Origin of the sequence: Archangium violaceum Cb vi76 (assembly GCF_000733295.1) — a bacterium.
Lineage (GTDB): Bacteria > Myxococcota > Myxococcia > Myxococcales > Myxococcaceae > Archangium > Archangium violaceum.
Genome location: NZ_JPMI01000005.1, coordinates 1 through 57,039, shown reverse-complemented (window position 1 = coordinate 57,039; position 57,039 = coordinate 1). Strand labels below are relative to the sequence as shown.

Below are 57,039 nucleotides of genomic sequence, written 5' to 3'. Positions count from 1 at the left end.
GCCCCATCCAGGATGTCCTCCTCGGCGAAGACGGGGACGATCTCCTCCTCGAAGTCGTCGCAGTCCATGCCGAGCCCCAGCGCGCACAGGGCCGCGCTCTCCACCAGCCCCACGTGCCCCATCTGCTCCTTGTCCACCAGGGCGAAGAACTCGTCCTCGGACAGGCCGGCGCCCACCTTGCGCTGCAGCGCTTCCCGGCGGGTGCGCGCATCCACCACGCGCGTCACCGTGGCATGGCGCACCGGGCCGCACGCCTGGCCCGCCACCGCCACCAGCCGATCCATCACGAAGCCCGGATTGACGCCGGTGCCGAGCACCGCCACCCCGGCGGCTTGCGCCGCGCGGTCCAGCTTCTCGGCCAGCTCGGGATACTTGAGGAAGGGGAAGGCCAGCTCTTCACAGGTGGAGACGATGGGCAGCCCGAGCTTGAGGGCCTCGAGCAGCTGATCCATCACCTGCTCCAGGCGCGAGCCGGTGGCATGCAGCAGCACGGCGCCCTTGCGCCGTCCCACGGCCGCCTCCAGCGAGCCAGCCACCTTCACCTTCAGCGCGGGACCCCCGAGCACATCCGACAGGGGACGCCCCACCAACTGTGGGTTGGCGTCCACGGCACCGATCAGCTCCACCTCGGCTGAGAGCTGGGCCGCCCTGGCGATCTCCTGCCCGATGAATCCCAACCCCATGACCACCACCGGGACCGGCCCTGCGGAGGCTCTAGGCATCGGAGAACTCTCCAAAAATCAAGGAGTTACACCACAATGCAGCAATGTGGCGCACCATAGACCACCCCCAGCCGGACAGGCAAGCGGCTCGTGAACCAGGTAGAGCGTCCCCTGCCAGAAAGAAGAGAGGTTACGAGGGGTTGTAAAGCGAGCAAGAGTGCGAGCCCACCCCCAAGCGGGTGTGACCTTCGGGCGCAAAGCCGTGTATAACGGCCCGGTTTCTTCGATGTCCGTCCCCATTTCGATCGAAGGGTTGGGAGGCTGTATTCATGGACCGCATCCTGGTGGTGGATGACGATCCCCTCATTCTGGCCGCGCTGTCGCGGATTCTGCAGTCGGAGGGCTACGAGGTCGTCACCCACACGGATCCTGCCCAGGCCGCCAAGGAAGAAGGATTCCAGGTGGTGCTGACGGACTTCATGATGCCGTTGCTCAACGGCGTGGAGCTCCTGAGGACCCTGCGTGAGAAGAACCCGCGTGCCGTGCGCCTGATGCTGACGGCGGCGGCGGACTTCCGTACGGCCTCCGAGGCGGTCAACCGGGGAGAGGTGTTCCGTCTATTGGGCAAGCCGTGGTCGCTCAGCGAGCTGACCAGCGCGGTGCGTCAGGCCTTCGAGCACTTCAAGCTGGTGGAGTCCAACGAGCGGCTCACGCGCGAGGTGGCGGAGAAGAACGCGGAGCTGACGCTCATCAACCGCGACCTCGAGCGCATGGTGGTGGAGCGCACCAACGGCCTGCTGGATGGGCTCATCAGCGCGCTCGACTACCGCGATACCGAGACGCAGTGGCACTCGCGCCGGGTGTCGCTCTACTCGCGGCGGATTGGCGAGGAGATTGGACTGACGCCCACGCAGCTCGAGGTGGTGGAGCAGGGAGCCCTGCTGCACGACATCGGGAAGATTGGCGTGAGCGACACCATCCTGCTCAAGCCCGGCCCGCTCTCCCCCGAGGAATGGGTGGAGATGCGCAAGCATCCCGAGTACGGGTACAAGATCCTCGCGAAGATGCCCTACCTGCACGACGCCTCGCTGATCGTGCTGCACCACCAGGAGCGGTGGGACGGCAAGGGCTATCCGCAGGGGCTCAAGGGCAAGGACATCGTGATCGGGGCGCGCATCTTCGCCATCGCGGACACGGTGGACGCCATCACCTCGGATCGTCCGTACCGCAAGGGCCGGCCGATGTCCGTGGCGCGCGATGAAATCAAGCGCTGCTCGGGCACGCAGTTCGACCCGGAGCTATCCGAGGCCTTCCTGCGCATTCCGGACGCGGAGTGGCAGCGCATCCGCAAGAAGGTCGAGGACATGGAGAACGCGGAGAACGCGCTCTGGGCCGGCTTCACGCCGGGCAAGGTGCCCAACCGCGTCGCGAGCTGAGCGCGTCTCTCACGGGAGCGCGCCCTTGCCCACGAAGGCGCGCAGCCAGGCCACCTCGCTGCGCGCCCGTGATTCCAGCAGTTGCTCCGAGAGCGAGCGCAACGGCCATCGGTCGAGCGCGGCCCGGAGCGAAGTCATGACAGCCGCGTGCACTTCGTCCTCTCGCGCGAAGGCCTCCCGCTGATCGCGGCCGTGCCGCAGGTTGGAGGCTCCGGACGCCATGAGCGAGGTTCCCACCGAGTGCTCCAGGAGCGAGGACTGCTCGGTCAGACGGCTTCCGATGAGCCAGAGCATGCGCCCCATCCTGCGGTGCTCGTCCTCGGAGAGCCGATCCCGGGTGGCGGCGGCACGCCAGAGCAGCAGGAGCGCACCGCGATGGCCCAGCGTCCGCTCCGCCACCGCGAAGGCAGCCCCCGTGGAGCCGGGCACCTTCAGGTCCTCCAGGCATCGCCGCGCCTCATGGAAAGGCCGTGTGAAGGAGTCTTCCTTCCAGGAGGGAAGCACCGAGATGGCCTCGAGTGCTTCCAGTTCCTGGGGGCTGAACGGCTCATCCCGCTCCGTTCCAACCAGCAGGTGCAACAGGCGAAGCCGCATGGCCGAAGGTGAAGTCGCGGAGAGCTGAGCGAAGCGCTGGCGCAACACGGGCGCGGCCTCTTGCTGGACGGACGCCGAGAGCCTCTTGTCGCGCAGCAGATCGAATGCCGCGATGAGCAGCGCGGAATCATCGAGTTCCGGCACCCGATCGAGGACCCAACGGGCACGCGCCTCGGAAGGATTCGGGGAGAGCAGGGCCAGGGTGAGACGTGCTCGTGAGGAGGAAGCACGGCTCCAGGCGCTCTCGAGCCCCGGTTCATCGAGGCTGGCGAGCATGGGCTCCGGCAACAAGGCACTCTGCTGCAAGTCGGGGCGTCCCAGTTCCGTCCAGGCCTCGAGAAAGACCTGCCTCCAGCCCACCGGGGCATCACGCCGCTGATTCGCCAGGAGCGTCTCCAGAATCCGCAACTCCGGTTGCCCGGGAGCCAGGGAGCCCAGTCGGAGCAGAACCCCCTGTGCCGCGCGGAGGTCACCCGTCTCCAGTGCGACGCACGCGAGAACGACAAGCGCTGGAGCATGGCCGGGTGCTTCAGCCAGGGCCGCGGTGGCTTCCTCTCGCGCGCGCTCCAGTTCTCCCGCGACGGCGGCCCGATGGGCGAGCCGGGTATGCGGCAATGCGCTGGAGAGGGCCTGCCCGGAATCGGGTGCCCTCTGTGCCGCTCGGGATTTCCAGAGCGCGAAGCCTCCCGTGAAGGCGAGCAGCGGTGTCGCGAGGCCCAGGGACCAGAGGAGCTTCCTCCGTGTCATGCCTGTGCCGCTGCGTCCAGGGGTCAGGCTGGGAGGAACCGGGTTGACGTTCATCATCAGGACACAGCCCCGTGGTTGTTGGCCACCGTACGCAGGATAACCAGCAGGCGTTTCCGCTCATTGAGGTGGCTATCCGGTCTGTTCGAGACTCATCGCAATGGGTTCTTCCACTGCACCAAGACAGGAGGTGTCTGATGCACACCAGCAGGTCTGTGCAGTTCCGCTCGATCTTGATGGCCGCTGCAGCCCTGACACTGACGACACGGTGCACAGAGGAAGACCGGCTCGCGGGGCAGAATCAACCCATCGAGTGTCTGCCGTACCAAGAAGTCCGAAAACGATGCACACAGGCATTCAATGACTGCTTGGACTCCCGCATTCAAAGCATTCGGAGCGAAACCAGTGGACATAGCCTGTGCCATGTCTGCCAGGATGTCTGCATGCAGAGCAATGGTGTCTGGCCAGACGTACTCTGGGATGGGAGGCCGTGCCGTTGACGCTGTCCAAAAGCTCCGAGCACCGCTTCATGGAAGTGGCACGAGCGGTGGACCAACTGCTCGTGAAGACCTTTGACGATTCCTTCGAGGAGTTGGAGCCCAAGCTCAAGGCACTGGAGCGCAGGCTTCTGCATTCCGTGGTGAGGACGAAATTCGAGCGTCAGGAGTTACAGCGGCGGATTGCCGAGACGATTTTTACCGAAGCATACGGACGCAATTGTCCATGGCATGTATTCGGCCCCACGTTGCGACGTATCCGGAGGCTGGGCTACTCGAACGTCGAACGCCGCTACCACGTCGCCTGTCTGTACGCACGATGGTGCCAACGGCACCCGCAGCACGACAATCGCGAGGCCCGGCGCTTGCTGGATGAGACCGACCGGAGCATTCGCCGTCTTCCTCACAGCAACAACCTTCGCAAGTGGCTGCTGAGTGCACTGTCAGAGCTACGAGTCCAGACAGGGTTCCAGTCTGGAGCAACGCCCATCCGGTAGCCGTCTTTGCTTCAGGGCGACACCTCCACCTCCTGGATGGTGTCGCCCTCCAGCAGGCGATCCACCACCTCCATGCCGCGCGTCACCTCGCCAAAGGCCGTGTAGCGGCCATCCAGGTGCGGCTGCGGAGAGTGGGTGAAGAAGAACTGGCTGCCTCCCGTGTCCTTGCCCGACAGCGCCATGCCCAGCACGGCGCGGCGATAGGGCCGCCGGGTGATCTCACAGCGGATGGAGTAGCCCGGACCCCCCTCCCCGTCTCCGCGCGGGTCTCCTCCCTGCGCGACGAAGTCCGGCACCACGCGGTGGAAGGTGGTGCCCCGGAAGTAGCCCCCGCGCGCGAGCGCCACGAGGTTGCCCGACGTCAGCGGCGCCTCCGCGTCCAGCACCACCGTGAAGTCCCCCTTGTTCGTACGGAACGTGAGCGTGCTCCCCACCGGAGCGGGCTCGGGACGGCGCGCGTTGTCCGGCGACTCCACGTGCGCGGCCCGCACGGGCTGCCCGGTGAGGCCCGAGAGCGACTCGACCGCCACGCGGCGCACGTTGGCGTGCGGGTGCTCCAGCCACTTGCGCAGCACCGGCTCCGCGTCCTTCCCCGCCAACGCCACCAGCCCCTCCGCCACCGGCCCGGCCATGTCCGGCTCCCGAGGCACACGCTCCGCGAGCGCTCGCACTCGGGGCAGGGCCTCCGCGTCCTTCAGCTTCCCGGCCGTGCTCGCCGCCGCCGCGGCCTCCACCAGGTCCTCTCCTTCGAGAAGCGCCCGCACGGGCCCGGCGGCCTCGGGCACCGGACGGGACGCCACCGCGTCGAGCGCGGCCAGCCTCACCCGCGTGTCCGGATACGACAGGTACTGCACCGCATCGCTCGCGCCTGCCCTGCCCTTCGACTGCGCCACCTCCCGCAGGCCAAGTGACAGCCGCCGCACCGCCCGAACCCAGCCGCCTCCACAGCGCAGCGCCTCATCGAGTGCTCCCGTCTGCCGGTCGAGCGCCGCCGCCAGACGGCAATCGAGGTTCATCAAATCTCCCGAGGCCACTTCCGAGGCCGCGCCCGGTGTCGCCTCCTGAAGCGCGCGCCGCAATGCCATCAGCACCGGACGTCCCGCCTCGGGCAGGCCCTGCTGTGCCAGCGCGAGCAGTGCGTGGCCCGCCGCCGGGTCCCCTCGCGCCACGCGTCCGACCTGGGACGCCAGGGCCCGGAGCTCGTCCAACGGGGTGCAATCCCCGCTGCACCGCGAGGCCAGCTTCGCCAGCGCCCGCGAGGCCTCGGCCGCCACGCGGGGCACCTCGTCCCCCAGCAACCGGCCCACGACGGCCGCGTCCTCCGGGCCTCCCACGTCACCGAGCCCCTTCGCGCACAACGCCCGCACGTCCGGGGCCTCGTCTCCGAGGCACCGCCGCAACATGCCCAGCCCCTCGGAGCGTTTCGCGCTCGCCAGGAGATAGGCCCCGCCGAAACGGGAGGCCTCTGGCTGACCGGACTGGAGCAACACCGCCGCCCGCTCCAGCGGAACCTCCGCCAACGACGCGCCCCGGCGGGCCGCCACCCCGAGCGCCACCGCCGCCCGGCCCGCGACCTCCGGACTCCCCTCCGAGAGCCGCTCCGTGAAGCGCTTCACCGCCCCTGGCGTGGCCAGCTTTCCCAGCGACTCGAGCAACGTACGCCGCACGCCCTCGTCCTTCTCCGAGCCCTCGGCGGCGAGCAGTGCCTCCGTCATCCGCGCCTTCTCCGCGTCCGTGAGCGGCTCCCATGAGAGCGCCAGTACCCCGGCCGCGAAGGCCGCCTCGTCCCGCACGGGAACCTCGGCGGCCCCCAACCCGGCCAGCACGGCCTCCATCGTGGACGGCTCCTGGATGCGGGCGAGCGCACGCAGGGCCCGGACGCGCACCGGCACGGACCCCTTCGCCGCCAGCTCCACCAGCCGTCCCCCCGCCAGCGAGCGGCGATCCTCCCAGAGGGCGATCTCCTCCCCTCCTCCCGCCTCCGGCGCGGACGGCACGGAGCGGACACAACCCGACAGCACGAACCCCCACAGCAGGCAGACGGGCACAGCGGCGCGCAGAGCATCCATGCCGCCTCGCCTAGGCCAATTCCCCGCGAAAATCCAGGGGTTAGCCCGTAAGCCGTTTGACTTGGGCCATCGGGCACCGGAAGATGCTCGGCGCTTCCCAGACTCAAGGAGCGCCGGTCCTGAACTGCCCTGGCTGTGGCACCAAGGTCGCGGATGGCACCTCCATCTGCCCATCGTGCGACTACATCATCGACTCCTCGTTCATCTCGACCGATGCCCCCCCGGATGACGCGGAGGCCGCTCCGCCCCCGCCTCGCAGGCAGACCGCGTCCCGCCCCGCCTCGGGCGCTCGCGCCGCCACCGGTTCCCGTCCCGCGGCCCGCGCCAGCACCGGCTCGCGCCCCCGCGTCCCCACCTCCTCGGGCCGTCCCGCTGCTCCGGCTCCGGCCCCGGCGGTCGCCGACGAGGACGCCACCAACATCCGGCCCATGGAGGACATCGTCCGCAACGCGTCCCAGCGCTCGACGACGGGCGCTCGCGCCGCCACCGGACCTCGTCCCGCCGCGCGCACGGGCAGCGCTCCCGCCCGTCCGGCCCCGGCACCCGCTCCCGCGCCCAAGCGCCCCCAGCAGACCGAGCTCGACCCCGCCGACATCAACTACGTCCCCACCCGCGACCCCTACGGCACCAACACCGGCACCGGGCAGATCGTCGCCCCCGAGCAGGTCATCGAGGACTTCCGCGACTTCGTGGGCGTGCTCGGCCGCTCCGACAAGATCGCCTTCGCGGGCGGGGTCACCATCCTCGTCTCCTGCTTCCTCCCCTGGAAGGAGACGGCCGACGACGGAGAGATCCTCGGCCTGATGAGTCTCGGCCTCCTCGCCGTCCTGGCGGCCATCGGCATCATCGGCGCCATCACCGTGCGCGTGCGCCGGTTCATGCCCCACCTCAACGCGCTCGTCCCCTGGGTGGCACAGCTCGGCCTGTCCGTCTTCACCATCCTCTGGTGCATCGTCTTCATGAAGCTCTCGTACGACGCCACCGAGGTGCCCTCGCCCATGGGCAACGCCACCATCATGAACTCCACTCCCAGCTTCGGCGTGTTCCTCGGCCTGCTGGGCGCGCTGGTGAGCCTGGCGGGCTCGCTCATGGGACTGAAGGAGAAGCCCACGTGACGCCGGACCTGCGCCGCCTCCTCCAGGCCCTGGAGAGCACGGTGCTCGGCCAGCCGCAGGTGGTGGCGGACCTCGTCACCGCGTTCCTCGCGCGCGGGCACGTGCTGCTGGAGGGCGTCCCCGGCGTGGCCAAGACGCTCATCGCGCGCAGCATGGCCTCCGCGCTCGGGCTCGACTTCACCCGCGTCCAGTTCACCCCGGACCTGATGCCGAGCGACATCCTCGGCACCAACGTCTTCCGGCCCCAGGACAACGCCTTCCAGCTCGTGAAGGGCCCCGTCTTCACCGAGGTGCTCGTCGCCGACGAGATCAACCGCACCCCGCCCAAGACGCAGGCCGCGCTGCTGGAGGCCATGGAGGAGCGGCAGGTCACCATCGACGGCACCACGCACGTGCTGCCGCCCCACTTCTTCGTGGTGGCCACGCAGAACCCGCTGGAGCTGGAGGGCACCTACCCGCTGCCCGAGGCCCAGCTGGACCGTTTCCTCATGCGGGTGCGCGTGGGCTACCCGCCACCCGAGGCCGAGCTGGACATGGTGCGCGGCTTCCACCAGCGCGGAGGCAAGGCCGCCCAGATGGAGCGGGTGCTGGACGCCCCCACCCTCCTGGAGCTCCAGACGCGGGCCGCGAGCGTCGCCTGTGACGAGTCCGTGCTCGCCTACGCCGTGCGGCTCATCCGCGAGACGCGCGCCAACCCCCGCGTGCGGCTGGGTGCCTCCCCGCGCTCGGCCCAGGCGCTGCTGGCGGCGGCCAAGGCCCGGGCGGCCCTCAACGGCGGCGACTTCGTCACCCCGGACGACGTGAAGGCCGTCTGCCCCAGCGTCCTCAACCACCGCCTGCTCCTCAAGGCCGAGGCGGAGGTGGAGGGCCTCACCGCGGACGACGTGCTCCGCCAGACGTTGGAGCGCGTCCAGGTCCCCCGGTGAGCGCCGGCCGGCCCGTCCCCACGGGGCTCGCCGTGGCCCTCGTCGCGGTGGCCCTCGTGCCCGCCGCCCTCGCCGTGGCCGGCTCCGTCTTCCTGTGGCTCGCCGTTGCCCTGGACGCGGCGGTGCTGCTGCTGTGCGCCTTCGATTTCCTCTCCGCCCCTCGCGCCTCGGACGTGGAGGTGCGGCGCGCCGTGGAGCCCGTCCTCTCCTCGGGCACCGCCAACCCGGTGCGCCTGGAGCTGAGCCTGCGTGGCCCGAGGCCCGTGCGCGGGCAGGTGCGTGACGAAGTGCCTCCGGGCGTGGACGTACGCGGGCACCAGCAGCCCTTCGCCCTTTCGCCGGACGCTCCCCACGCCACCGTCTCCTACGCCCTCACGCCGCCCGCCCGCGGAGACCTGCGCCTCGGAGACGTGCATCTGCGCCTGCTCGGGCCCCTGGGCCTGTGCACACGCCAGGTGCGCGTCCCCGTCGCCCAGACCGTGAAGGTGTACCCGGACCTCACCGCTCTGACTCGCGAGGCGCTGGCGCTCGCCATGGCCTCGGACGCCCCCGCCGAGCGCACCCTGCGCCGCTCCGCCGAGGGCCGTGAGTTCGAGTCCCTCCGCGAGTACCGCACGGGCGACGACTACCGCACCGTGGACTGGAAGGCCTCGGCGCGCCGGGCCCGCACCATGGTGCGCGTGTACCAGCCCGAGCGGAACCAGCCGGTGCTGCTGCTGCTCGACTGCGGGCGCCACATGGCCGGCCGCGTGGACGGCCGCCGCAAGCTGGACCACGCCGTGGACGCGGCGCTGCGCCTGGCCAAGGTGAGCCTGGACGCGGGCGACATGGTGGGCGTGCTCGCCTTCGCCAGCGACGTGCGCGTCTACCTCCCGCCGCGCAAGGGCCACGAGCACCTGCGCCTGCTCACCGAGGCCCTCTACCGCGCCGAGGCCGCCCTCGAGGAGAGCGACTACGGCCGCGCCTACGACTTCGCCTTCGCCCGCTCCTCGCGCCGCTCGCTGGTGGTGCTCTTCACGGACCTGGTGGACCCGGACGCCTCGGGCACCCTGCTGGCCCGCACCCTCGCCCTGCGCCCCCGCCACCTGCCCGTGGTGGCCTCGCTCCTGGATCCCGATCTCCAGGCCGCCGCCACCGCCATCCCCGCCTCCGAGCAGGACGCCTACGCGCGCCAGGCCGCCGCACGCCTCGAGGAGGACTATCAACGCACGGCTCTCACCCTCCGAGATTCCGGTGCACTCGTGGTGCGAGCCCCCGCGAAGGGCTTCGGCGCCGCCGCCGTCAACACCTATCTGCACGTGAAGACGCGCGGCCTGCTGTAACTGCAATCCGCCTATACGAGGCTGCGCGGAGAAAGAGGACGAAATGAACGGACACGGCATGAGGCGGGTTCAACGCGGTACATCCGCCTTCCCGCTGAGTCTGCTCCAGTGGATGCCCCTCCTGCTGCTGGTTGCTGGGCTCTCGGCCATACCGTCCTTCGCGCAGCCAGCCATGGGAGATGGGGCAGGAGTGGCTCGAAACGCAGAAGCCACAGTACTTGAGCCTCTCGCACAAGAGATTCTGCCCGTTGACTCCGTCGCCATCGCGGCAGGAAAGAAAAGTGGAAAACCGCCTCAAAAAGGCACCGCGAATGGCGAGCGGGCCTACATGCGCTTCACGCCAAAGGGCAAGAAGGACGTCAAGGATGAGAACGCCCGGAAATACGATGGGGAGAAGCGCTGCGAGAACTGTGGTGTCACGACCGTCGATGCCCAGAAGAGCCAGAAGGGAGTCACGCCACCGGCCCATGAGGCCCAGGTGGATCATGTCATTCCGAAAGCGAAGGGCGGAGACGGAGCACCCTCGAATGGGCAGGTGCTATGCAGGGAGTGCAACAACGAGAAGAGCGACAAGCTCTGACCCTGGAGCACGGTCTCATGCCAGATGAGTACGTGAAGGTCCTGTTCAAGCTCGAAAGGGAGGACGAGGACTATCCCCCCGTCGACTATGAGCGGCTCTGGGCCAGACCCTTGGAGGATGGCTTGTTCGAGCTCGACAACATCCCCTTCTTCGTCCGAGGAATCAGTGTGGGCGATGTTGTCGCCGCGCGGCCTGGAGAGGGAGAAGTCGTGTTCTCCGAGTTGGTTCGTGAGTCGGGCAACAGCACGCTGCGTGTCATCGTCTTCGACGAAACCCACGTGGAGAAGGTGCGTCGCCAGTTCCAGGAACTCGGCTGCTCGACGGAGCTGAACGTCTCGAAGATGCTGGGCGTGGATGTGCCACCCCAGGTCGATCTCCAAGCCGTACGCACATGGCTCATGGAGATGCAGTCAGCAGGAGCCTTGGAGTTCGAGGACGCCTGCCTCCGTCACGAGGGGCTCGATTGACACGAGGGATTCCAAACCCCAGCACGCGGACTGGTGAAGCCCACTCACCGCCGTCAAGCCCTCTTTGCATCCCACCCCCGCCGCCACGCTCCTGAAGAAAAAGCGTGCCAATCGCTCCGAGGCCGATTTTTCGGCTCCGGACAAGACCCCCTTTACATGGCGATCTCACTTCCCAAAATGGCCCCTCTTTCGTGCTACACGCCTGTGGAAGCACGTTTCGTACGGTAGGGAGACGGGTCTTGCCGGAGGTCGCGAGGGAGTTCAGGGAGCTGCGGGTGGCGGTGGATGCGGCGGCGGTGTCGGGGACGGAGGTCCGCGCGAACGCTGAGCAGCAGTCACAGCCGTTGACGTCCTTCCACGAGCGGCTGCTCGCCGAGGAGCTCACCATCAAGAGCTCGGACTCGCGCGAGCGGCTCGCGGGAGCGCTCGCCGAGGCCAAGGTGGATCTCAACCCCCACCAGCTCGAGGCCGCGTGCTTCGCGATGGACTCGCTGTCGCGCGGCGGCTGCATGCTCGCGGACGAGGTGGGGCTCGGCAAAACCATCGAGGCGGGCATGGTCATCGCCCAGCTCATGGCCGAGGGGAAGACGCGCATCCTGATCCTCGCTCCCGCCGTGCTGCGGGCGCAGTGGAACAGCGAGCTGCGCGAGAAGTTCGACCTCGAGTCGGTGATGGTGGATGGCCGCACCGTGCGCGCCACGGGCAACTGCTTCGATCAGCCCTTCCCCGTCATCTGCTCGCACCCGTTCGCCGCCAACAAGGCGCAGCTGGTGGCGGAGATCCCCTGGGACGTCGTCATCATCGACGAGGCCCACCGCCTGCGGAACGCCTACCGCGCGGGCCACAAGACGGGCCAGGCGCTCCGCTCCGCCCTCAGCGGCCGCCCCAAGCTGCTGCTCACCGCCACGCCCCTTCAGAACGATCTGATGGAGCTGTTCGGGCTGGTGACGCTCCTGGACGAGCAGATCCTCGGCCCCGAGCACGCCTTCCGCAGCCGCTACCGGCTGGAGGCCGAGACGGGCGGGCTGCAGACGGACGCCGTCAACGAGCTCAAGGAGCGGCTGGCCCCGGTGGTCCAGCGCACGCTGCGCCGCCAGGTGCGCGAGTACGTGCGCTACACCAACCGCCGCTCCATCGTGGAGGACTTCGCGCCCTCGCCCGAGGAGCAGGACCTCTACGAGAAGGTGAGCGAGTACCTGCGGCGCTCCGAGGTCGCGGCCATCGAGCCGGGCAAGAAGACGCTGCTCACGCTCTGCTACCGCAAGCTGCTGGCCTCCTCCACGTACGCCATCGCCCCCACCCTGCGGCGGCTCGCGGACAACCTGGCCAAGCGCCTGGAGGCGGCCAGGCTGGGCCAGCAGGCCCTGGCGCTCTTCGAGCCGGAAGAGGCGAAGCAGTACGTCGAGGAGGGCGAGGAGTGGTCGGACGACCCCGCCAAGCCCGTGAGCATCCGCACGCTCGAGAACGAGCAGTGGGAACTCAAGCAGTACGCGGACCTGGCCGACTCCATCAAGGTGAACGCCAAGGGCGAGGCCCTCAATCGCGCCCTGGACCGCACCTTCAAGGTGATGAAGGGCCAGGGCTGGCCGGAGAAGGCACTCATCTTCACCGAGTCCAAGCGCACGCAGCAGTACCTCTTCAACCTGCTCTCCGCCAACGGTTACGCGGGGAAGATCTCCCTGCTCTCCGGCGACGCGGGCGGAGGCCCCGAGGAGCGCCGCGCGCTGGTGACGGAGTTCCGCGAGAAGACGCAGATCCTCATCTGTACCGAGGCGGGCGCCGAGGGACTCAACCTCCAGTTCTGCAACCTGGTGGTGAACTACGATCTGCCGTGGAACCCGCAGCGGGTGGAGCAGCGCATCGGCCGCTGCCACCGCTATGGCCAGCAGCGGGACGTGCTCGTCATCAACTTCCTCAACCGGCAGAACGCCGCGGACGCGCGGCTGTACGAGCTGCTGGAGAAGAAGCTGAACCTCTTCGACGGCGTGTTCGGCGCGTCGGACGAGATCCTCGGCGCGCTGGAGAGCGGCGTCGACTTCGAGCGGCGCATCCTGGACATCTACCAGTCCTGCCGCCACCCGGACGACATCAACAAGGCCTTCGACAAGCTGCGCTCGGACATGGAGGGGCGCATCAGCGCGCGGATGACGGAAGCGCGCTCGGTGCTGATGGAGCGCTTCGACGGCGACGTGCGGCGGCGGCTGCGCATGGCCGGAGCGGTGACGAAGGAGGCGCTGGAGAAGCGCCAGCAGGGCGCGAAGGCCCTGACGGGCTCGGTGCTGGGCAACAACAGCGCCTCGGGCCGGCTCCAGGTGGCCAAGGCGGCGTACGCGGTGCGAGACCGCACGCATGACGCCATCAACTACCTGCAGCTGAGCGCGGCGGAGCTGCCGGCGCGGCTGGCCCGGCTGGCGGGCAGCGAGGGCTGGTGGTTCGTCTACAAGTTCGAGACGACGGGCCTGAAGCCCGAGGAGAAGATGGTGCACCTGGTGCTGGTGCTGGACCGGGACGGCAAGGGCTTCCGGGTCCTGCCGCTCGCGGACGGCGAGCACTTCGTGAAGCTGGCGGCCAAGGAGGAGCGGCGCCGGCAACCGCCTCCGGTGTCGGTGTCGCTGATGCAGGAGCAGGCGCTGATGGCGGCCAAGGAGGAGATCCTCCGGGCGGCGGAGCGGCGCAACGCGCTGGAGATGGACCTGGCGCGGGAGCGGGCGGACCGGTACGCGGAGGACTGCCTGCTGGAGACGCGCGAGCAGGTGGAGAAGGCGCGCGAGGCCTGGCAGGAGGCGCGCAAGGTGGTGTGCGCGCAGGAAGACCCCGCCGAGCGGGTGAAGGCCCGTGGCCACGCGGAGCGGCTGGAGCGCGAGTACCGCAAGAAGCTGGCGTCGCTGCGCAACGAGGAGGAGAAGCGTTACGCGGCGAAGGACCGGCAGGTGGCGGACCTGGCCAACAAGTCGAAGGTGACGGAGAAGCGCTCGCTCATCGCCTCCGCCTACTTCTGGCTGTCGTAGCCATCCCCCAAGGTGCCCATTTCCCCTCTCCCCCCCGGGAGAGGAGCCCCCCGTCGTTCAAAGGGGGGGGCAAGCCCCCCGGGGTGAGGGAATCCGACCCCCGGGTTCCCCACGGGAAGCAGGCATCCGTCCAGGCACTCGCCGCATACATCCCGACGAAGCAGGCACCCCAGTCGCCGAGGAGACACGGGAGTCGTCCTCGCTGCCTGGCCGTGCCAGATTGAGCCCAGACGACGGAGGGCCAGGTCGATGAGCACCAGGGAGAAGGGCGAAACCGGGCGGCAGGAAGAGGTCTGGCGTTCGGCCCGGGCGGGGCGTCTGCGGGCACAACCGGGATCCCCGCGGACCGAGGGCCCGACAGGCCTGCATCCACTCGGCGAGAGCCTCGAGCACGATGGCATCCTCTACGTGCCCCCCGGCTACCGGCCGGACCAGCCCGCGCCGCTCGCGGTGATGCTCCACGGAGCGGGAGGCTCGGCCCGGCACGGATTGGAGCTGCTCCAGCCCCTGGCCGATGACGCGAACCTCCTCCTCCTGGCCCCGGGCTCACAAGGGCCCACGTGGGACGTCATCGTGGAGGACTTCGGGCCGGACGTGCACGCCATCGACGAGGCGCTCGCGCACACCTTCGAGCGCTACGCGGTGGACCCCGCGCGGGTGGCCATCGGCGGCTTCTCCGATGGGGCGTCGTACGCGCTCTCGCTGGGGCTCGGCAACGGAGACCTGTTCAAGCACATCATCGCCTTCTCACCGGGCTTCGCGGTGCCGCCGCGGCAGCTGGGCACCCCGCGCATCTTCATGAGCCACGGGACGCAGGACCGGGTGCTCCCCATCGACCGGTGCAGCCGCAGGCTGATGCGCGTGTTCGAGCGCGCCGGCTACGACGTGAATTACCACGAGTTCGAGGGACCCCACGTCGTGCCCGAGGAGATGATGCGCGAGGCGGTCCACTGGTGGTTGGAGGGGACGATCCACTGAGCAGGCCAACGGGCCCTCGCTACCCCGCCGTGTCTCCGGGAGCCAGGGGCTTCAACCGGACCCAGGTGGCGCCCCATCCCCCATCGCTCTCGGAGGCGGAACGGAACGACTCCACCTCGGGCAACCTGGGGAGCAGCGCCTGCACGGTGCGCCGCAGCGCGCCCGAGCCCTTGCCGTGGATGATGCGAACGTCGAGTACTCCCTTCTGACGGCAGGCCCAGAGGTACTCGGTGACGACGTCCTTGACGTCGCGGGGGTGGAACAGATGCAGGTCGAGGTTCCCATCCAGGGGGAGCTCGACGGGTGCTTCGGGGTCGAAATCGTCGTCCGGGTCCTGCTCAGAGGCCACGGCGCTCCCGCTCCAGCTCCTGCTTTCGACGCTCCGCGGCGAGCTTGTGACGCGCCTCGGCGTCTCTGAATTCGGACTCCAGCGTGGAAATCTCGTTACGCAGGGTGGAGAAGTGTTTACGCACGTCTTCCCAGGTGTTGCCGGCTTGCTGGCGTCGCGATTCTTCCTCGACACCAGCGCCCGCCCCTCCGGCCGCCGTCATGCGTGCCACGAGCGCTGCAACCAGGACCGATCTCATGACCGTCCCTCCAAGCAAGCTACGTGCTCAGCTCAACAGACGTTTTGGATCCCACATCCAGCACCATAGACGCACATGTGAAGGGATCAAGAGTCCACAGTCGCGGCCTTTCCTGTACGTGACATGACGCTTCGCGCCAGAAGCACGGCGGAAAGGGGTGCGCTTCCTTCGGCCTTGTTGTTGAGCGTGACGAAAACAGGCCTGCCGGAGCGCAGCGCGGCGGCACTGGCGCGGGCGATGGCCTCGCGGGTGCGCACGTCCTCGTCCACCAGCTTGTCGAAGGGGAAGTAGCGCTTGCGGGCCTCCTCGTAGTCGAGGTTCGGCGGCAGCATCCAGCGCACCACGAGCGCCGGGGCCTGCAGGGCCCGCAGACGCACGGCCTGACGCTCCACGGGGGGCATGTTCTTCCAGGCGGCGAGCACGGGGCAGACACCAACGTCCGCGAGCGCCTGGGCCAGGGCCTCGGTGAGCAGGGACTCGTTGCGCAGCTCGACGGCGTAGAGGGGGCCTCGGGGCAGCGCGGAGAGGAACGCGTACAGCCGCTCCACGAAGGGCCCGGCCCCACCGAGGTCCTGCGGATCCTGCGGCGGCAACTGGAAGACGAGCGGCCCGGCCTTCTCCCCCAATCCCTCGACGAAGGGGGCCACCACGAGATCGCGCGCGTAAGCGGCATCGAGAAAGCGCTCATTGGGCTGACCGCGCAGGTCGCCATAACGCACGTGCACGGGCCAGCGAGACAGGGTGCAGGCCTCGTGGGCCTTCACGAGGAAGCGGAAGCCGGGAGGCACCTGAGCGGCGTACTCGGCGAAGGCGGAGGCGGGGATGGGGGCGTAGAAGGTCCGGTCCACGCCCACGGTGCGCAGCACGGGGTGCTGGGCGTACGCGGCGAGCCCCTCGCGGGAGAGGCGCGCCGGGGTGGCCTCGCGGTCGTAGACGAGCCCTGGCCCCGTCCAGCCCGGGAACGTCCAGGACGAGGTGCCGAGGAACAAGCCCGGCGGCAGGTGCTCCCCGAGCGCCCTCACCTCCTCGGGTTGCTCGGCGGGGCCCACGGGCTCTCCCTGGCCCCGGCGGCGCCCCCGGGACGGCGTGGGGCTTGGGGCCCCGGTGAAGAGATCGAGCTGGGAGGGATCACGGTCTGGCATGCGCGCTCCGGCGTACTCTATTCCTAGAGTAAGTCGTAACGGCCGAACTTCCAAGGTCAAGTCGAACGCGAGCGCACGCCCGGCGCGCGAGGAGCCAGGCGCCCACCGGGATTGGAACTGGCTCCCGGGCGGGGACCTGGGACAGTGGCCCATGCAGCGGCCACCCGACGAAAGGGGTTCCCGAGGTGCGTGCTCGAATCGCGACGTGGAGCTCGATGTGTTTCCTGGCGCTCGTGACCGCCTGTGCACGCGGCCAGCTGAAACCGGAGGCGAACACGCCGGCCACCACCGGCTGCGCGGGCCCGGAGTCCTTGTGCTGGGACTTCGAGGACGGCACGGTCCCGGCCGGCTGGACGCCACATCGCGACGAGTTCAACGGGCAGTTGCTCGTGGACGACACGCGGGCCCACAGCGGCAGGTACGCGCTGCACGCCCGGCAACTGTCCGGCGGCAAGGAAGGGACGCAGGGAGGACCCAAGAAGACGCTCCGCTTCGACCTGCCCGCCCACTTCGGCCCCGTGCTGTGGGGCCGCGCCTACGTCTACACGACGCCCGAGCGGCCCGCCTCGCACGCGGGACTCTTCAGCGCGCGCTACCCGCGGCCCGGAAGCGCGGACCGCGCGTTCGACACGCTCGACTGGTACGAGGTGGCCACGTACCAACAAAAGTACATGGCCATCTGGCACCCGCCCGAGCCGCCCGGATTCCCGGAGTGGGTGCTCGTCTCCGGCACGCCCCTGGTGCTCGATGGCTGGGCGTGCCTCGAGTGGCTCTTCGACGGGGCCAACGGCTCGCACCCGGAGGCCGCGGAGCCGCGCATGTGGCTCGATGGCGTCGAGCTCGAATGGCCCGAGCGCTTCGTCTTCTCCGATCCGCCCACGACGGTGCCCCCGGTGCGGGAGAAGGCCACTGACTTCACGGTGCTCGAAACCGGGGTCGTGCTCTACCAGGGCCTCTCGGTCCCCACCGACTGGTGGATCGATGACCTGGCCGTCGGCCCGCGGCGGATCGGCTGCGGCCAGGGCCACCCACCCCGGTAGACAGCGGCCGTTCAGGTCCGGTTGCCCGGAAAAATCGCTCGCGGGTCCAAGGCTTCGTCAGCCCCACAGAGACGACACGCCCATGGGACCGCACGACATGACCCGATTCACCGGAGCCGCCACTCCCCTCACCGCCCAGGGCATCCAGGCCTGCGCCGACAAGCTCTCGGTACACCCGGCCGAAATCTGGGCCGTGCTCCAGATCGAGACCCGGGGCTGTGGGTACTTCGCGGACCGCCGGCCCGCCATCCTCTTCGAGCGCCACGTCTTCAGCCGCAGGACACACGGCCGCTTCGACGCACAGGCCGCCGACATCAGCAATCCCAGGGCCGGGGGCTATGCCAGCGGCCCGGCGGAGTACCCGAGGCTCGAGCGGGCCATGGCCCTCGACGAGCAGGCCGCGCTGGAGAGCGCCTCGTGGGGGCTCGGCCAGGTGATGGGCTACCATGCCGCGGAGCTGGGCTACGGCTCCGTGGAACAGTTCGTCAGCCGGATGATGGCCTCCGAGGACGAGCAGCTCGCGGCCATGGCGGCGTTCATCCAGCACCACGGTCTGGCCCAGGCCCTGCGAGACCACGACTGGGCCGCGTTCGCCCACGGCTACAACGGCGCGGGCTATGCGAAGAACGAGTACGACAAGAAGCTGGCCGCGGCCTGGCGGCGATTGTCCACCCACGCCCCGCCGGACCTGGGCGTGCGCGAGGGCCAGCTCCTGCTCACGTTCCTGGGCTTCGAGCCAGGCACGGTGGACGGCGCGTTCGGCGCGCGCACGAAGGCGGCCCTGAACCGGTTCCAGGGTGAGCATCACCTGCCCCTCACCTCGGGCTTCGACCCGGCCACCCTCGAGGCCCTGCGGCAGCTCGTCTCCCCGCCGCCGAGCACGGTATCAGGTGCGGAGTCCCCCGTGCGGCAGGTGCCCGTGGCCCCCACGGCGGTCGTGACGCTGGCCCCGCGTCCCCCCGCCCCCGTGGTGGTGAAGAGCCCCGAGCCCGTGGAGCTGACACCGGCCGAGCCCGTTCCCGCTCCTGCTCCAGTGGAAGTGCTGCCGGTGGAGCTGCTCCGCCAGAAGCTCTCCCAGCCGCTCGACAAGGACGTCCAGCACGAGCTCGCCAGGCTCCTGATGCTGCGCGAGAAGGCCGCACCGGTGCTCGGCCCCAGCGCCATCCAGTCCATCGATCTGGGCCTCACGGCCCTGCTGTCCTCGGAGCAGCCCAACCTCGCGTTCGTGCGGAGCATCCGCCTGCGCATCGCCTCCGCGCTCGCGGACCAGCTCTACCCCCTGCGCCCGCTCCCCCTCCTGCGGTCGGACTCTCCCGCCATCCAGGTGGTGCTCGGGCTGGGGCTGCTGATGCTCGTCTCGAACGGGATGACCGCCTTCATCCACTCGGTGCTGACCCATGAGAGCACCCAGCTCTTTGGCTTCCCCGTCCGCACGCTGTTGCTGGTGGGGCTGTGCGGCGCCATGGGCGGCGTGGTGAGCATCCTCATGCGGCTCTCGGAGCTCGAGAAGCTCCGGGGCGCCAGCCGCACCTCCATGGTGATGTTGGGGTTCTTCAAGCCGGTGATCGGCCTGTACAGCGCGCTCTTCTGCTTCGCGCTGATGAAATCCGGGCTGCTGCCCCTCCAGCCGCCGAATCCGGAGTCGGAGCAGTACCTCTACATGGCGGTGTGCTTCCTGGTCGGCTTCAGCGAGCGGCTCGCGAAGGACATGTTCGCCCGAGTGGAGGAAGGTCTCACCGCGATGGGAAATGGCTGAGCCCTCCGGGCACGGTCTCGCCAAAGTTGTCCAACAGTTGGACAAGTTCGTGAAGAGCGCGCCCGGGAGGCCGGCTGAACGCGAGAGGATGGCCGGGCATCGCAGGGCGAACGGAGGCAGCGAACCCATGAAGAAGCACTGGCTCATCAGTCTGTGGATGCTCACGTCTCTTGGCTGCATGGGGAGGGCCACGATCCCCTCCACCCGGCTCCTTCCCGAAGGGGCACGCCTGGTGGACCTGACCTACGACTTCGACGAAAAGACCCTCTACTGGCCCACCTCGCCCTCCGGCTTCGAGCTGAAACAGTTGAGCCACGGCATGACGGTGGGCGGCTACTTCTACGCGTCCAACACGCTGTGCGCTCCCGAGCACGGAGGAACGCACCTGGACGCTCCCATCCACTTCGCGGAGGGGAAGATGACGGCCGATCAACTCCCCCTGGAGCGACTCATCGCCCCAGCGGTCGTCATCGACATCTCGGCCGACGCGGCGAAGGAGCCGGATGCCCTGCTCCAGCCCTCGCACGTCGAGGCGTTCGAGAAGGAGCACGGCCGCATCGAGCCCGGAACCATCGTCCTGGTGCGGACCGGATGGGGACGGTTCTGGCCCGACAAGAAGCAATACCTCGGCGATGACACGCCGGGAGATGCCTCGAAGCTCCACTTCCCGGGCATCTCCCGGGAAGCCGCCGAGGCCCTCGTGGAGCGGAAAGCCGCTGCTGTCGGCATCGACACGGCCAGCATCGACCACGGGCCATCCAAGGACTTCATCGCCCATCAGGTCCTCATGAAGGCGAACACGCCCGCCTTCGAGAACGTCGCGGCCATGGAGAAGCTCCCCATCCGAGGCGCACTCATCGTGGCACTGCCGATGAAGGTCCGCGGCGGCTCGGGAGGCCCCCTGCGGATCGTCGCGGTGCTTCCGCCAGCGTGAGAGTGGTGCCCACGGGGAAGAACCGAGGAGCCTTCCGGCCACGCGGCGTACCAACTGGTCCAACAGTCGGACCAGTTGCTCCCCATCGCGTCCGGAACCTCCCTCCCAGACAGGATCCCCTCTCCCCTCGGGAGAGGGTCAGGGTGAGGGTATCCGGGTCCGTTCTTCAACCCGTGGACCCCACTGTGAACAGAGGGTTCAACCAGGGATGCGAGATACCCTCACCCCGTCCCTCTCCCGGAGGGCGAGGGGAAATGGGCGCAGTGGGGGGGAAATCGGCGCGGTGGGGAAATGGCCGCCACACCTTCGCGGACTCACTCCTTTCCGCCTCCCTGTCCGACGCGCATTCACTGCGGCTCCACCAGCTCCCGTTTCATCTCCACCACGGCCGTGGGCTCCTCCTCGTCCATGGAGCGCGCGGACTCCGGACTCCCCGTCACCTCGAGCATCGGCGACTCCTGGATGAGCTGGGCCAGCGCCAGCTGTCCATGCGGATAGGGTGCGTGCGCTCCCGTCAGCGCGCAGAGTTGCTCACGCAGCCGCTGCCCTCTCGGGGTGCGCTCCTCGTTCCGCCACTGGAGCAGGTCCATGATGGCGGCGTCCAACGCCGGGGGCACGTCCGGCCTGAACGCCGAGGGCGGCAGGAGTGACGGTGGAGGCGTGGGCTTCAGCCGCTCGGCGATGTCTTCCCCGCCCTTGAAGAGGGGCTGTCCCGTGAGGGCCTCGTGCAGCGTGGCCCCGAGCGCGAAGAGATCCGCGCGCCCGTCGAAGGGCTCGCCCCGGGCCTGCTCCGGTGCCAGGTAGCCCAGCTTGCCGCGCACCCGGTCCGCCTGGGTGAGGCGCACATGGATGCCCGCTCGCGCCACCCCGAAATCCCCCAGCTTCACCTCGCCAATGCGCGACAAGAGGATGTTGGGCGGATTCACGTCCCGGTGCACCAGCCGCAGCGGCACACCGTTGCTCGAGGTGCGCCGGTGCACGTAGTCGAGCGCATCACCCAGCTCCGCCCCGATGTACGCCACCACCTCTGGCGGCAGGGGCCCATGGCTCTTGAGCAGCTCTCGCAGGGACAGCCCGTCGATGTACTCCATGGCCATGAAGTACGTGTCCTTGAAGCGGCCCACGTCCAGCACCTGGATGAGGTTGGGGTGGTTGAGCAGCGAGCCCAGCTCCGCCTCGCGGCGGAAGAGCGTGACGAAGTCCTCGTCCTCGGCGTAGGCCGGGAGGATGCGCTTGATGGCCACCACCTTCTCGAAGCCACCCTCCGGGCTATAGGTGGCGCGGAACACCTCGGCCATGCCCCCGACTCCCAACCGCTCGTGGAGGAAGTACTTGCCCAGCAGATCCTTCGCGCGGATGGCGTGCAGGGCCTCCTCGGCCTTGCGCGTGATGTGGCCGGCCACCATCGCCGCCATGCCGCCCGTGATGAAGTAGTAGACGGCGCGCTGCACCATGAGCGGCGGTGTGAACATCACCGGCACGGGTGAGGGCAGCCGGGGCAGGGCCACGAAGTAATAGAGCAGCAACATCTCCGCGGCCACCAGGCAGCCCGCGAACAGGGCCAGCCGCTTGGAGCGCAGCGCCGCGAGCACGATGAGCGTGCTCCAGAGCACGGCCGCGGGATTGGACAGGGCCTGCCCGGCATCCGCGAAGAGGATGTCGTAGGCGAAGAGCCACACACCGGCGCCGGTCTCCAGACAAACGTTGAACCAGCAGATGGCGGGATGGAACCACCCGCGCCGGATCATCCGGGACATCGACCCGAAATACACGCCGTAGGCCGCGCAACTGCCGATGATGGCGAGGGCCCGGGACCACCCGAGCGACGGACCCAGCCCCACCGCGCACAGGAGGAAGAAGAAGGCCACCCCCGCGTTGAACCCGGTCACGGAGGCTTCCCGGGCGGCGACATCCGCCCCCAGGTGCTCGGCGAGCAGTTGGGTGCCAACCGGGGCGAGGGTGTCTGAACGGGGGAGCTGGGTCATACGGACCCCATTCTCGGGGAGCCGGGCGGTCAACGCGAGTCCGTGACACGGCTTCTACCCGCCATCCGATGTGATGGGTGACCTCGCCCCGCCAGTCCCCACGCGTTCACACCCCGGAAATTCTACTGAGCGTGCCACCCGGGCGCGAAGCGGGCATCCTGGCCACCTCGTTCCACCAGGAGGTCTCTTCCATGGCTCCTCGCTTCTCTACCCGGGTGGGTGCGCTCGCGGTGCTCGTCTTCCACGCGGCACAGGGTTGTGCCCATGCGCCCCCTCCGGCGGCCCCGCCCTCCGTGGTCGTCCTGGAAGGCGCTCGCGTCTTCGATGGCGAGGCCCCGGGTGGCCCGGCCACCGTGGTGCTCGAGGGCGAGCGCATCCGCGCCGTGGGGCCTCGTGGCTCGCTCCAGGTTCCGGCCGGCGCCCAGGTGGTCGACTACTCCGGCAAGACGCTCATCCCCGGGTTGCTCCTGGCGCACGCCCACGTCGGTAACGTCTCGGGCACGGAGGTGGGGCGGCGTTTCTACACCCGCGAGAACATCACCCGGCAGCTGTCCCGGTATCTCGACTACGGGGTGACGGTCATCAACTCGCTGGGGCTGAACCCGCCCCTGTTCTACACGCTGCGGCGGGAGCTGAACGGGCACACCGCGGGTGCGGACCTCCTGGGAGCCGGGCCCGGCCTTGGCGCTCCAATGGGCCTGCCCCCGGCGCGAGGCATGAACCTCGAGGACGACCAGGTCCTGCGTCCCGAGACGGCCGAGGCCGCGCGCGAGGCCGTGCGCGACATGGCCAGCAAGGGCGTCGACATGGTGAAGCTGTGGGTGGACAGCATGAATGGCGCGATGCCCAGGCTGAGCCCCGAGGTCTACCGCGCGGCCATCGACGAGGCCCATCGTCATGGCCTCCGGGCCGCCGCGCACATCCATGATCTGGAAGACGCCAGGGCGGTGGTCGAGGCGGGGGTCGACGTGATTGCGCACGGCGTGAGGGACCAGCCGGTGGATGACGCCTTCATCCAGGCCATGAAGACGCGCGGCGTCTGGTACATCCCCACCGTCAACCTGGACGAGGCGAACTACATCTACGCCGAGCACCCCGCCTGGATGGACGAGCCCTTCTTCCGCGCAGCGGTGGACCCGGCCCTGCAACGCCGTTTCGATGATCCCCAGTGGCGGCGGGAAACCCTCGCCAGCGAGGGCGCGGCGAAAGCGCGGAAGGCGGTGGCGGTCAATCTGGAGAACCTGCGCACCCTGCACCAGGCGGGCGTGAAGATCGGTTTCGGCACGGACTCGGGAGCGATGCCCCAGCGCATTCCCGGCTTCGCCGAGCACCGCGAGCTCGAGTTGATGACCCAGGCCGGCCTGACACCCGCCCAGGCGCTGCGCGCCGCGACGCGCGACTCGGCCGAGCTGTTGGGCTTGAAGTCCCAGGGCGCCATCGCGCCGGGCATGGTGGCGGATCTGGTGGTCCTGGACGCCGACCCGGCCCAGGACATCCGCAACACCCGAGGCATCCACGCGGTCTGGCGGCGCGGCGTCCAGGTCCGCGGAGCACCGTCACCCCGGCCCGCACCTCCTTGAACCCACACCGGCACCTTGACGCTCCCCCACCCGCCCTCTACTCCTCGGGTCGAGCCCGTCATCGCCTCGAGGTCCCCATCATGAGCTCCCCGCGCAAGTCTCCCTACGTCACGGGTCCCGGCGAGGACGTCGTCCTCCGCGGCACCGTCGCCCCCGGCTTCGAGGAGGTCCGCGAGGAGCTCCGCCGCAACTTCACCGCGCGCAACGAGCTGGGTGCCTCCTGTGCCGTCTACCTCCGGGGCCAGAAGGTGGTGGACCTCTGGGGAGGCTGGAAGGACGCCAGCACCCGCGAGCCCTGGGAGGAGGACACCTGCGCCCTCGTCTTCTCCACCACCAAGGGCATGGCCGCCATCACCGCCGCCATCGCCCACTCGCGGGGCTGGCTCGACTACGACGCGCCCGTCGCCTCCTACTGGCCCGAGTTCGCCCAGGCCGGCAAGGAGCGCATCACCGTGCGCCAGCTCCTCGCGCACCAGGCGGGCCTGCCCGCGCTCGATGAGCCGATGGACCCGGTGAAGATGGCCGACCTCGACTCCCTGGCGAAGGTGCTCGCCCGGCAGGCCCCCGCGTGGGAGCCCGGCACGCGCCACGGCTACCACAGCTTCACCATCGGCTGGTACCTGGGCGAGCTCATCCGCCGCGTCGATCCCCGGCACCGCAGCCTCGGCCGCTTCTTCCAGGAGGAGGTCGCCGCACCGCTCGGCATCCACTTCCACATCGGCCTGCCCCGGGACGTGCCCGACTCGCGCGTGGCCCGGCTGGACACCCTTCCCAGCCTCCAGGCGCTCTTCCACGAGCACTCCATCCCCATGAGCATGGCGCTGGCCTTCCTGTGGCCACGCTCCATCACCGCCCGCACCCTCTCCAATCCCCGCGTGCGCAAGCTCTCCGACTTCGACTCGCCCGCGTATCGTCCCCTCGAGCAGCCCGCCGCCGGCGGCATCGGTCAGGCACGCGCCATCGCCCGGGCCTACAGCTCGCTCGCCACCGGCGGCCAGGAGCTGGGCCTCACTCCCGCCACGCTCGAGGCGCTCACCGCGCCGCCCGTCCTCCCCTCCCGGGGAACCCTGGACGTGGTGCTCAAGGCGCACACGGCGTTCTCACTGGGCTACACCCGCCCCTGCCCCACGCTGGACTTCGGCCCCAACCCGCGCGCCTTCGGCACCTCGGGCGCGGGAGGCTCGCTGGGCTTCGCCGATCCGGATGCCCAGCTCGGCTTCGGCTACGTGATGAACCGCGCGGGCCTGCACCTCATGAGCGACCCGCGCGCCCGCGCCCTGCGCGACGCCGTCTACCGCTGCCTCGCGCGCCTGTCCGGCTCCGCCTCACGCGCGGCGTGAGCCGGACAGAGGCCCGCGCGGACTACGAATCCATGACCGGCGCCCGGTTGCGAACGGGCCGGGCCTCTTCCTGACCCGCCGCGACAGTGGCGGCCTTGTGACTCCGGGCGATGTACTCCAGCGCGTCGTCATACGAAGCCACCAGGCTGACGGACGGAGACTGCCGCGGGAAGCCGCCCTGCGTGAGCATCCGCTCCACCTCGCCCCACGCGACGACGACGACCACGCCCTTGCGCATGACCAGGCAGTCCCGGAGGTTCAGCACGTCCTCGAGTCCCGCCGCGTCCAGGTAGGGCACCGCGGTCAGATCGAGCACGAGGTACCTCGGGATGGGCTGGCTGGTGAGCACCGTATTGAGGACGCCAGGAGAGAGGAAGTCGAGCGGCCCGCGGACGCGGACGCGCTGGAGGGGAGGCCGCTCGTCCTGCTCGGCCACGGCCGCGCCCAGGGTGCGGAAGTGGGGACGGCCATCCAGCCGCAGGATGCGCGTCTGGACCTCCGTCCGGGGCCGCGCCTTCAGGAGCAGTCCCATGGAGGCCATCACGCCCGCGCCGAGCCCCAGCAGCAGATCCACCGAAGCGATGACGATGGCGGTCACCGCCACCACCGCCACCTGGGAGCGCTCCTGCTCCCACAGCTTGCGCAGGCCGCGCAGATCCAACAGCCGCACACCGACCACCACGAGAATGCCCGCGAGCGCGGCGATGGGCACGCGAGCGACGAGCGCGCCCGCCACGAGGCACACCACCAGCAGCAGGAGCGCATGGAGCACGGACGCCGCACGGGTGCGGGCTCCCGCCTGGATGGACACCGAGGAGCGGACGATGGCACCCATCACCGGCATGCCGCCGAACAGCGAGGACGCGAGGTTCGCCATGCCCTGGGCCATCAGCTCCTGATCATGATCGGTCTGCTGCTTCTCGAAGCCCGGGAACTGATCGATGGCGCTGGCCGACATCAGCGAGCCCAGTGACGCCAGCAGGGCGAGCGAGAGGACATCGGGCAGCAGCGCGCCCCACTCCACCCCCGCGAGCGAGGGAATCCGGGGCACGGGCAATCCCGCCGGCAGGCTCCCCACGCGGGCCAGCTCCGGCCCCAGCAGTCCGCCGATCAACGTGGCGACCACGAGCCCCACCAGCACCGAGGGCACCCGCTTCTGCACGTACGGCAGGCCCACCATGCAGACGATCACCAGCACGCCGAGGGCGATGCCTCCCGCATGCAGCATCCATCCCCCCCCCTGGGCAGGCAGGGAGGACAGCGTGCCGATCGACTTCGGCAATCCCAACAACCGGGGCAACTGGCTGTTGAGGAGGATCAGGCCGATGCCCGCCATGAATCCGCGCACCACGGGCGCTGGCAGCAGCTTCGCCAACCGGCCCACCCGCAGCACGCCGAGCAATATCTGAAGGAGTCCGGCGAGGAAGGTGGCCACGACCATGCCTTCGATGCCATGGCGCTGGACCAGGAGGAGCACGATGGGCACCAGCGCGGCCTCGGGTCCCGTCACCTGCAGCCGGGAACCTCCCAACAATCCGGCCACGACACCGGCGATCGCACCACTGATGAGGCCCACGCTGGCGGGCAGTCCCGACGCCACCGCGAGTGCCAGATTGAGCGGAAGCGCTACGCACGCCACCGTGAGGGCTCCGGACAAGTCCTGCCCGAATGTCTTGGGAGACACCATCTGCTTCCAGTCCTGCACGAGCAGGCGCGCGCGAGCCGCGGCTCCAGTCGAGTGATGTTCGAGCATGATGTCCCCCCTCTTCACATCGCGTGCCGCACCGTCCCTCCTCGGAGGACGCGCGCTCCTGTCGGCACGAGCCGACACACCCACTGCTGGAATGAACCGACACCTGTCCGTCCCTCCCGACAGTGGCCCGACGAGTGAACAACCGGGCACACTCCCTCGTGCACGAAGCTGGCGAGCGCGTTAGGAGGCGCTCTCCGGAGCCCGCTCATCTCATGCGCCTCGTCCAGCGACTGATCATCTCCCACTCACTGCTCACCGCCGTTCTGCTCGGTGCCGCCGGGTTCGCCGTGGTGGCCCTGGTCCGCATGACGAGCCTCCTCACGGAGCTCCGCGAGGAGCATCTGGGACAGGTGCAGGAGGAGGAGGCCGTGCATCAGGCCGCCTGGGGTGTCGAGGTCGCCGCCCGGCACGCCATCCTGGCCTGCGAGCGCGACCCCGCCGCCGGGCCCGACGTGGCGCCGTCGCTGAAGATGTCCCTGCAGCGGCTGGAGTCGCTGCTGGCCCAGTACGGAGACTCCATCCAGCCGAGCATCCGGAATGCGGCACGGGAGTACCTCGGTTATGCCCAGTACGTGAGCGAGGAGAACACCTGCGCGCGCCTCTTCGAGCCCGCGCTGCGGGAGAAGCGGCTCATCTGGGACGAGAACCTCACGGATGCATGGATCGCCGTCGTGCGCTCCCTGCACGAGGTGGTCCTCGCGCGCGAGTCCGAGGCCTATGCCATTGGCGCCACGGCGATCGTCATGGGGTTGATCCTCGGAGCCCTGGCGGTACTCGCCGCCTGGGGCGTGGCGCGCTGGATGGCGCGAGGGGTGACGCGGCCCCTGGAGTTGCTCTCCAGGCAGGCCCGGCAGGTGGGCCAGGGGAACTTCGCCCCCATTACGCCCGTGGGCGGTCCGCTCGAGGTGCAGGAGCTGGCCTCCGAGCTGGATCGGACGCGCGCGCGTCTGGCGGAGATCGATCAGCTCAAGGACGCCTTCGTGGCCTCCGTGTCGCACGATCTCCGGACTCCGCTCACGCGGTTGCGAGCCGCGCTCGGGCTGATGGCGGACGGCACCACCGGTCCGCTCAATGCGCAGCAGCGGCGGGTGGTCGAGCTGGCGCGCAATGCCTGTGAGCGGGAGATCCGCCTGGTGTCCGCGCTGCTCGACATGTCCCGCGTGAAGTCCGGCAAGGCGCTGCGGCTCGAGGCGGGCTGCATGCTGGATGAAGTGCTCGACAGTGCGATGGAGGGCATGCGCGGCGAGGCCGATGAGGCCGGAGTCCAGCTGGAGCTGGAGAAGGAAGGGACGCTGGGCCCCGCCTTGCTCGACTCCGCCATCATCGAGCGCGCGGTGGCCAACATCCTGGGCAACGCCATCCGCGTCTCCTCACGGGGGAAGAAGGTCCGGATGCTGCGCACCATCACCCAGGAGGGGCCTCCAGGACACACCGCGTCAGGCACCTGGGCCAAGGTGGTGGTGCACGACGAGGGCCCGGGAGTCCGGCCCGAGGTGGTGGACCGGCTCTTCGAGCACTTCTTCACCTCTCCGGTGGGAAATACCGCCAACCCCCCCGGAATCGGACTGGGACTGCCGCTGGCGCGAGAAATGATGCGTGCGCATGGAGGCGAGGTGGCGTTCGTCGACGAGCCGGGCCCGGGAGCGACCTTCGCCGTCTGGATACCGCTCGAAGGCCCCGCCGCGCTCCGCTACGCTGAGGGGACGACTCCTTCCCCCCCGTCGCCTTCCGCCCAGAGCCCTGCATGAGCCCGACCCCCCAGCCTCCCTCCGCCCCCGCCAACCGTGTGCTGGTGGTGGACGATGACCTCGAGCTGTGTGAGCTCATCTCCCTGCGCCTGGAGGCCCGGGGCATGCAGGTGACGAGCGTCTCCACCGGCCAGGAGGCGCTCGAGATGGTGGAGAGTGGCAAGGTGGACGCGATGGTGCTCGATCTGCGGCTGGGCGACGCGGATGGCCTGGAGGTGCTCGCCCAGGCCCGCGAGCGCATCCCGGAGCTCCCGGTGGTCATCCTCACCGCGCACGGGACGATCGAAACCGCGGTGGAGGCCATGCGCCGGGGCGCCTACGGCTTCCTCACCAAGCCCTTCCAGGATCACGAGCTGGTGCAGAAGCTGGTGCACGCGCTCGAGCGCACCACCCTGCAGCGCGAGGTGGATGACCTGCGCCGCATCGTGGCGGGCGTGCCGCGCGAGCGGTTGATCGGCCGGAGCCCGGCCATCACCCAGGTGCGTGCGAACATCGCCCGGGTGGCGCCCTCGGATGCCACGGTGATGGTGCTCGGCGAGTCGGGCACGGGCAAGGAGCTCGCCGCGCGGTTGCTGCACGGGCTCTCCCGCCGCGCGCACGGGCCCTTCGTCGCGGTGAACTGTGGGGCACTGCCTCCGGATCTGCTGGAGAGCGAGCTGTTCGGCCACGTGAAGGGGGCCTTCACCGGTGCCACCCAGTCGCGCGAGGGGCTCTTCGGGGCCGCGCGGGGCGGGACGCTCTTCCTCGACGAGGTGGGCGAGGCACCGCCCAGCGTGCAGGTGAAGCTGCTGCGGGTATTGCAGGAGCGGCGCTACACCCGGGTGGGCTCGAGCACCGAGGAGGAAGCGGACGTGCGGGTGGTGGCGGCCACCAACCGGGATCTCCGCGAGGAGGTGGAGGTCCGGCGCTTCCGGGAGGATCTCTACTACCGGCTCTGCGTGGTGCCGATCACCATGCCGCCGCTGCGCGAGCGGGCCGAGGACATTCCCCTCCTGGCCCAGCTCTTCCTCGAGCGGGCCGCGGCACACAATGGCATGCGGGTGCCGCACCTGACCCCGGAGGCCTTGCAGCTCCTGCGGGACTACACGTGGCCGGGCAACGTGCGTGAATTGCTCAACGTGATGGAGGCCGCCGTCCTGCTGGCCGCCTCCGAGGAGCTGCGGGCGGAGCACCTGACACACCTCGTGCAGCCCTCCCCCCGCTCCGCGTCTCCGGCCCTGGAGGAAGCCGCACTTGGCGCCGCCTCCTCTCCCTCAGCGCCCGAGAATGATGCCTCACTCCCCACCCTCCGCGAGGCGCGCGACGCGTTCGAGCGCGACTACCTGATCGAGGCCCTGCGCCGCAGCGGAGGCAACGTGAGCGCCGCGGCACGTCTGGCCGGGCGCAATCGCACCGACTTCTACGAGCTGCTGCGCCGGCACGGGTTGTCGGCCGCGGACTTCAAGGACTCGGGCCAGGGGCGCTGAGCCTGGAGCAACAGCGCTGAATAAACCGGATGACCTCGCGTTCCTATGAGCCGCAAGGAACGAGCCTTGCCGGACCCAGATGGGAGAAAGCCACCAGTGAAGAACGCAACTCGGATGTGGAGTCTCGGTGCCGCATTGCTGCTGACCGCGTGTCCTGGTCCCGACACCGATCCCAACCCCAATCCCAATCCCGACCCCGGTGGAGGCTCGACCTTCACCGTGGCCGGAAAAGTGCTGGCGGGAGAGGGGCAGCCCATCGAGGGCACCTCGATTCTCATCCCTGGCAATGGCAGACAAGCCGTGGCCCTGGACAGCACGGGCAGCTTCAGCATCGAGGGAGTGACGGCGCCCTACGATGTCATCGTGGTCCAGCGCGCGCACCGCTCCGCGACCGTCTACAAGGGACTCTCGCGCCGGGACCCCACGCTGCCTTTCATTACGAATGCCGAGGAGACGGGCGGGAGCAAGGCCACCCTGGAGGGCACCATCACCGGCGGAAGCACGCCCTATGACGACGACGTCCCCACCCATGTGGAGTTCGTCTCGGCGAACGGTAGCGGTGGCACCGAGGCGAGCCCCGAGGGCACCTATTCGACGGAGGTGAACTGGAGCGGTTCCAGCTCCATCACGGGCTCGCTCTTCGCCATCCAGCTGGAGAGCAGTTCTCCCTTCCTGCCGCCCACGGGCTATCTGGGTTATGGACGGCGCGACAACGTGACGCTCAACGCGGGCACCACGAGCTCCGCGATCGACGTCGCGATGAACAGCGTGACCAGCGCCCGTCTCGCGGGCACCATCACCGCTCCGGCTGACTATGCGCTGGCGATGATCAGCGTGGGCCTCATGCCGGAGCAGAACATCAACCTCGACCTGTTCCGCGCCTTCGAGACCAGCAGCGCTTTCGACTACGTGGTGCCCAACATTCCCCAGAGCACCCTCTCGATGGAGGTGATGGCGGTCAAGGGGGATGTGAGCGACCCCGAGAACGGGGCCATCTCCATTCTCTACAAGAAGGGATTGACCGCGGGCACCAGCAACGCGGCGCTGGTGCTCCAGGAGCCCTCTCGTCCGGGTCAGCCGGCGGATGGGGCAACGGTGGTGACACGCACCACCGAGTTCTCCTGGACGGCGTTCACGGGCGGCATCCACATGGTCCAGTTCCAGGAGAAGGAGCCAGCGGCGGGGACGTCCCCCTATACGGTGTCCGTCTTCACGAGCGGCACGCAGACCACGCTCCCGGACCTGAGCACCGTCGACATGGGCCTGCCCGCCAACACCCGGTTCACCTGGCGAGTCCAGGGCATCGCCCCAGTGGCCTCGATGAATGCCCTGGGCGATCTCGCACTGATCAACCCGATGCGGGGCACGACGGATTTCACCGTCGGCACTTCCGAGGCGCGCACCTTCACCACGTCCGCCGCGCCCTGAACCCAAGCCGGAGCCCATGACTCCGGCCTCCTACTCCCCGGCGCCCCTCACACCTTGAGGCGGATGGCGCCGGGGAGGATGGAGATGCGGCACGGCAGCCTGCCGGGCACCTCTCCATCCATCTCCAGGAACACTTCCTCGTCGCTGTCCGCCTCCAGGGTGTGGCACTGGAGGTAGCGCGTCTTGTTCCAGGTGATGTGGTCACCGTTGTAGACGCCCTTGGACTTGATGATGAAGTCGGACAGGCCGTAGTCGTGCCAGATGGTCAGGTCGAACACGCCATCATGGGTGATGGCCTTGGGCGCCACGCACATGCCGCTGCCGAAGTAGCGGCCGTTGGAGGCGGCGACGACGGTGATGCCCAGCTCCTCGGGCTCGCCGCCGTCCACGCGCAGGCGCACGCGGCGATCCTTGTACTTCGCCATGGTCTTCACCGTGCCCCACAGGAAGCTCAGGTTGCCGCCGAGCGCCTTGCTGCCGATGTTGACCTCGTGGGCCACCGCCGCGCTCACGCCGAAGGAGGCGATGTTGGCGAAGTAGCGCGACTCCTTCTGGCCCTGGTGGTTGACGTACTCGACGAAGCCCACATCGAAGGGCTCGGTCTTGTCGGTGCGCAACCGCGCCAGGGCGGAGTCCAGATCCAGCTCCCAGCCGAAGGCGCGCCGGAAGTCGCCACCGGTGCCCCGGGGGATGAGCCCCAGGGCCGCGTTGGGGTTGATGGCCTTGCCCCCGTCGAAGAAGCCGTTGACCACCTCGTTGACGGTGCCGTCGCCTCCCACGGCGGCGATGCACTCGTACCCATTCGCGAGCGCGGTGCGCGTCATGCGCACCGCGTCCATGGCGCGCTCGGTGAAGCCGAACCCGAAGTCGCCGATCACCCGGGTCACCTGGCCCGAGATCTCCGCCCAGCGCTTGCCCGTCTCGCCACCAGCGCTGCGCGGATTCACCACGAGGAACGTCTTCATCGGGGGTTACCAGATCCTACTTCTGGGGGAGCGGCACGGGACGCACGTGCACGTCGCGCAGCTGCTTGTCGTCCACGTCGCCGGGGGCGCCCGTCATCAGGTCCGTGCCCGTCTTCGTCTTGGGGAACGGGATGACGTCACGCAGCGACTCGGCGCCCGTCAGCAGCATGGCCAGACGGTCCATGCCCAGCGCGATGCCACCGTGAGGCGGCGCGCCGAACTTCAGCGCGTCCAGCAGGAAGCCGAACTTGGCCCGCGCGTCCTCGTCCGAGATGCCCAGCGCCTTGAAGACCTCGGCCTGGACCTTGGGATCATGCAGACGGATGGAGCCGCCGCCGATCTCGAAGCCGTTGAGCACCACGTCGTAGCGGTGGCACTTCACGCGGCCCGGATCCGTCAACAGGTACTGCACGTCCTCGTCGTGCGGCCGGGTGAAGGCGTGGTGCGCGGCGGCCCACGTCTTGGTCTCCTCGTCGTACTCGAAGAGGGGCGGGTTCACTACCCAGAGGAACTTCCACACGCCGCCGCTGCCGTACTCGGGGATGAGGCCCAGCTTCTTGGCCACGTGCACGCGCAGGTTGGCCATCACCGTGTGCACCAGCGACTCGCGGCCGAACTGGAACAGCAGCAGATCTCCCGTCTTCGCGTTGCACGCCTGGTTGATGGCCTGGCGCAGCGCGGGGGTGATCGTCTTGGACAGCGGGGACTGCGTCCACTCACCGCCCTCGCCCACCTTGGCGCGCGCCAGTCCCTTGGCGCCGTTCTGCTTGGCGAACTCCTCCAGCTTGTCGCTCTCCGCGCGGCTCATCGGCTTGTCCGCGGGGACGACCATCGCCTTGACGATGCCGCCCTGCTCCACCGCCTCCCACATCATCGGCACGCCGCCACCGGCGCCGTGCTGCTTGATGAGGTCCGTGAGCACGATGTGCTCCAGCGCGAAGCGCAGGTCCGGCTTGTCGTTGCCGTACTTCGCCATGGACTCGTAGAAGTCCATCCGCATGAAGGGCGTGGGCACGTCGATGCCGAGCACCTCGCCCCACAGCTTCTTGATGAGCCCCTCGATGATGGTGAAGATGTCGTCCTGGGTGACGAAGCTCATCTCCACGTCGATCTGCGTGAACTCGGGCTGCCGGTCCAGACGCAGATCCTCGTCGCGGAAGCACTTGACGATCTGGAAGTAGCGGTCGAAGCCCGCCACCATGAAGAGCTGCTTGTAGAGCTGGGGGCTCTCGGCCAGCGCGTAGAACTTGCCCGGGTTGAGCCGGCTGGGGACGAGGAAGTTGCGCGCGCCGCCCGGGGTGTACTTGCCCATGAAGGGCGTCTCGAGCTCCAGGAAGCGGTTGTCCACCATGTACGAGCGCGTGATGGCGTTCATCTTGGAACGCGTCATCAGCGACTGCTGCAGCGGCTTCCGGCGCAGATCCAGGAAGCGGTACGCCAGGCGCTTGTCCTCGGCCGTGTCGATGTTGTCCTCGACGAGGAACGGCGTGGGCTCGGAGCGGTTGAAGATGGTGAGCTCCGTGGCCTTGATCTCGATCTCACCCGTCTTGAGCTTGGGATTGACCTGGGTGCCGCGCGAGGCGACCTTGCCCTTGATGCCGATGCAGTACTCGAGCCGCAGCTGCCCGGCCAGCTCGTGGGCCTCCTTGGCGATGTCCGGCTCGAAGACCACCTGGGTAAGGCCCTCGCGGTCACGCAGGTCGATGAAGACAGCGCCGCCGTGGTCTCGCCTGTTCTGCACCCAGCCGAAGAGGACGACCTCCTCGCCGATGTTGGCCTTGGTGAGCTGGCCACAGGTATGAGTACGCTTGACCTCGGTAATGAACGGGACCGCCATGACACCGCCTGCACAGAGGGGGGTTGGAAGGGCGGCACCATAGAGAGCGTGGAAACGGTGCGTCAAGGAATCCGAGAAGGAACCCCCGGGTCGCGCGTGAAGCGGAAGGCACTCGCGGCGGGGTGCGCGGGGCTGCTGTGGCTGGCCGCTCCCGAGGCCCACGCGGGCTCGGTGATGATGGAAGCGAGCGCGGGTGCCTCCCAGCGCACCTGGGCGCTGCTGGGTGACGTGGAGCTGCGCAAGGACGAGACCTTCCTCACCCTGGGCTACTCCGGCGCGCGCCTCGAGTCGGACACCGCCCTCTCCCACCAGCTTTCCTCCGGCGTGGACCACGCCCTGTCCGATCATTGGCTCCTCTCCGGACTCGTCAACGTGGGCCTGCCCAAGACGACCCGCACCGCGCTGGCGCCTGCCCGGCCGCTGCTCGGCCTGCCAGCGATGGCCGCCGACACCGGCTACCACAGCGCCGGCGTGCAGCTCGCGGCGGCCTATGACTCGGCTGGCTTCTCGGACTTGGAGTATGGGTTGGACGGGAGCCTGGGGCTCACCCGCTATGGGCTGCGGCGGCAGATCTCCGTCCGCGAGGACGGGCGCGACGAGACGCTCTTCCAGCGGAACGAGCCGCTCTTCGTGGCCCGCCCCTCGCTGGGCGCGCGGCTGCTGCTCTTCGACAAGTGGGAGCTGGGCCTGCGGGGCGGCGTGTACCTCTACAGTGGAGATCCGCTGAGCACGGGCCAGTTCACCGAGGCGGAGGTGGAGCAGGTCATGCGCCGCTACGCCAACGCCTCCGAGGGACGCCTGCTGTTGAGAGCCCTCTCCCGGCGCCGCATCGGGGAGCTGGCGCTGGACCTGAGCGGCCGCATGCTGGGAGTGAATGCGCTCACCGGCTTCCCCAGCGCCCCGGCGCTCTTCGATCTCAAACCCTCGGTGACCTGGCGCGTCAGCACGGCGGTGCGGGGACAGCTCTCCTACGCCTTCACCCGTTACGTGCCGGGCGAGGGGTATGCCCACGTGGTGGGCACCCGGTGGACGGTGCGGCTGGCCAGGCCCTTCCGGGTGTGGGCCTCGCTGTCGCTCCAATCGGACCACCTGGAGGGGGAGGCGCCCCTGCGCTCGGGGATCGCCTCGCTGGGCTCCGAGCTCACCTTCTGAGTTGGCGGACCCGGCTTCAGGTGGCCACCGGACCCGTAGTAAGAAGACCCCCATGGTTCGAAAGCTGACAGCCGCCGCCGCCGCGCTCGCGACGCTGACCGCGTCGTGTGCGCCGCCCTCCCAGCCACCCGTCAAGGTGCGTGCGCTCGTGCTCTCCAGCAATGGTGAGTACACGCCCACGGAAGTGGAGCTCAAGACGGTCACGAACATCGTCACCATGGAAGGCCAGGTGATGAAGACCGTGGGGGGCGCCCACATCCGGTTGGACTCGGCGGATCCCGAGCTCAACGCGGCGCAGGGCAAGGGCGATGAAGCGTACAAGCTCGCGGTGCTGAAGGACGCGGGCCGTTCCGTGACCGCCAGCTACATCACGGACGAGAAGGGCGTGCTGTGGCCGGCGGACTTCCACACGTGGAACCTCGTCACCACGTACTACAACCTCGAGCGCGCCTGGGACTACTTCATCAACACGGCCGAGGTGAAGGCGGCGGAGCTGCCGCAGACGACGACCTACTACTTCCCCGAGTTCGTCCTGGCGGACCTGAACGACGAGCCGCAGGTGGACAACGCCATCTACTTCTCGCCGGTGCAGGCCTTCCTGGTGCTGCCCTTCAAGACGATCGAGAAGGCACCGATGGCGCTCAACGCCTCCATCCTCACGCACGAGTACGCGCACCTGGTCTTCAACCGCCGGGTGTACGAGGGCCAGGGCGTTCCGGCGGCCATCCAGAACTGGTCGCTGGACGGGAACACGCCGGGGCTCAACGCCCTCAAGTCGCTGGACGAGGGCCTGGCGGACTTCCATGCCTACGTGGCCTCGTGCTCGACGAGCTACAACTGCAACCCGCGGGTGCTGTACACCACGCTGGAGGGTCAGCAGGCCGAGGCGCGGGATCTGTCGAAGAAGTGGTGCATGGGCACGGAGCTGAGCCAGAGCCTGTACACGGCCAACTTCGGTCAGTTCGACCCGAGGCACTACCAGGTGGGCACCATCGTGGCGAGCGCGCTCTACGAGGCCGCGTCCACGTCGCCGGCCTGGCGCCAGGTGCTGGCGCGCGCGGTGGTGGCGTCCTACTCGGATGAGGATTCGACGAAGTACGGCCTGGCCCAGCTGACGAAGACGTACCTGGGCAACCAGTCCGGGTTCACGCTGGCCCGGGCGCTCCGGAGCATCATCCAGCACATCCCGAACGGTGAAGTCGATCTGAAGACCCGGGTGTGCTCCAACTTCGCCACGCGGCTGCGGATCCCCCTCACCGAGCTGTCGGGCGGCACGGACGCGGGTCCCAACGATTGCCCGGAAGGCGCCACCATCAACGACTGCTCGATCGCCCCATGAAGACCTCCAACCTGCATTCCTGGTTCCTTCCCTGTCTGCTGGGGGGATTGACGCTCGCCACGCCCACGTTCGCCCAGGACGAGGACACGCCGTACGCCTATCCGGACGAAGAGGAGACGGAGAAGAAGAACAACTCGCGCCGGCGCCGTACGCAGGACGAGGACTCACCGTACGCCTATCCGGACGAGGAGAATCCCGAGCGGGCGCAGCAGCGCCGCCGCCGCCAGGAGCGGGACACGGCGGATGAGTTCCGGCGGGCGGCCGAGGGGGACGAGGAGGAGAAGGGCTACGAGCGGATGTCGCGCCTGGACGATCCGAACACGGGCATCGCCTTCGAGGTGCTCGGTGGGGCGATGTTCCTGAGCAGTCCGCGGGGCCAGTTGGTGGGAGATCTGCTGCCAGCGGTGGGCGGGCGCTTCACGTGGGAGTACGGGCGGGTGTTGGGCTCGGAGGCGCTGCGCGAGGCGCTCTGGTTCGACGTGCGCTACACGTACGCGGGGGTGCGCGAGGGCACGAAGCTGATCGTCGGGGACACGCAGATCCACTACGCGACGATCGCGCCGGCGTACGAGCTGATGTTCGGCGAGTCCTCGGACTACGGAGCCTACGCGCAGGTGGGCGGAGGCTTCGTGTACGAGCACACCACGCTGGAGGTGGGCGGCAAGCTGACGCCGATAGACGGCACGAAGCTGCTCATCCAGTACGGAGTGGGCCTGAGGGGCCGGACGAAGCTGTCGATGGAGTCGAACGTGCGGTTGGCGTGGCGGGTGGAGCTGATGCGGTTCCGTCGCGGCTACCAGGACGACACGTTCGTGGGCGCGAGCCTCGGCACGGCGTTCTGAAGCGCCCTGCCCTCCCCCAGCTGTTCCCCACCGCCAATCTGTTCCCCACTGACAACAAACACCCCTCTCCCCCCGGGAGAGGGACGGGGTGAGGGTATCGAGGCCCCGGGTTGAACCCGTGTGACCGCTTTGGAGCCTGTTCATCGTCATCAAGGGCATGAACAGAAAACGCCTTCGTAGCTCGCTGCTGTTGACCGCACTCGTGCTGGGTGGATGCGCCGGAGCCCCCGAGGATGAGGAGAACCCGAACAACGGCGAGGCCACGCTGTCCGGGTCCCTGGCCTTCGAGGTGAAGGCCGCCCAGGTGGTGTCACGAACCCTGCCCGATGGGAGTCCGGACCATTCGCGGCTGGCGGTCGTGCTGACGAGCGTGGAAGTCCCTTGCGAAGAGCTCACGAGGCCTGTCACCGGGCCCGGTTGGGGACTGGTGCTGGAGGCGAGGAATCCGGCAGGCGCGCCCGCGAAGGGAACGATCGCGTCCACGGGCACCAACATCTACCGGGTCCAGTTCAACCCCGACGGAGGGGCGGCCCTGGGAATCGATTGGCTCGAGGGTTCCTTCACCGTGCAATTCGACGCGGACCCGACGGCGGGAGCCACCGGTACGGTCGATCTGAGCTCCACGAACGGGGGGACACTCCAGGGCAGCTTCACCGCGACCTGGTGCGGGACCTATTAACGAGCGCGCACACTGGTTCGGAACTTGCTCTGGACGCCTGAACACCTCGACGTCCGGAGAAGAGCATGAACCTGTTCCACGGAATTCAGAACGAAGCACGGCATCGGTGTCATGGATTCGGGTGGGCGGTGCTCGCGCTGACCGCGCTCCTCCTGCCCCTGACGGGCTGCGAGGACGGACCCTGCGTGAGCTCGCTCCAATGCGCGAAGGGCTACAGCTGCGTGACCTTCAAGACGACCCCCGTCGACCACTCTCAGCGGTGCGCGATGACCTGCGGCGTGGAGCAAGACTTCTGCGCCGATGGCTCGCACTGCTACTGCCCGGACTCACCGGCGAAGGCGCGGTGTTTCGACGATAAAGGCGACTACACGGGCGTCTGCGGGGGCTGAGCGCCCGCTCAATCGCGGACTTCGATCTCCCCGGTGTAGACCTTGTCCAGCCAGTCCATGCCCTTGAAGCCGAGCTTCTGCGCGGCCAGGGTCAACTCGTCGCGCTTCGCGGTGTTGCCGGCGTAGTGGTAGGCGATGGCGAGGTTGGCGGCGATGGTGGGATCGTTCTTGTCGAGCGCATGGGCCTTCTCTCCGTGGGAGATGGCCTCGTCGTACAGGCCGCGCTTGAGTGACACCACCATCATGCTCGACCAGGCCTGGGCGAAGGACGGGTCGATGGCGGTGGCCCGCTTGTAGGCGGCCATGGCCTGCTCGTACTGCTTGTGCATGCGGAAGATGCGCCCCTGGCCGGTGATGGCCTCGATGCGGCGGGGCTCGATCTCCAGGGCCTTCGCGTAGGCGGCCTCGGCCTCGGCCGTCCTGTTCAGGTCCACCAGGACATGACCGAGCAGGGTCCAGGCCAGGTCATCCCGCGGCTCGGCCTGCAGGTGCGCGCGCAGCCGCTTCTCCGCCTCTTCCACGGCGCCGCCGCGGTACACGTCCGAGATCTGCTCGATCGGCTTCTTCTCCTGCCTGGCGGACCGGGACTCACACCCGGCGATCAGCAGGAAACAGACCAGGGCCAGCAAACGCTCAGCGGACATGACGGACTCGGCGGAACGGGGGGAAGTGGGTGGAGTCTATCGCCCCCGAGTGAGATCCCACACAATGTGAGGACTGGCCCCCGGGACAAGGAGCGTGTCGGCCATGTGCCATCCGCGCCCGTGGGTTGGGAAAAGTTTTCACCCGCTCGGGTGGGCCCGCCGCCTCTCGTCCGAGGCCCCGGCCCGCAACCCCGCGAATCCACGAGGCCGGGCGCTGGCATGCGTGCTGCTTTGAGCCGGGGCAGGAAGGTGAGTCTGGCGGGGAGGCGGGGAATGAAGGAAGTGGCGAAGCGACACCTGGATCCGGTCTGTGGCAAGCACCTGGAGGCGCCCGAGGGCCGTCCGTCCACGGAGTACAAGAAGCGGCGGTATTTCTTCTGCTCGGAGCGGTGCCGCACGGCGTTCCAGAAGCAGGCGGAGCGCTTCCGGATGAACGACCTGGCGCGAGCCGGCGCGTTGCTGACACCGGGCCGGGTGCGCTGGGGCATCGCCTGAGCCGTCAGGCGGCGATGCGCAGATCCTTGAGCTTGAGGGACAACCGCCGCTGACCGCGGAAGGTGTCGAAGCTCGCCTGGAAGGCGAGGTCCACCGGGCCCTCGGTGAGCGACACGCGGTCCGCCATGCCGAAGCCGATGGCGTCCACGGAGGGCGCGTCCACCAGGGCCAGCTTGAGGTGGCCGGCACCGCCGGACTTGTGCGGGAGCACGCGCGGGCGGGCCACCTGGTGGCGCAGCACGAGCACGGGCTCGGGGTTGCCCTGACCGAAGGGCCCCAGCTTCTGGAGCGCCTCCACGGCGCGCTCGTCCAGCTCCTTCACGCCCACCACCGCGTCCACCTTGCAGCGGGGGATGAGGTCCTCGGGCGTCAGCCGCTGCCTGGCAATCCGCTCGAAGGACTCGCGCAGGGCGGGCAGGTGCCTGGCCTCGATGGTGAGGCCGGCGGCGTGCTTGTGCCCACCGAAGCGGGCGAGCAGGTCCGCGCAGCCGCTGAGCGCGTCGTAGAGGTGGAAGCCCTCGATGCTGCGCGCCGAGCCCTTCCCCACCCCGTCCTTCACGCCCACCATCACCGTGGGCCGGTGGAAGCGCTCCACCACGCGCGAGGCGACGATGCCGATGACGCCCGGGTGCCAGCCCTCGGAGTAGAGGACGAAACCGCGCGCGTGCTCGGCCCGCTCCTCCGCCTGGGCGAGCGCCTCGGTGAGGATGCTGCTTTCGATGCCCTGCCGCTCGGCGTTGGCGCGATCCAACACCTGCGCCAGCGAGCGCGCCGCCTCGAGGGTCTCGGAGCACAGGAGCTGAAGCCCCAGCGAGGCGTCATGGAGCCGGCCGGCGGCGTTGATGCGGGGCCCGAGCCGGAAGCCCACCTGCCCGGCGGTGACGGGGCTGTCCGCCTCGAGGCCGGCGACCTCCTTGAGGGCGCGCACGCCGTAGCGGCGGCCCGCGGACAGCTCCTGGAGGCCGTGGTGCACGAGGATGCGGTTGGCGCCGGTGAGGGGCACCACGTCCGCCACGGTGGCCATGGCCACCAGATCCATCAGCGCCTTGAGGTTGGGCTCCTTGCGGGTGGCGAACCAGCCGTCCTCGCGCAGCTTCTTGCGCAGGCCCATGCAGAGGTTGAAGGCCACGCCCGCCGCGCACAGGTGCTTGGTGGGGTACTCGCAACCGGGCTGGTGCGGGTTGAGCACCGCCACGGCCGGAGGCAGCGTGGGCGGCACCGTGTGGTGATCCACCACCACCACGTCCAGGCCGAGATCGCGCGCCCGGGAGATCTCCGCCACGGAGGTGACGCCGCAGTCGAGCGTCACCAGCACGCGCGTGCCGTCCGCGGCGATCTTCTCCACCGCCTGGAGGTTGAGGCCGTAGCCCTCGTCCATCCGGTGGGGGATGTAGGTGGCCGGCCGCGCGCCCAGTTCCCGGAGGAACAGGGCCATCAACGAGGTGGAGCACACGCCATCCACGTCGTAGTCGCCGTAGAGGGTGATGTGCTCCTTCTCGCGGATGGCGCGGAAGAGCCGCTCCACGGCGGCGACCATGCCCTTCATCCGGAAGGGGTCCGGCAGATCCGCCAGCCTGTCGGACAAGAAGGCCGAGGCGGCCTCGGGGGTGCGCAGGCCGCGGTGCACGAGCACGCGGGCGGAGAGCGGATGCAACCCGAGCTCAGCGGCCAGCGCCGCGGCCTGCTCCTGGGGTACCTCCGGCATCAACCAACGCACGTTCACCTACCCTCCTCGGATGACCCGCGTGGGGCTCCGGGCCAATACACCCACAGTCTACTTTGGAAGTCTGTCAGAGGAAACCCGACCTGCCTCTCGTCCTCCCGTCCACACAGCGGACGAGCGGACGAGCGCTCCTGGGATGCGCTGCCGGCACACGCGTCGCGCGGGATGAACAGCTTGCGATGCACGGCGGTGAACAAAGGAGGGCTGCATGACACGCAAGGGCATCCGGTGGGCGGTGCTAGCGCTGGGCTTCGGGGTGGCGGGTACCGCGATGGCGCAGGACAAGCAAGGAGATGTGAACGTCTTCGTGAACGGAGGCATCGGCGGGTACACGGGCGACCTGGGCGAGCTGTCCGCGACGGGGCCCTCCTGGGGTGCGACCCTCAACCTGCAGCCCTTCTCGATGCTGGGCTTCGAGGTGGGTTACGAGGGCTCGAAGAACGACGTGACGGACGACCGCTTCCGGGCCTCGGAGGCGCCCTCGTTCATCCGTCACGGCGCCACCACCCTGGTCAAGGTGTCGCCACCCTTCGAGAAGGTCCGTCCCTTCGTGGGCGCGGGGCTGGGCGTCTCGTACGTGTACGTGCGGGGCGGCACGGGGGATACGTACAGCTCGGACCTGATGCAGGAAGTACCGCTGGCGGCGGGCCTCGAGTTCAACGCCGGAGCGCTGACGGCGGGCATCCGGGGCACGTGGCGGGTGCTGGTGGACGACAACTTCGCGGACGGGGCGGTCTCCGGCGACGCGAGCGGCGCATTGGTGGACGGCACCCTCACGGTGGGTGGCCGCTTCTGAGCCGGTGCCCCTGAAAAACCGAAGGCCCTCGTCCCCGCGCGAGCGCGGAGCACGAGGGCCTCGGGGTCAGACGGTCCGCCGTGGCTCAGGCCGTCTTGGGCTGGTCCAGGCGGGCCTTCTCACGGGCCTGGCGGGCGGCCTCGCGCTCATCCAGCCAGATGGTGAGCGGGCTGGCGATGTAGATGGTCGAGTACGTGCCCACGATGATGCCCACGAGCATGGCCCAGGCGAAGTCGCGGATCTCTCCCACGCCGAAGATGAGGAGGCCGATGAGGGAGAGGGCCGTGGTGCTGGAGGTGAGGATGGTGCGGCCCAGGGTGTCGTTGATGGCGATGTTGATCACCTCGGCGAACGGCTTGCCCTTGAACTTGGCCATGTCCTCGCGGATGCGGTCGTAGATGACGATGGTGTCGTTGACCGAGTAGCCCACGATGGTGAGCAGCGCGGCGATGGCGGTCAGGCCGAACTCGGCGCGGCTGAACAGGTAGAAGCCGGCCACCATCACCACGTCGTGGAGCATGGCGAGCAGCGCGCCCGGGCCGAACTTGAAGTCGAACCGGAACGCCACGTAGATGAGGATGGCGATCATCGAGTACAGCAGCGCCGCGACGCCGCGGTTGCGCAGCTGCTTGCCGACCTGCGGACCCACGTACTCCACGCGGCGCATCTCGAAGTCCGGCGTCTGCACGCCCGTCATCAGCGCGGCGCGGATGCGGTCCGCCATGCCGCTGGCGACGATCTGGTAGTCGAAGCCACCGGCCTGCGCCTGGCCCAGCTCACGCACCTCTTCCACGCCCGTGCCCGTGGCCTCCACCGCCTTGCTGAGCTGCTCGGAGGTGAGCGCCTGCTCGGAGCGCAGGTTGATGATGCCGTTGGCCAGATCCGGATAGATGCTCTTCACCGGACCCAACGCCTTGATGGCGTCCTGGGCCTTGACCGCGCTCTCCTCGGTGAGCTGGGTGACGCCACCCAGCCGCAGGAGGAACGAGTTCTCCCCGGCCGCGCCGATGCTCTGCACCGACACGTCGGGCAGCCCACCCGCCTCGGCGCGCTTGCGCACGTCCGCCGCGTTGATGTCGTGGTTGAACTTCACCTCCACCACCGTACCGCCGGCGAAGTCCACGCCGAGGTTGAAGCCCCACACGGCGATGCCCACCAGGATGATCAGGTTGAGCACCGTGGAGATGAAGATGGCGGGCTTGCGCTTGCCAATGAAGTCGATGTTCGTCTGTTTCTTGAGGATTTGCATCTGCTGTTCCCCGGGGCCTGCTAGACGGACAGCGTCTGGGCGTTACGGCTGTGGACCAAGTAGTTCATGAAGACGCGCGTCACGAGGATGGACGTGAAGAGCGAGGCGAGCAGGCCGATGATCATCGTGGTGGCGAAGCCGCGCACCGGGCCCGTGCCCGTGAAGAAGAGGATGAAGCCGGCGATGAGCGCGGTGACGTGGGCGTCGAAGATGGTCCAGAAGGCCCGGTCGTAGCCCTGCTCCACCGCCATGCGCACCGTCTTGCCATGGGAGAGCTCCTCGCGGATGCGCTCGTTGATGAGCACGTTGGCATCCACCGCGACGCCCAGGGTGAGCGCGAAGGCGGCGATGCCCGGCAGGGTGAGCGTGGCGTTGAAGAGCGCCAGGCCGGCCAGGATGAGCAGGCCGTTGAGCGCCAGCGCGATGTCCGCGATGAGGCCCGACAGCTTGTAGTAGATGACCATGAAGACGATGACGAGCAGCAGGCCCACGGTGGCGGCCAGGCTGCCCTTGCGGATGAGCTCGTCACCCAGCGAGGCACCCACCTGGCGGATCTCACCGGTGGTGACGGGGGCCGGCAGCGCGCCCGCCTTGAGGGCCAGCGCCAGCGTCTGGGCGTCGGCCAGCCACACGTCCAGGGGACGGCCACCCGAGCGGCCCATGGTGATGCGCGCCCGGCCACCGCCGATGCGCTCGTTGATGCGCGGGGCGGACTGCACGTAGTCGTCCAGGACGATGGCCATGCGCCGGCCGGTGCCCTTCTCGGTGAGCAGCTCGAACTCGCGAGCGCCGGCCGCGTCGAAGCTGACGTTCACCTCCGGCTCGTTGAGCTGGCTGAGCGAGGCATCCGCGCCCGTCAGGCTCTCGCCGGTGAGCGGCACTTCCTTCTCCACCAGGTAGGTGCGGTAGCTGTCGCACACGCCCTTGCGGGTCGCGCTGGGGATGCACTCGAGCAGCACCTGGCGGTCCGCGGGCGCCTTGGGCTGCACGTAGGCCAGCAGCGCCTCGCGGTTGGGGCCCACCAGCTGGGGGAAGCCCTCGGAGGTGTCCAGGGTGATGTTGCTGCCCGTCGGCGGCGGCGTCTGGGTGAAGGTCTGCCGGAAGAAGTCGGTGGAGTCATCCACCATGCGGAACTCGAGCTGCGCCGTGGTGCCCACCAGCTCCTTGGCCTGCTCGGGATCGCTGCGGCCCGGCAGGGAGATCTGGATGGCGTCGGTGCCCAGCTTGCGCACGTCCACTTCGGCCACGCCCCACTTGTCGATGCGGCGGCGGATGACGAGCATCGCCTGGTCCACGGACTCCTCGCGGAAGCGGTTCACCTGGCCCTCGTCCGGGGCGAGCACCAGCGTGGCGCCATCGCGCGACACCTTGACGAAGTCGGTGAAGGTGGCGAGCACCTCCTTCTCGATGGCGTCCATGGTGTTCGGGTCCGCGGCCGTCAGCGACAGGCGCAGGGCCTCGGGATCCGTGTTCACGGTCACCTGGCCAATCTGCTTGTCGGTGTTGATGTAGCGGGCGATCTGATCACCCCGGCGCTCGGTGCGCTTCTGCAGCGCCGTCTTGGTGTCCACCCGCATCACCATGTGGATACCGCCCTGGAGGTCCAGCCCCAGGTTGATGCGGTACTTGGCGGGGGGCGCCCACTTGGGCATCCGCTCCTCGAGCAGGGCGAGGTTGTTGCGGTCAGCCCTGTCCAGCACGAACAGCGAATAATAGGAGGGGACGAGGAGCCACACGGTCAGCAGCGTCACGCCGATGACCAGGCCCAGCCTCCAGTACCAGCCGCGATCCATTACTTCTCCTCCTTCTTATCTTCGGTCTTGGCGGCAGCGGCGGGCTCACCCGCCGTCGCATACCTGCCGGCCACGGAAGTCTTGAGCACGCGGATGCGCACCCCATTGGAGACCTCGAGCGTGACCTCACGCTCTGACACCAGATGGATGCGCCCGATCATCCCGCCCTGGGTGATGACCTCATCGCCCTTCTTCAGCCCGGAGACGAGCTCGCGGTGCGCCTTGAGCTGCTTCTGCTGCGGCCGGATCATCACGAAGTACATGATCACGAACAGGCCGATGAAGAGCACGATGCTGGGCACCGGGCTCTGGCCGCCCGCCGCCTGGGCCAGGATCAGAAAGCTGTCTGCCACAAACCGCCTCGTCTCGAGAGAGGGTTCCGCCCACGCCGCCGTCCACCACTGGACAACGGACAAACCGGAAAGGGGGGCCTCTTAGCAGCAGGCCCACACCCCGGGCAAGTGAACGGCGAGGAGCCCCCGGCCTTTCCGTCTTGCGTCAAGCCCGTTTGCCTCCCTCCTGGCCGTGGGCTGCCCAGGAGGGAGGTGCCGTCCGGCACGCTGGAGAGGCCCCGGTGGACCCCAGGAACCGGCCGTCTGGATGGCCGCCGGGGTAGTACCGGGAGCCCCTACTTCGAGCGGGTGCGCTCGGACTCCTGGGCCCGGGCCTTGTCGCGGAAGTCCCGGGCGAAAGCGGTGTACCGGTCCTCGGCGATGGCCTGGCGCACGTCCTTCATGAGGTTGAGGAAGTAATGGAGGTTGTGGAGGGTGTTGAGCCGCATGGCCAGGATTTCGCCCGCCACGAAGAGGTGGCGCAGGTAGGCGCGGCTGAAGTTGCGGCAGGTGTAGCAGGAGCAGGCGGGGTCCGCGGGCCGGGGATCCTTGGCGTAGGTGGCGTTGCGGATGACGACCTTGCCCTCGGAGGTGAAGAGCAGACCGTTGCGCGCGCACCGGGTGGGCAGCACGCAGTCGAACATGTCCACCCCGTGCTCCACGCAGGTGACCAGGTCCACCGGTGTACCCACCCCCATGAGGTAGCGCGGCTTGTCCCGGGGGAGCAGCGGCGCGGAGAAGGCCACGCCCTCGTGCATGGCCTCGGGGGTTTCCCCCACGGAGTAGCCGCCGAGCGCGTAACCGGGCAGGTCCACCGCGCACACGTCCTCGGCGTGGGACTTGCGCAGGTTCTTGTCGAGGCCGCCCTGGACGATGCCGAAGAGCGAGGAGCGCTCGCGGCTCCAGGCCTTCACGCACCGCTGCAACCAGCGCGTGGTGCGCGCCAGGGACTTCTCCAGGTAGGCCCGGTCCTCGGTGGAGGGCGGGCACTCGTCGAAGGCCATGATGATGTCGGCGCCGAGCGTCTCTTGAATCTCGATGGAGCGCTCGGGCGTCAGGAGGATGTGGCGCCCGTCCAGGTGCGACTGGAAGGCGGCGCCCTCCTCGGTGATCTTGCGCTTCTCGGCGAGGCTGAAGACCTGGAAGCCGCCGCTGTCGGTGAGCATGGGGCGGTCCCAGGAGATGAAGCGGTGCAGGCCGCCCATCTCCCCCACCAGATCGTCTCCGGGCCGGAGCATCAGGTGGTAGGTGTTGCCGAGGATGATTTGAGCGTCGAGCGTGAGCAGATCATCCGGGCCCACGCCCTTGACGCTGCCCACGGTGCCCACGGGCATGAAGATGGGCGTCTCGATGAGACCGTGGGGGGTGTGCAGGCGTCCCCGGCGCGCGCGCGAGCCCGAGGCGTCCTCGTGCAGCAGCTCGTAGCGCACCAGACTCGGTGGGACCCGGGTGTCACCCTTCTCCTTGCGCGGCTCTCCCATTGCGTCGTGTCTCCTACTCCGTCACCAACATCGCGTCGCCGTACGAGAAGAACCGGTAGCCGGCGGCGACCGCCTCCCGGTAGGCCTCCAGGGTCCGCTCGCGGCCGAGCAGCGCGCTCACCAGCACCACCAGCGTGGAGCGCGGGAGGTGGAAGTTGGTGAGCAGCACGTCCACCTGCCGGAAGCGGAAGCCGGGGCGGATGAAGAGGGTCGTCTCGCCCGTGCCGGTGCGCAGGGCACCCGAGTCCGGGTCCGTGGCCGACTCGAGGGTGCGCACCACGGTGGTGCCCACCGCCACCACCCGGCGGCCCTCGGCCTTCGCGGCATTCACCGCCCTGGCGGTGGCCTCGGGGACGAAGTAGCGCTCCGGGTGCATGTGGTGCTTCTCGAGGTTCTCCTCGCGCACGGGGAGGAAGGTGCCGGGCCCCACGTCGAGCGTCACCTCGACGCGGTGGATGCCCCGGGCCGCGAGGGCCTCGAAGGTGGCCTGGGTGAAGTGCAGGCCCGCGGTGGGAGCGGCCACCGCGCCCGAGGCCCGTGCGTACACGGTCTGGTAGCGCTCGGCGTCCGCGGCCTCGGGAGCCCGGGTGATGTAGGGCGGCAGGGGCAGGCGGCCGGCCTTGTCCAGCCGCTCGGCGAGCGAGGTGCCCGGCGCGGCGTGGAAGCGCACCCGGTACTCCCCTCCTCCGAGCGCCTCCAGCACCTCGGCCTCCAGGCCCTCGGGGAAGGAGACGCGGGCGCCGGGCTTGAGGCCCTTGGAGGCCTGGCCGAGGCAGATCCACTCGAGCGCCTCGGTGGCACCGCCGAGGGCCTGCGAGGTGAGCGTGGGGGCCGACGGACGGACGACGAGCAGCTCCACGCGGCCGCCGGTGCCGGCCTTGCTCCCGAGCAGGCGGGCGGGGATGACGCGGGCGTCGTTGACGACGAGCAGGTCGCCCTCGCGCAGCAGGCCGGTCAGGTCGGAGAAGTGGCGGTGCTCCCGGACGCCCGAGGAGCGGCTCACCACCAGGAGGCGGGAGGCATCGCGGGACGCGAGGGGGGCCTGGGCGATCTGCGCCTCGGGGAGTTCGAAGTCGTAGTCGGAGAGCAGGGAGGACACGGGAGGAGGCGCTTGTAACAGCCCGGGCGCCCCGACGAAACGGGATGTGTCAGTAGAGCTGCTGGAGCTCGGTCCCCGGGTAGTAGTGCAGGAGGATGTCGCGGTAGGTGAGGCCCTCGTCGGCGAGCGCCTTGGCGCCCCACTGGCAGAAGCCGGCGCCGTGGCCATAGCCGCGGCCGGTGAAGTGCCAGCTGCCGCCGGAGCGCTCCACGTCGAACTCGAGGCTCTTGAGCTTCGTGTAGCCGAGCTTGCGCCGGAACGCCGCCCCATCGAGCGAGAGGCCTCCCGAGGTAACCACCCGGTTCACCCGATCGGTGGCGGTGCGGGAGGTGACGTGGAAGCCCTCGGTGGACTGGCCGAGGGCGGCCCGCAGCTCCGAGTCGGAAACGGTGGCGCTCCAGCGGCTGGCGGGGAGGCTGCCGCAGGGACAGTCCACGGCCTGCAGGTAGGGGAGATTGCGCTGGAGGGCATCCTGGCCGGACTCGGTGCGGCCGCCACAGGAGGCGTGGAAGTAGGCCTCGATGGGGGCGAGCTCGTAGGTGATCACCTCGCCGCGGGTGGCCTGGACGGCGGCGAGGGAGCGCGGGTCCTCGCGATTGACGCCGCCGTAGACCTGGTGGAGCACGCTGCTGCCCATGTGGAAGGGGCTGCCGTAGGTCTCGAGCTTCTTCTGGAGGGCGTAGGTGCGAGCGGCCACGGCCTGGGCCTTGAGGGCCTCGGGGGGAAAGGAGACGGGCATCTCGCTGCCGAGCACGGCGGCGAGGTAGTCCTCGAGGGGGATGACGTTGATGAGCTGGAGGCCGTCCTTGTAGAGGCGCACCACGACATCACCGCGGACCTGCATGTCACCGGCGCGGAGGGGCGAGGAGCCGGGGACACCGGCATCGCGGGCCTCCAGTCCGGCGCGGAAGCGGACGGCGGTGCCCATGACGGGAGCGCCATTGAGCTCCAGCCGGGAGCCACGGCGGCGCACGACAGCGCTGTCCTGGTCGAGGGGAGTGAAGCGGGCGTCCTCGGAATCGGAGCCGAAGGAGAGACCCTTGCCACTCACGCGCACCTGGCCCTGGGAGTCGCCCATGGCGATGCGCATGGTCTCCACGGCGAGGGCGTGGAGGGGCGAGAGCAGGAGCAGGAGGAGTGCAACAGGACGCAACATGGCCCCAAGTGTAGGGGGTGGTGCACGTGGCTCAAGAAATCGGCCGGCGGATGACGGAGAATGAGGCCTCCGTGTCCCCTCCTCCTGACGTCTCCCACCTGTCGGCCGCCGAGCTCGTCGCGGCGTTGAGAGCGCTGCCGTATCGCCAGACAGCCTTCCTCATGACGCGGCTGGTCCAGGACCGCTCGATGCGGGAGAGCGCGCTCTTCTACGGCATCACGCCGGAGGCCTTCTGCGTGCACCTGCTCCGGGCGGGGCTGGCGCTGACCCGGGAGGCGGCCCTGCCTTGCCGGGAGCCGGAGAACGACGTGGAGGAGGACGTCTGGGCGCGAGCGCTGGCCGAGGCGCTGGAGCGAGAGACGGCGGCGGTGCCTGGGGCGCTGGCGGGGACGGTGGCGCTGTGCCGGAGGCTGGGGGCGTTGGGGAGGGAGGTCGCGGCGGCGCTCGAGGCGGCCGAGCGCGAGCAGGAGGAGTCACAGAAGGGACAACGGGAGGAGTGGCTGAGGAAGCTGGCGGTGGCGGCGCTGCTGGTGCTGACGGCGTTCCTGTACTGCAACCGCTCCGAGGAGACGCCGGAGCGGCGTGTCCAACCGCGGTCCATGGAGCGCTGAGACCCTGGACGGAGGGGGTGGTGGGGCATAAGGGAGGGGGATGCGCATCGCGAACCTTGCCCTGCTCACACTGGCGCTCATGGGTTGTCCCAAGCAGGTGGACACCCGGGTAGCCGGCTCGGACGATGATCAGCTGACCACCTACGAAGCGAGGCTCGAGGAGCTGCGGGCCCGGGGAGCGGCGGGAGAGCTGTCCTGTGCGGACCAATGCACCCTGGCCACGCAGACGTGTGACGTAGCGGAGGGCCTGTGCGGGGTGGTGTCCCGCCATCCGGACCGAACGGATCTGCCGCCCCGATGCGCGAGGGCGAGGGAGTCCTGCGCGGAGAAGACGGACAACTGCACGCGCTGCCGGAACCGCTAAAGCACAACCCCCACCCCACCACGCCAACGCCAACCCACTGCGCCAACTCCTCCCTCGCCCTCCGGGAGAGGGTCGGGGTGAGGGTATCCGTCTCCCGGGTTCACCCCCGTGGACTCGACTCCCAGTGCCCCACCGGATTACCCGCGGACCCCGGACCTCCCATACGATGGAAGGGCCCATCCAGGAGTGCCCATGTCCCGCCGTCTGTCCGTGCTGTTGCTGTCGACCTGGCTCATGACACCGAACCTCGCGTTGGCGGGGGATCTCACGCCCGAGCAGATGGCGCGCATCCGCCGAGCCGAGAAGGCGGCGGTGGACAAGGTGAACGCGGCGCACGGGAACAAGAAGTCCTCCGAGATGAGCAACTCCGAGCGCCGGGAGATGATCCGTGAGCAGCAGGAGGCGGTGCAGAAGGTGATGGACGAGCACGGCGTCTCGCCGAAGGACTACGCGCGCCAGTCGGCGCGGATGGGCCCGAAGCAGAACGAGCAGGTCGCGGCGGCGGAGAAGGCGCTGGAGGAGAAGGCCGCGGCGTCGGCCAGCTCCCCCCAGGGCAAGGAGCCCGGGGAGATTCAGCTCCAGGAGGGGTTCAACGAGGACAACCCGGTGATGATGGAAGAGCAGGAGGGAGCACCGCCGGTGGTGGAACACGGCCTGCCGGCGGGAGAGGAAACTCCGGCCGTGGCGGAGTGAGCGCCCTGCCCTACCCCCAGCGCCGGGCCTGCCAGACGGAGTCGTAGGGGCAGGAGCAGTCGGTCTGCTCGGGCTCGGGGTAGAGGTAGCGCTCGCCCTTGTAGTTGCGGAAGACGGTCTCGTGCTCGCCGCGCTCCAGCACGTAGTCGGGCTGGAGGGTCACCTTGCCCCCGCCGCCGGGGAGGTCCACGGCGAGGTGGGGAACGGCGAGCCCGGTGGTGTGGCCGCGCAGCTGCTGGAGGATCTCCATGCCCTTGGAGATGGGGGTGCGCAGGTGCTCGCAGCCCTGGGCCACATCCATCTGGTGGAGGTAGTAGGGGCGGACGCGGATGCGCAGCAGGGCGTGGGAGAGCTCGCGGATGATGCGGGCATCCGAGTTGAGCTGGCGCATGAGGACGGCCTGGTTCTCCACGGGGACGCCGTGGTCCACGAGCCGCTCGCAGGCCTCACGGGCCTCGGGGGTCACTTCCTTCGGGTGGTTGAAGTGGGTGACGACGTAGACGGGGGCGTAGCGGCGCAGGAGCCGGGCCAGCGAGTCGGTGACGCGCATGGGCAGGCACACGGGCACGCGGGTGCCAATGCGCACCATCTCCACGTGGGGAATCTCGTGGAGGGGGGCGAGCAGTGCCTCCAGCCGCTCCTCGGAGAGGAGGAACGGATCTCCGCCGGAGATGAGGACATCGCGCACCTCGGGGTGGTTGCGGATGTACTCGAGGCCGCGGCGCATCTGCTCCTTGGTGAGCTCGGCCTCGCCGCCCTTGGTGATGCGGCGGCGGGTGCAGTGGCGGCAGTAGACGGAGCAGGTGTCGAGCGCGAGGAAGAGGACGCGGTCCGGGTACTTGTGGACGATGGCCTCCTCGGGCCGGGTCTTGTCCTCACCGAGGGGGTCCTCGAGCTCACCGGGGCGGATGCGGGCCTCGGCGCGAACGGGGATGGACTGCATCCGGATGGGGCAGAACGGATGGTCGCGGTCGATGAGGGACAGGTAGTACGGGCTGATGCCGATGCGGAACAGCTCGGAGGTCTCCTGCACGCCGGCGCGCTCGTCGGGGGTGAGGGAGACGTACTTCTCCAGCTGCGCGAGGTTGCGCACGGCGTGGCGCTGATGCCAGCGCCAATCGGACCACTCGGCGTCGGTGGCGTCGGGAAAGAGGGAGCGGCGCCCGGCCTCGGAGGCCGGACGCACGGGGGCGCCCTTGGAGGGCGGCGGTGGGGGGAGCATCACGCCGCCTTGGCCTGCTCACGCCACCACTGCTGACCGGACTCGGGCAGCGTGTAGATCGGATCGAAGTACTCGTACTTGCGCGAGAGGGCATCGGGGTCGTTGCCCTCGATGCCGGTACGGTAGTTCTTGGTCCAGTAGGAGATGCCGCGCTCCTTGTCGTACTCGGCGACCTGGTGGATCCACCGCTTCCCGACGAAGGGCACGTCGCAGACGATGCGCGGGGTGGCGAAGCCGGGCATGTACCCCATGATGTCGTGCTGGAGCTGCTGGGCCTCGGCCACGCTGAGCCGCCAGTGCTCCGAGTTGGGGATCATGTCGCACATGTAGAAGTAGTACGGGAGGATCTTCGCGTGATCGAGCAGGGTGAAGCACAGCTCGAGGAGATCCTTGGGGGTGCTGTTGACGCCGCGCAGGAGGACGCCCTGGTTGCGCACGTCGCGGAAGCCCATGTCGAGCAGCTTGCGAACGGCCTTGCCCACGAGGGGGGTGAGCTGGCGGGCGTTGTTGACGTGGGTGTGGAGCGCGAGGTCCACGCCGCGCTCGTTGGCCTTCTTGGCGAGCCGCTCCATCCCCTGGAGGACGGAGTCCTGGAGGAAGTGCTGGGGGATGGCCATGAGGCCCTTGGAGGCCAGGCGGATGTCGCGGATGTTGGGGATGTCGAGCAGGGCGCTGACGAAGGGCTCGAGGGACTGGATGGGGAGGTTGGCGATGTCACCGCCGCTGACGACCACATCGCGGACGGTGGGCGTCCGGCGCAGGTAGTCGAGCATCTGCTCGTAGCGCTCTTTCTGGCCGAGATTGAAGCGGTGCTTCTGGACCTGGGGGACGTCATTGCCCACGAGATCCATGCGGGTGCAGTGGCCGCAGTACTGGGGGCAGGTGGGGAGCATCTCCGCCAGCACCTTGGTGGGGTAGCGGTGGGTGAGACCTTCCACGGCCCACATATCGGCCTCGTGGAGGCTGTCGCGGCTGGCCTTGGGGTGATTGGGCCACTCGGGGTGGCGGTCGTCGAAGGCGGGCAGCATGTAACGGCGGACCGGGTCGTTCCACAGGTCCGTCTCGTCCATGGTGTTGAGCATCTGGGGCGGGACGAGGATGGACATCGTCGCCCGCTCCTGCTGGTCGCGCTCCATGCTGGCCAGGAGATCATCCGGCAGCAAGTGGCCGAGGGCGGCCTTGAGCTCCTTGAGGTTCTTGACGGTGTGCTTGCGCTGCCAGACGGAGCTCTCCCACTCGGCCTGGGAGACGTCCTTGTAGCCGGGGAGACGGCGCCAGTCGGGCTCCACGAACTCACGGCGGAGCGGATAGGAGAAGGGCTGCTGCGCGGGTCCGGCCGAGGCGGGCTTACCGCGGATGGGCGTCGTCGTCATGGCGATCCACCTTGAAAGGGAACCAGGGCCCGGAAAGCGGGCACCCGGATGGAGGTCCCTCTTTACCCAACAATGGAAAGAGGGCAACCAGTGCGTGACTATTCGAGGGGGATGTTGATGAGCTTGGCCACATCCCCCTCGGAGATGGTGACCTTCTGGGGCTTGCTCTGTTTGCCGCCGAGCTTGAAGACGACGGTGCGGCTGCCCACCGGCAGGAGCAGCGGATTACCAAGTGCCACAGGGGTCTGACGGCCAGTGTTCTTGCCATCCACCCAGATCTGGGCACCGGGGGGACGGGAGCTGCAAGCGAGCTTGCCCTTGGCCACGGAGCGGGGAGCAGAACGGGTGGTCTTCTCGGGGGCGGGCTGCTTGGCGACAGGACGCTCGGTGCGCTCGGGGGCGGGCTCTTCCTTCTGGAGCTCGAAGGGGACCTCCACCTCCGTCTCGCCCTCGGAGCTGAACTTGCCGGTGTAGCGCTTGTAGCCGGCGCGCGTGACGGTGAAGGTGTAGGTCTTGCCGATGGTGAGGTTGGCGAGCTTCGCATCGGGCGTCTTGCCCACGCGCTTGCCGGCCACCTCGATCTCCGCGCCGGAATCCCCCACGAACACGGCTTCGAAGGTGGCGGGCTTGGGCGGCTCCACGGCCGCGGGCGGAGTGCCGGTCCCCTGCTCCGGAGTGGAACCCGTCGCGGACGCGGTCTGCGGGGCTGGCTCCTGGGTGGGAGCGCTCGGCTCGGTCTGGGAGTCGGACGGAGTCTCCGCCCCGGTGCCAGTCCCCGTGCCGGTCCCTGTTCCAGTCCCCGTGGCGCTGGCGACCTCTGTGTCAGTCGCGGCGGGCTTCTCGGGCTGATCGGGCGGAGGCTCGGCCTCCAGCGTCACGCGCAACACCTCGGCGCGCTGGCCCTTGGTGACGGTGACGGACTGCGCCACAGGCAGATGACCTGGGGCGGTGGCGGTCAGCTTGTGGACGCCCTCGACGAGTTCGATGACCTGGTTCTGCGCGACCAGTTGCCCGTCGATCCGGACCTCCGCGCCCTGAGCGGGCTGGACGGAAATCATCACGCTGCCGGTGTTGGGCCCGGAGAACAACACGACGCCCAGGAGCACGAGGAGCAGCACGGCGCCCGCGGCAATGCCGATGACGGCCTTGGGAGGCAGTTTCTTGCCAGCCAGGAGAGCACGAGGAGCCGTCTTCGGGGGTGTGGGCTTCGACTTCTGGGGAACGGGCTCTTCGGCCTCCTCGGCCCCCTCCGGAATGGCGACAGGGCCGGTGGTCTCCTCTTCCTGGGGATCGTCCACCTCACCCGGCGAGTGCTGCTCGCCATACTCGTCCTGAGCTTCCTCGGACAGGTGCTGCTCGTCCTGCTCGGGCTCGTCGTGAGAGGAGTCCTGCCGCTCCTGCTCCCGGGTCAGCCGCCTGCGATGGCCGGTGGGCATCGGGCTGAGCATGGTGCTTCCCGATTCAACCTGGCCGACACGGGTGGCATTGGACTCCTCGGGCTCGGAATCTGGACGTGCCGTCGGGGCAGGCCCGACGACAGTCGCCCCCGCGTAGCCCTCTCCTTCCCCGTCGCCGATAACCACCTGCTGCCTGCCACCACGACCGCGAGCGGAGGGCGGCGAGGTCTCTTCTTCTGGAGGGTAGCTCGTCTCACCCGTCAGGCTGTCGTCGACCAGCACGCTCGAAGAAGCCTCCTGCTCGGAGGCACCCGGCCGTGGGGCCACGAGGGACGGATCGAAGATCTGCGTCTTGTCTCCCGCTCCATCGAGCTCGGCCAACTCTTCATCGGTCGGGGGAGGCACATAGCCGCTGCTCACCGCGGGCTGGGCGGGAGCAGTGGGAGAGCGGCCGGGCACTGGCATCGCGGGGAGGGACTGCTGCCGACGTGACGAGCGGGGGGACAGTTCTCCCGTGACGCCCGTGACCTCGATCTGTTCCGGTCGCTCGATGGAGGCGTAGCGCTCCATCTTCTCGGCCTCGCGGACGATGTCCTCGGCGAAGGCCTCCTTCATGTAGGCCGAGAGGTGCTTGGACGAGTAGATGGCGTCGCCGGCCAGGAGGAAGCGCATCAGATCCTCCTGGAGATCCGACGCCCACTGGTAGCGCTCCTCCACATCCCGGGCGAGACCCTTCATCAGGACCTTCTCGAGGCCCGCCGGGATGTTGGGATTGAACTGCCGGGGCATGGGAACGTCGGCGTTGCGGACCTTCTCCAGGGTGGAGAAGTCCGACTCGCCGACGAAGAGCCGCTCGCCCGTCAGCATCTCGTAGAGGATGACGCCTACGGCGAAGACATCGCTGCGGCGATCGATGGGCAGGCCGCGGACCTGCTCCGGGCTCATGTAGCCGAACTTGCCCTTGAGGATGCCGGCCTGCGTCTTCTGCGACCGGTTCGCCGCCTTGGCGATACCGAAGTCGATGATCTTCACCTCGCCTTCGTACGAGATGAGGATGTTTTGCGGAGAGACGTCGCGGTGGATGATGCCCAGGTCCTGCCCGCGCGCATCCTTCTTACGGTGCGCGTAGTCGAGGCCCTCGCACATCTTCGAGGCGATGAAGACGGCCTGGGCGGTGGGCATGATCTCCTTGCGCCGCCGGTAGCGCTCCAGGAGCGTGCGCAGATCGCGCCCGGCCACGTACTCCATGGCGATGAAGAAGGTGTCCTCGTGCTTACCGAGCTCGTCGATGCGCACGACGTTGGCGTGATTCAGCTCGACGCTGATCCGCGCTTCGTCGATGAACATCGTGATGAACTCTTCGTCCTCGGCCATCGTCGGGAGGATCTTCTTGATGGCGAGGATCCGCTCGAATCCCTCGACGCCGAAGGCCTTGGCCGTGAAGACCTCCGCCATGCCGCCAACGTTGATGCGCTCGAGGAGGAGGTACTTCCCAAATGAGGTCGGCTTCTTCATTGCGTGGATCCGCCCGCACCCGGAAGGCCACAGCTCCACTCGGAGGAGAGCAGTGGGTGGAAAACCGGACGAACCCGGGACTTTAGACGGAGCACGGACGGCGAGTCAAACCACCCCGCATGGCGGATTCCTCAAGAGTTCCAGCCACTTGAGCCATCCAAGCCACCTCGAGAGGTCTGCCGGGAGAGCGGCGGACGATCGCTGCGCCTGGTCCCTCTCGGCGACACCTCGAGCGGCAG

Annotated in this window: 48 protein-coding genes (1 of these 48 only partly in view); 27 read left to right on the top strand and 21 right to left on the bottom strand. The window is 68.9% G+C overall.

Going from position 1 to position 57,039, the window contains the following annotated elements; all coding sequences use genetic code 11:
• Positions 1-722: the 5' portion of an NAD(P)H-dependent amine dehydrogenase family protein gene (locus Q664_RS01295; RefSeq protein WP_043388891.1), read on the bottom strand. Its footprint begins 280 nt before the window's first position; 722 of the gene's 1,002 nt are visible here — the first part of the coding sequence; the start codon lies at positions 720-722; the stop codon falls past the left edge of the window.
• 269 nt (positions 723-991) lie between these two features.
• Here Q664_RS01295 and Q664_RS01290 point away from each other — a divergent pair, with 269 nt between their 5' ends.
• Positions 992-2,098 (top strand): HD domain-containing phosphohydrolase, encoded by a 1,107-nt coding sequence (locus Q664_RS01290; protein WP_043388888.1) that lies wholly within the window; start codon positions 992-994, stop codon positions 2,096-2,098.
• Positions 2,099-2,107: 9 nt separating this feature from the next.
• Here Q664_RS01290 and Q664_RS01285 read toward each other — a convergent pair whose 3' ends face one another.
• Positions 2,108-3,439 (bottom strand): tetratricopeptide repeat protein, encoded by a 1,332-nt coding sequence (locus Q664_RS01285; RefSeq protein WP_152621840.1) that lies wholly within the window; start codon positions 3,437-3,439, stop codon positions 2,108-2,110.
• A 487-nt stretch (positions 3,440-3,926) separates the two neighbouring features.
• On the opposite strand from Q664_RS01285, the gene Q664_RS51400 reads away from it, so the two are divergent.
• The gene (locus tag Q664_RS51400) at positions 3,927-4,430 is read left to right on the top strand and encodes a hypothetical protein (RefSeq protein ID WP_152621839.1); all 504 of its coding nucleotides are present in this window, start codon (positions 3,927-3,929) and stop codon (positions 4,428-4,430) included.
• Positions 4,431-4,441: 11 nt separating this feature from the next.
• On the opposite strand, the gene Q664_RS59875 is transcribed toward Q664_RS51400, so the two are convergent.
• Positions 4,442-6,499 carry a peptidylprolyl isomerase gene (locus Q664_RS59875; RefSeq protein ID WP_075207281.1) on the bottom strand — a complete coding sequence of 686 codons (2,058 nt, stop codon included), beginning with the start codon at positions 6,497-6,499 and terminating at the stop codon, positions 4,442-4,444.
• Positions 6,500-6,555: 56 nt separating this feature from the next.
• Here Q664_RS59875 and Q664_RS01270 point away from each other — a divergent pair, with 56 nt between their 5' ends.
• From Q664_RS01270 to Q664_RS01240, 7 genes are all read left to right on the top strand, one after another.
• Positions 6,556-7,614 (top strand): hypothetical protein, encoded by a 1,059-nt coding sequence (locus Q664_RS01270; RefSeq protein ID WP_235216509.1) that lies wholly within the window; start codon positions 6,556-6,558, stop codon positions 7,612-7,614.
• Positions 7,611-8,540 (top strand): AAA family ATPase, encoded by a 930-nt coding sequence (locus Q664_RS01265; RefSeq protein ID WP_043388882.1) that lies wholly within the window; start codon positions 7,611-7,613, stop codon positions 8,538-8,540. Before Q664_RS01270 ends, Q664_RS01265 begins: the two co-directional genes overlap by 4 nt.
• Positions 8,537-9,862, top strand: coding sequence for a DUF58 domain-containing protein (locus tag Q664_RS01260; protein ID WP_043388881.1), 1,326 nt, complete (start codon positions 8,537-8,539; stop codon positions 9,860-9,862). The genes Q664_RS01265 and Q664_RS01260 overlap by 4 nt, the downstream gene beginning before the upstream one ends.
• Positions 9,863-9,974: 112 nt before the next feature.
• The gene (locus tag Q664_RS55965) at positions 9,975-10,442 is read left to right on the top strand and encodes an HNH endonuclease (protein ID WP_160174305.1); all 468 of its coding nucleotides are present in this window, start codon (positions 9,975-9,977) and stop codon (positions 10,440-10,442) included.
• A 17-nt stretch (positions 10,443-10,459) separates the two neighbouring features.
• Positions 10,460-10,909, top strand: a complete 450-nt coding sequence (locus Q664_RS01250) for a DUF4265 domain-containing protein (protein WP_043388878.1) — start codon at positions 10,460-10,462, stop codon at positions 10,907-10,909.
• A gap of 239 nt (positions 10,910-11,148) precedes the next feature.
• Positions 11,149-13,917: an SNF2-related protein gene (locus Q664_RS01245; RefSeq protein WP_043388876.1), complete on the top strand. Its 2,769-nt coding sequence runs from the start codon at positions 11,149-11,151 to the stop codon at positions 13,915-13,917.
• Positions 13,918-14,166: 249 nt separating this feature from the next.
• Complete coding sequence (locus tag Q664_RS01240; protein WP_043388875.1) at positions 14,167-14,895, top strand: alpha/beta hydrolase; 729 nt, start codon at positions 14,167-14,169, stop codon at positions 14,893-14,895.
• Positions 14,896-14,914: 19 nt separating this feature from the next.
• Here the strand turns inward: Q664_RS01240 and Q664_RS01235 are convergent, their stop codons facing one another.
• The 3 genes from Q664_RS01235 to Q664_RS01225 all read right to left on the bottom strand — a co-directional run bounded on the left by Q664_RS01235 (position 14,915) and on the right by Q664_RS01225 (position 16,624).
• Positions 14,915-15,244, bottom strand: a complete 330-nt coding sequence (locus Q664_RS01235) for a Smr/MutS family protein (RefSeq protein WP_043388872.1) — start codon at positions 15,242-15,244, stop codon at positions 14,915-14,917.
• A complete protein-coding gene (locus tag Q664_RS01230) occupies positions 15,234-15,482 on the bottom strand; it encodes a hypothetical protein (protein WP_043388870.1) in 249 nt (82 codons plus the stop codon). Before Q664_RS01230 ends, Q664_RS01235 begins: the two co-directional genes overlap by 11 nt.
• A gap of 86 nt (positions 15,483-15,568) precedes the next feature.
• Entirely contained in the window at positions 15,569-16,624 is a 1,056-nt protein-coding gene (locus Q664_RS01225) for a DUF72 domain-containing protein (protein WP_043388868.1), read from the bottom strand.
• A 185-nt stretch (positions 16,625-16,809) separates the two neighbouring features.
• Between Q664_RS01225 and Q664_RS01220 the strand changes: the two genes are divergently transcribed.
• The 3 genes from Q664_RS01220 (at position 16,810) to Q664_RS01210 (ending at position 20,354) form a co-directional block, all read left to right on the top strand.
• The gene (locus Q664_RS01220) at positions 16,810-17,664 is read left to right on the top strand and encodes a hypothetical protein (RefSeq protein ID WP_043388866.1); all 855 of its coding nucleotides are present in this window, start codon (positions 16,810-16,812) and stop codon (positions 17,662-17,664) included.
• Positions 17,665-17,761: 97 nt separating this feature from the next.
• Positions 17,762-19,420, top strand: coding sequence for an N-acetylmuramidase domain-containing protein (locus Q664_RS59870; protein WP_084609458.1), 1,659 nt, complete (start codon positions 17,762-17,764; stop codon positions 19,418-19,420).
• 127 nt (positions 19,421-19,547) lie between these two features.
• On the top strand, positions 19,548-20,354 hold the full coding sequence (locus tag Q664_RS01210) for a cyclase family protein (protein ID WP_043388864.1): 807 nt from the start codon (positions 19,548-19,550) through the stop codon (positions 20,352-20,354).
• 347 nt (positions 20,355-20,701) lie between these two features.
• Here the strand turns inward: Q664_RS01210 and Q664_RS01205 are convergent, their stop codons facing one another.
• Positions 20,702-22,339 carry a serine/threonine-protein kinase gene (locus Q664_RS01205; RefSeq protein WP_075207279.1) on the bottom strand — a complete coding sequence of 546 codons (1,638 nt, stop codon included), beginning with the start codon at positions 22,337-22,339 and terminating at the stop codon, positions 20,702-20,704.
• Positions 22,340-22,530: 191 nt separating this feature from the next.
• Between Q664_RS01205 and Q664_RS01200 the strand changes: the two genes are divergently transcribed.
• Both Q664_RS01200 and Q664_RS01195 read left to right on the top strand, forming a co-directional pair.
• Positions 22,531-23,919 (top strand): amidohydrolase family protein, encoded by a 1,389-nt coding sequence (locus Q664_RS01200; RefSeq protein ID WP_052517532.1) that lies wholly within the window; start codon positions 22,531-22,533, stop codon positions 23,917-23,919.
• 80 nt (positions 23,920-23,999) lie between these two features.
• The gene (locus Q664_RS01195; RefSeq protein ID WP_052517524.1) at positions 24,000-25,259 is read left to right on the top strand and encodes a serine hydrolase domain-containing protein; all 1,260 of its coding nucleotides are present in this window, start codon (positions 24,000-24,002) and stop codon (positions 25,257-25,259) included.
• A 22-nt stretch (positions 25,260-25,281) separates the two neighbouring features.
• Here the strand turns inward: Q664_RS01195 and Q664_RS01190 are convergent, their stop codons facing one another.
• Positions 25,282-27,012: a SulP family inorganic anion transporter gene (locus tag Q664_RS01190; RefSeq protein WP_052517531.1), complete on the bottom strand. Its 1,731-nt coding sequence runs from the start codon at positions 27,010-27,012 to the stop codon at positions 25,282-25,284.
• 212 nt (positions 27,013-27,224) lie between these two features.
• Here Q664_RS01190 and Q664_RS01185 point away from each other — a divergent pair, with 212 nt between their 5' ends.
• The 3 genes from Q664_RS01185 (at position 27,225) to Q664_RS01175 (ending at position 31,654) form a co-directional block, all read left to right on the top strand.
• Positions 27,225-28,760 (top strand): HAMP domain-containing sensor histidine kinase, encoded by a 1,536-nt coding sequence (locus Q664_RS01185; RefSeq protein WP_063934641.1) that lies wholly within the window; start codon positions 27,225-27,227, stop codon positions 28,758-28,760.
• Positions 28,757-30,226: a sigma-54-dependent transcriptional regulator gene (locus Q664_RS01180; protein WP_043388862.1), complete on the top strand. Its 1,470-nt coding sequence runs from the start codon at positions 28,757-28,759 to the stop codon at positions 30,224-30,226. Before Q664_RS01185 ends, Q664_RS01180 begins: the two co-directional genes overlap by 4 nt.
• Before the next feature lie 96 nt (positions 30,227-30,322).
• On the top strand, positions 30,323-31,654 hold the full coding sequence (locus tag Q664_RS01175; RefSeq protein ID WP_152621838.1) for a hypothetical protein: 1,332 nt from the start codon (positions 30,323-30,325) through the stop codon (positions 31,652-31,654).
• A gap of 47 nt (positions 31,655-31,701) precedes the next feature.
• Here Q664_RS01175 and Q664_RS01170 read toward each other — a convergent pair whose 3' ends face one another.
• Positions 31,702-32,619, bottom strand: a complete 918-nt coding sequence (locus Q664_RS01170; RefSeq protein WP_043388857.1) for a diacylglycerol/lipid kinase family protein — start codon at positions 32,617-32,619, stop codon at positions 31,702-31,704.
• 16 nt (positions 32,620-32,635) lie between these two features.
• A complete protein-coding gene (gene aspS, locus Q664_RS01165; RefSeq protein WP_043388854.1) occupies positions 32,636-34,456 on the bottom strand; it encodes an aspartate--tRNA ligase in 1,821 nt (606 codons plus the stop codon).
• 96 nt (positions 34,457-34,552) lie between these two features.
• Between aspS and Q664_RS01160 the strand changes: the two genes are divergently transcribed.
• The 5 genes from Q664_RS01160 to Q664_RS01140 all read left to right on the top strand — a co-directional run bounded on the left by Q664_RS01160 (position 34,553) and on the right by Q664_RS01140 (position 38,857).
• Positions 34,553-35,608: a hypothetical protein gene (locus Q664_RS01160; RefSeq protein ID WP_043388851.1), complete on the top strand. Its 1,056-nt coding sequence runs from the start codon at positions 34,553-34,555 to the stop codon at positions 35,606-35,608.
• Between the two features lie 52 nt (positions 35,609-35,660).
• Complete coding sequence (locus Q664_RS01155) at positions 35,661-36,947, top strand: hypothetical protein (RefSeq protein ID WP_063934640.1); 1,287 nt, start codon at positions 35,661-35,663, stop codon at positions 36,945-36,947.
• On the top strand, positions 36,944-37,789 hold the full coding sequence (locus Q664_RS01150) for a hypothetical protein (protein WP_043388848.1): 846 nt from the start codon (positions 36,944-36,946) through the stop codon (positions 37,787-37,789). Before Q664_RS01155 ends, Q664_RS01150 begins: the two co-directional genes overlap by 4 nt.
• Before the next feature lie 157 nt (positions 37,790-37,946).
• Positions 37,947-38,468 carry a hypothetical protein gene (locus tag Q664_RS01145; RefSeq protein WP_152621837.1) on the top strand — a complete coding sequence of 174 codons (522 nt, stop codon included), beginning with the start codon at positions 37,947-37,949 and terminating at the stop codon, positions 38,466-38,468.
• A 65-nt stretch (positions 38,469-38,533) separates the two neighbouring features.
• Positions 38,534-38,857, top strand: a complete 324-nt coding sequence (locus Q664_RS01140; RefSeq protein WP_043388846.1) for a hypothetical protein — start codon at positions 38,534-38,536, stop codon at positions 38,855-38,857.
• Positions 38,858-38,865: 8 nt separating this feature from the next.
• Here the strand turns inward: Q664_RS01140 and Q664_RS01135 are convergent, their stop codons facing one another.
• Positions 38,866-39,501, bottom strand: a complete 636-nt coding sequence (locus tag Q664_RS01135) for a tetratricopeptide repeat protein (protein WP_043388844.1) — start codon at positions 39,499-39,501, stop codon at positions 38,866-38,868.
• A gap of 273 nt (positions 39,502-39,774) precedes the next feature.
• Between Q664_RS01135 and Q664_RS01130 the strand changes: the two genes are divergently transcribed.
• Positions 39,775-39,996 carry a YHS domain-containing protein gene (locus Q664_RS01130; protein ID WP_043388841.1) on the top strand — a complete coding sequence of 74 codons (222 nt, stop codon included), beginning with the start codon at positions 39,775-39,777 and terminating at the stop codon, positions 39,994-39,996.
• A gap of 4 nt (positions 39,997-40,000) precedes the next feature.
• On the opposite strand, the gene recJ is transcribed toward Q664_RS01130, so the two are convergent.
• Positions 40,001-41,713, bottom strand: a complete 1,713-nt coding sequence (gene recJ, locus Q664_RS01125; RefSeq protein ID WP_043388929.1) for a single-stranded-DNA-specific exonuclease RecJ — start codon at positions 41,711-41,713, stop codon at positions 40,001-40,003.
• A gap of 214 nt (positions 41,714-41,927) precedes the next feature.
• Between recJ and Q664_RS01120 the strand changes: the two genes are divergently transcribed.
• Entirely contained in the window at positions 41,928-42,515 is a 588-nt protein-coding gene (locus tag Q664_RS01120; RefSeq protein ID WP_043388839.1) for an acyloxyacyl hydrolase, read from the top strand.
• Positions 42,516-42,600: 85 nt separating this feature from the next.
• On the opposite strand, the gene secF is transcribed toward Q664_RS01120, so the two are convergent.
• The 6 genes from secF to Q664_RS01090 all read right to left on the bottom strand — a co-directional run bounded on the left by secF (position 42,601) and on the right by Q664_RS01090 (position 49,625).
• Entirely contained in the window at positions 42,601-43,764 is a 1,164-nt protein-coding gene (secF, locus tag Q664_RS01115) for a protein translocase subunit SecF (protein ID WP_043388836.1), read from the bottom strand.
• 20 nt (positions 43,765-43,784) lie between these two features.
• Complete coding sequence (gene secD / locus Q664_RS01110; RefSeq protein ID WP_043388834.1) at positions 43,785-45,557, bottom strand: protein translocase subunit SecD; 1,773 nt, start codon at positions 45,555-45,557, stop codon at positions 43,785-43,787.
• Complete coding sequence (gene yajC, locus Q664_RS01105) at positions 45,557-45,910, bottom strand: preprotein translocase subunit YajC (protein ID WP_043388832.1); 354 nt, start codon at positions 45,908-45,910, stop codon at positions 45,557-45,559. Before yajC ends, secD begins: the two co-directional genes overlap by 1 nt.
• Before the next feature lie 275 nt (positions 45,911-46,185).
• Entirely contained in the window at positions 46,186-47,370 is a 1,185-nt protein-coding gene (gene tgt / locus Q664_RS01100; RefSeq protein WP_043388829.1) for a tRNA guanosine(34) transglycosylase Tgt, read from the bottom strand.
• Positions 47,371-47,383: 13 nt separating this feature from the next.
• The gene (gene queA, locus Q664_RS01095; RefSeq protein WP_043388827.1) at positions 47,384-48,469 is read right to left on the bottom strand and encodes a tRNA preQ1(34) S-adenosylmethionine ribosyltransferase-isomerase QueA; all 1,086 of its coding nucleotides are present in this window, start codon (positions 48,467-48,469) and stop codon (positions 47,384-47,386) included.
• Positions 48,470-48,518: 49 nt separating this feature from the next.
• The gene (locus tag Q664_RS01090) at positions 48,519-49,625 is read right to left on the bottom strand and encodes a SpoIID/LytB domain-containing protein (RefSeq protein WP_043388824.1); all 1,107 of its coding nucleotides are present in this window, start codon (positions 49,623-49,625) and stop codon (positions 48,519-48,521) included.
• Positions 49,626-49,651: 26 nt separating this feature from the next.
• On the opposite strand from Q664_RS01090, the gene Q664_RS58790 reads away from it, so the two are divergent.
• The 3 genes from Q664_RS58790 to Q664_RS01075 all read left to right on the top strand — a co-directional run bounded on the left by Q664_RS58790 (position 49,652) and on the right by Q664_RS01075 (position 51,293).
• Complete coding sequence (locus tag Q664_RS58790; protein ID WP_160174304.1) at positions 49,652-50,236, top strand: hypothetical protein; 585 nt, start codon at positions 49,652-49,654, stop codon at positions 50,234-50,236.
• Positions 50,237-50,276: 40 nt separating this feature from the next.
• Complete coding sequence (locus Q664_RS01080; RefSeq protein ID WP_043388818.1) at positions 50,277-50,600, top strand: hypothetical protein; 324 nt, start codon at positions 50,277-50,279, stop codon at positions 50,598-50,600.
• 192 nt (positions 50,601-50,792) lie between these two features.
• Entirely contained in the window at positions 50,793-51,293 is a 501-nt protein-coding gene (locus Q664_RS01075) for a hypothetical protein (RefSeq protein ID WP_043388815.1), read from the top strand.
• A 10-nt stretch (positions 51,294-51,303) separates the two neighbouring features.
• Here Q664_RS01075 and Q664_RS01070 read toward each other — a convergent pair whose 3' ends face one another.
• The 3 genes from Q664_RS01070 to Q664_RS01060 all read right to left on the bottom strand — a co-directional run bounded on the left by Q664_RS01070 (position 51,304) and on the right by Q664_RS01060 (position 56,800).
• Entirely contained in the window at positions 51,304-52,515 is a 1,212-nt protein-coding gene (locus Q664_RS01070; RefSeq protein ID WP_084609454.1) for a KamA family radical SAM protein, read from the bottom strand.
• Positions 52,515-53,888 carry a KamA family radical SAM protein gene (locus tag Q664_RS01065; RefSeq protein ID WP_043388812.1) on the bottom strand — a complete coding sequence of 458 codons (1,374 nt, stop codon included), beginning with the start codon at positions 53,886-53,888 and terminating at the stop codon, positions 52,515-52,517. The genes Q664_RS01070 and Q664_RS01065 overlap by 1 nt, the downstream gene beginning before the upstream one ends.
• Positions 53,889-53,986: 98 nt before the next feature.
• Entirely contained in the window at positions 53,987-56,800 is a 2,814-nt protein-coding gene (locus Q664_RS01060; RefSeq protein ID WP_043388808.1) for a serine/threonine protein kinase, read from the bottom strand.
• Between the last annotated feature and the right edge of the window lie 239 nt (positions 56,801-57,039).

What these genes read in the sequence shown, in the direction of transcription:
- Q664_RS01080 (WP_043388818.1), top strand. Translation starts at nt 50,277, where the DNA reads ATGCGCATCGCGAACCTTGCCCTGCTCACACTGGCGCTCATGGGTTGT.
- Q664_RS01075 (WP_043388815.1), top strand. Translation starts at nt 50,793, where the DNA reads ATGTCCCGCCGTCTGTCCGTGCTGTTGCTGTCGACCTGGCTCATGACA.
- Q664_RS01185 (WP_063934641.1), top strand. Translation starts at nt 27,225, where the DNA reads ATGCGCCTCGTCCAGCGACTGATCATCTCCCACTCACTGCTCACCGCC.
- Q664_RS01250 (WP_043388878.1), top strand. Translation starts at nt 10,460, where the DNA reads ATGCCAGATGAGTACGTGAAGGTCCTGTTCAAGCTCGAAAGGGAGGAC.
- Q664_RS01140 (WP_043388846.1), top strand. Translation starts at nt 38,534, where the DNA reads ATGAACCTGTTCCACGGAATTCAGAACGAAGCACGGCATCGGTGTCAT.
- Q664_RS01145 (WP_152621837.1), top strand. Translation starts at nt 37,947, where the DNA reads ATGAACAGAAAACGCCTTCGTAGCTCGCTGCTGTTGACCGCACTCGTG.
- Q664_RS01230 (WP_043388870.1), bottom strand. Translation starts at nt 15,482, where the DNA reads ATGAGATCGGTCCTGGTTGCAGCGCTCGTGGCACGCATGACGGCGGCC.
- Q664_RS01135 (WP_043388844.1), bottom strand. Translation starts at nt 39,501, where the DNA reads ATGTCCGCTGAGCGTTTGCTGGCCCTGGTCTGTTTCCTGCTGATCGCC.
- Q664_RS01070 (WP_084609454.1), bottom strand. Translation starts at nt 52,515, where the DNA reads ATGCTCCCCCCACCGCCGCCCTCCAAGGGCGCCCCCGTGCGTCCGGCC.
- tgt (WP_043388829.1), bottom strand. Translation starts at nt 47,370, where the DNA reads ATGGGAGAGCCGCGCAAGGAGAAGGGTGACACCCGGGTCCCACCGAGT.
- Q664_RS01130 (WP_043388841.1), top strand. Translation starts at nt 39,775, where the DNA reads ATGAAGGAAGTGGCGAAGCGACACCTGGATCCGGTCTGTGGCAAGCAC.
- Q664_RS01200 (WP_052517532.1), top strand. Translation starts at nt 22,531, where the DNA reads ATGGCTCCTCGCTTCTCTACCCGGGTGGGTGCGCTCGCGGTGCTCGTC.
- aspS (WP_043388854.1), bottom strand. Translation starts at nt 34,456, where the DNA reads ATGGCGGTCCCGTTCATTACCGAGGTCAAGCGTACTCATACCTGTGGC.
- Q664_RS01240 (WP_043388875.1), top strand. Translation starts at nt 14,167, where the DNA reads ATGAGCACCAGGGAGAAGGGCGAAACCGGGCGGCAGGAAGAGGTCTGG.
- Q664_RS59875 (WP_075207281.1), bottom strand. Translation starts at nt 6,499, where the DNA reads ATGGATGCTCTGCGCGCCGCTGTGCCCGTCTGCCTGCTGTGGGGGTTC.
- Q664_RS01170 (WP_043388857.1), bottom strand. Translation starts at nt 32,619, where the DNA reads ATGAAGACGTTCCTCGTGGTGAATCCGCGCAGCGCTGGTGGCGAGACG.
- Q664_RS01150 (WP_043388848.1), top strand. Translation starts at nt 36,944, where the DNA reads ATGAAGACCTCCAACCTGCATTCCTGGTTCCTTCCCTGTCTGCTGGGG.
- secD (WP_043388834.1), bottom strand. Translation starts at nt 45,557, where the DNA reads ATGGATCGCGGCTGGTACTGGAGGCTGGGCCTGGTCATCGGCGTGACG.
- Q664_RS01120 (WP_043388839.1), top strand. Translation starts at nt 41,928, where the DNA reads ATGACACGCAAGGGCATCCGGTGGGCGGTGCTAGCGCTGGGCTTCGGG.
- Q664_RS01225 (WP_043388868.1), bottom strand. Translation starts at nt 16,624, where the DNA reads ATGCCAGACCGTGATCCCTCCCAGCTCGATCTCTTCACCGGGGCCCCA.
- Q664_RS01285 (WP_152621840.1), bottom strand. Translation starts at nt 3,439, where the DNA reads ATGACACGGAGGAAGCTCCTCTGGTCCCTGGGCCTCGCGACACCGCTG.
- Q664_RS01210 (WP_043388864.1), top strand. Translation starts at nt 19,548, where the DNA reads ATGAAGAAGCACTGGCTCATCAGTCTGTGGATGCTCACGTCTCTTGGC.
- Q664_RS01155 (WP_063934640.1), top strand. Translation starts at nt 35,661, where the DNA reads ATGGTTCGAAAGCTGACAGCCGCCGCCGCCGCGCTCGCGACGCTGACC.
- secF (WP_043388836.1), bottom strand. Translation starts at nt 43,764, where the DNA reads ATGCAAATCCTCAAGAAACAGACGAACATCGACTTCATTGGCAAGCGC.
- Q664_RS55965 (WP_160174305.1), top strand. Translation starts at nt 9,975, where the DNA reads ATGCCCCTCCTGCTGCTGGTTGCTGGGCTCTCGGCCATACCGTCCTTC.
- Q664_RS01190 (WP_052517531.1), bottom strand. Translation starts at nt 27,012, where the DNA reads ATGCTCGAACATCACTCGACTGGAGCCGCGGCTCGCGCGCGCCTGCTC.
- Q664_RS59870 (WP_084609458.1), top strand. Translation starts at nt 17,762, where the DNA reads ATGACCCGATTCACCGGAGCCGCCACTCCCCTCACCGCCCAGGGCATC.
- Q664_RS01060 (WP_043388808.1), bottom strand. Translation starts at nt 56,800, where the DNA reads ATGAAGAAGCCGACCTCATTTGGGAAGTACCTCCTCCTCGAGCGCATC.
- Q664_RS01205 (WP_075207279.1), bottom strand. Translation starts at nt 22,339, where the DNA reads ATGACCCAGCTCCCCCGTTCAGACACCCTCGCCCCGGTTGGCACCCAA.
- Q664_RS01090 (WP_043388824.1), bottom strand. Translation starts at nt 49,625, where the DNA reads ATGTTGCGTCCTGTTGCACTCCTCCTGCTCCTGCTCTCGCCCCTCCAC.
- Q664_RS01290 (WP_043388888.1), top strand. Translation starts at nt 992, where the DNA reads ATGGACCGCATCCTGGTGGTGGATGACGATCCCCTCATTCTGGCCGCG.
- Q664_RS01180 (WP_043388862.1), top strand. Translation starts at nt 28,757, where the DNA reads ATGAGCCCGACCCCCCAGCCTCCCTCCGCCCCCGCCAACCGTGTGCTG.
- Q664_RS01065 (WP_043388812.1), bottom strand. Translation starts at nt 53,888, where the DNA reads ATGACGACGACGCCCATCCGCGGTAAGCCCGCCTCGGCCGGACCCGCG.
- Q664_RS01195 (WP_052517524.1), top strand. Translation starts at nt 24,000, where the DNA reads ATGAGCTCCCCGCGCAAGTCTCCCTACGTCACGGGTCCCGGCGAGGAC.